The organism is Lysinibacillus sp. NPDC095746, from assembly GCF_044763535.1.
In the GTDB taxonomy this organism is placed as follows: domain Bacteria; phylum Bacillota; class Bacilli; order Bacillales_A; family Planococcaceae; genus Lysinibacillus.
This window is the reverse complement of record NZ_JBIWGL010000006.1, coordinates 1-57,671: the sequence shown is the minus strand read 5'-3', so window position 1 is coordinate 57,671 and position 57,671 is coordinate 1. Positions and strand designations below refer to the sequence as shown.

At 36.5% G+C, this 57,671-nt stretch carries 61 protein-coding genes, 2 pseudogenes and 1 riboswitch (1 of these 64 running past the window's edge); of the genes and pseudogenes, 19 read left to right on the top strand and 44 right to left on the bottom strand.

Features of this window, described 5'->3' with window-relative positions:
- Both ACIQ7N_RS06300 and ACIQ7N_RS06295 read right to left on the bottom strand, forming a co-directional pair.
- Window positions 1-383, bottom strand: the 5' portion of a protein-coding gene (locus tag ACIQ7N_RS06300; RefSeq protein WP_132363165.1) for a hypothetical protein. The gene continues 130 nt to the left of window position 1, outside the view; 383 of the gene's 513 nt are visible here — the first part of the coding sequence; it begins with the start codon at window positions 381-383; the stop codon falls past the left edge of the window.
- 72 nt (window positions 384-455) lie between these two features.
- Window positions 456-992 carry an NUDIX domain-containing protein gene (locus ACIQ7N_RS06295; RefSeq protein ID WP_132363167.1) on the bottom strand — a complete coding sequence of 179 codons (537 nt, stop codon included), beginning with the start codon at window positions 990-992 and terminating at the stop codon, window positions 456-458.
- A gap of 75 nt (window positions 993-1,067) precedes the next feature.
- Between ACIQ7N_RS06295 and ACIQ7N_RS06290 the strand changes: the two genes are divergently transcribed.
- Complete coding sequence (locus ACIQ7N_RS06290; RefSeq protein WP_402930930.1) at window positions 1,068-1,967, top strand: aldo/keto reductase; 900 nt, start codon at window positions 1,068-1,070, stop codon at window positions 1,965-1,967.
- On the top strand, window positions 1,964-2,434 hold the full coding sequence (locus ACIQ7N_RS06285; protein WP_402930929.1) for a VanZ family protein: 471 nt from the start codon (window positions 1,964-1,966) through the stop codon (window positions 2,432-2,434). The genes ACIQ7N_RS06290 and ACIQ7N_RS06285 overlap by 4 nt, the downstream gene beginning before the upstream one ends.
- Before the next feature lie 320 nt (window positions 2,435-2,754).
- Here the strand turns inward: ACIQ7N_RS06285 and ACIQ7N_RS06280 are convergent, their stop codons facing one another.
- The 4 genes from ACIQ7N_RS06280 to ACIQ7N_RS06265 form a co-directional block, all read right to left on the bottom strand.
- A complete protein-coding gene (locus ACIQ7N_RS06280; RefSeq protein WP_402930927.1) occupies window positions 2,755-2,994 on the bottom strand; it encodes a hypothetical protein in 240 nt (79 codons plus the stop codon).
- A 174-nt stretch (window positions 2,995-3,168) separates the two neighbouring features.
- The gene (arr, locus tag ACIQ7N_RS06275) at window positions 3,169-3,585 is read right to left on the bottom strand and encodes an NAD(+)--rifampin ADP-ribosyltransferase (protein ID WP_402930925.1); all 417 of its coding nucleotides are present in this window, start codon (window positions 3,583-3,585) and stop codon (window positions 3,169-3,171) included.
- Between the two features lie 238 nt (window positions 3,586-3,823).
- A complete protein-coding gene (locus ACIQ7N_RS06270; RefSeq protein WP_132363177.1) occupies window positions 3,824-4,090 on the bottom strand; it encodes a YqkE family protein in 267 nt (88 codons plus the stop codon).
- A gap of 23 nt (window positions 4,091-4,113) precedes the next feature.
- Window positions 4,114-5,298: an acetyl-CoA C-acetyltransferase gene (locus ACIQ7N_RS06265; RefSeq protein WP_402930923.1), complete on the bottom strand. Its 1,185-nt coding sequence runs from the start codon at window positions 5,296-5,298 to the stop codon at window positions 4,114-4,116.
- Window positions 5,299-5,554: 256 nt separating this feature from the next.
- Between ACIQ7N_RS06265 and ACIQ7N_RS06260 the strand changes: the two genes are divergently transcribed.
- Window positions 5,555-6,526: an alpha/beta hydrolase gene (locus ACIQ7N_RS06260; protein WP_402930921.1), complete on the top strand. Its 972-nt coding sequence runs from the start codon at window positions 5,555-5,557 to the stop codon at window positions 6,524-6,526.
- Between the two features lie 431 nt (window positions 6,527-6,957).
- Here ACIQ7N_RS06260 and ACIQ7N_RS06255 read toward each other — a convergent pair whose 3' ends face one another.
- The 3 genes from ACIQ7N_RS06255 to sirA all read right to left on the bottom strand — a co-directional run bounded on the left by ACIQ7N_RS06255 (window position 6,958) and on the right by sirA (window position 8,348).
- The gene (locus ACIQ7N_RS06255; RefSeq protein WP_402930919.1) at window positions 6,958-7,461 is read right to left on the bottom strand and encodes an S-ribosylhomocysteine lyase; all 504 of its coding nucleotides are present in this window, start codon (window positions 7,459-7,461) and stop codon (window positions 6,958-6,960) included.
- A 140-nt stretch (window positions 7,462-7,601) separates the two neighbouring features.
- Window positions 7,602-7,820 (bottom strand): YneF family protein, encoded by a 219-nt coding sequence (locus tag ACIQ7N_RS06250; protein ID WP_132363185.1) that lies wholly within the window; start codon window positions 7,818-7,820, stop codon window positions 7,602-7,604.
- Between the two features lie 102 nt (window positions 7,821-7,922).
- Window positions 7,923-8,348: a sporulation inhibitor of replication protein SirA gene (gene sirA, locus ACIQ7N_RS06245; RefSeq protein ID WP_049668606.1), complete on the bottom strand. Its 426-nt coding sequence runs from the start codon at window positions 8,346-8,348 to the stop codon at window positions 7,923-7,925.
- A 275-nt stretch (window positions 8,349-8,623) separates the two neighbouring features.
- Here sirA and ACIQ7N_RS06240 point away from each other — a divergent pair, with 275 nt between their 5' ends.
- From ACIQ7N_RS06240 to ACIQ7N_RS06220, 5 genes are all read left to right on the top strand, one after another.
- Entirely contained in the window at window positions 8,624-8,977 is a 354-nt protein-coding gene (locus tag ACIQ7N_RS06240; RefSeq protein ID WP_402930917.1) for a lmo0954 family membrane protein, read from the top strand.
- Window positions 8,978-8,992: 15 nt separating this feature from the next.
- Window positions 8,993-9,631 (top strand): PspA/IM30 family protein, encoded by a 639-nt coding sequence (locus tag ACIQ7N_RS06235; protein ID WP_402930915.1) that lies wholly within the window; start codon window positions 8,993-8,995, stop codon window positions 9,629-9,631.
- A 607-nt stretch (window positions 9,632-10,238) separates the two neighbouring features.
- Window positions 10,239-10,922, top strand: a complete 684-nt coding sequence (gene liaF / locus ACIQ7N_RS06230; protein WP_323657714.1) for a cell wall-active antibiotics response protein LiaF — start codon at window positions 10,239-10,241, stop codon at window positions 10,920-10,922.
- Complete coding sequence (locus tag ACIQ7N_RS06225; RefSeq protein WP_402930913.1) at window positions 10,919-11,956, top strand: sensor histidine kinase; 1,038 nt, start codon at window positions 10,919-10,921, stop codon at window positions 11,954-11,956. The genes liaF and ACIQ7N_RS06225 overlap by 4 nt, the downstream gene beginning before the upstream one ends.
- Window positions 11,931-12,563 carry a response regulator transcription factor gene (locus ACIQ7N_RS06220; protein ID WP_402930911.1) on the top strand — a complete coding sequence of 211 codons (633 nt, stop codon included), beginning with the start codon at window positions 11,931-11,933 and terminating at the stop codon, window positions 12,561-12,563. The genes ACIQ7N_RS06225 and ACIQ7N_RS06220 overlap by 26 nt, the downstream gene beginning before the upstream one ends.
- A gap of 499 nt (window positions 12,564-13,062) precedes the next feature.
- On the opposite strand, the gene ACIQ7N_RS06215 is transcribed toward ACIQ7N_RS06220, so the two are convergent.
- Together ACIQ7N_RS06215 and ACIQ7N_RS06210 are read right to left on the bottom strand one after the other, a co-directional pair.
- Entirely contained in the window at window positions 13,063-13,722 is a 660-nt protein-coding gene (locus ACIQ7N_RS06215; RefSeq protein WP_402930909.1) for an HAD family hydrolase, read from the bottom strand.
- Between the two features lie 20 nt (window positions 13,723-13,742).
- A pseudogene (locus ACIQ7N_RS06210) lies at window positions 13,743-14,729 on the bottom strand (serine hydrolase domain-containing protein).
- 137 nt (window positions 14,730-14,866) lie between these two features.
- Between ACIQ7N_RS06210 and ACIQ7N_RS06205 the strand changes: the two are divergent.
- Entirely contained in the window at window positions 14,867-15,214 is a 348-nt protein-coding gene (locus tag ACIQ7N_RS06205; protein WP_402930907.1) for a hypothetical protein, read from the top strand.
- A 28-nt stretch (window positions 15,215-15,242) separates the two neighbouring features.
- On the opposite strand, the gene tkt is transcribed toward ACIQ7N_RS06205, so the two are convergent.
- Together tkt and ACIQ7N_RS06195 are read right to left on the bottom strand one after the other, a co-directional pair.
- Window positions 15,243-17,237 (bottom strand): transketolase, encoded by a 1,995-nt coding sequence (gene tkt, locus ACIQ7N_RS06200; RefSeq protein WP_402930905.1) that lies wholly within the window; start codon window positions 17,235-17,237, stop codon window positions 15,243-15,245.
- A gap of 317 nt (window positions 17,238-17,554) precedes the next feature.
- Window positions 17,555-17,788: a DUF896 domain-containing protein gene (locus ACIQ7N_RS06195; protein ID WP_132363207.1), complete on the bottom strand. Its 234-nt coding sequence runs from the start codon at window positions 17,786-17,788 to the stop codon at window positions 17,555-17,557.
- Window positions 17,789-17,995: 207 nt separating this feature from the next.
- On the opposite strand from ACIQ7N_RS06195, the gene ACIQ7N_RS06190 reads away from it, so the two are divergent.
- Both ACIQ7N_RS06190 and ACIQ7N_RS06185 read left to right on the top strand, forming a co-directional pair.
- On the top strand, window positions 17,996-18,508 hold the full coding sequence (locus ACIQ7N_RS06190; RefSeq protein WP_402930903.1) for a GNAT family N-acetyltransferase: 513 nt from the start codon (window positions 17,996-17,998) through the stop codon (window positions 18,506-18,508).
- 41 nt (window positions 18,509-18,549) lie between these two features.
- A complete protein-coding gene (locus ACIQ7N_RS06185) occupies window positions 18,550-19,089 on the top strand; it encodes a DJ-1/PfpI family protein (protein ID WP_402930901.1) in 540 nt (179 codons plus the stop codon).
- A gap of 145 nt (window positions 19,090-19,234) precedes the next feature.
- Here the strand turns inward: ACIQ7N_RS06185 and ACIQ7N_RS06180 are convergent, their stop codons facing one another.
- Window positions 19,235-19,912: a YneB family resolvase-like protein gene (locus ACIQ7N_RS06180; protein WP_132363215.1), complete on the bottom strand. Its 678-nt coding sequence runs from the start codon at window positions 19,910-19,912 to the stop codon at window positions 19,235-19,237.
- Window positions 19,909-20,220, bottom strand: a complete 312-nt coding sequence (gene yneA / locus ACIQ7N_RS06175) for a cell division suppressor protein YneA (protein WP_132363217.1) — start codon at window positions 20,218-20,220, stop codon at window positions 19,909-19,911. Before yneA ends, ACIQ7N_RS06180 begins: the two co-directional genes overlap by 4 nt.
- A gap of 162 nt (window positions 20,221-20,382) precedes the next feature.
- Here yneA and lexA point away from each other — a divergent pair, with 162 nt between their 5' ends.
- Window positions 20,383-21,000: a transcriptional repressor LexA gene (lexA, locus tag ACIQ7N_RS06170; RefSeq protein ID WP_402930898.1), complete on the top strand. Its 618-nt coding sequence runs from the start codon at window positions 20,383-20,385 to the stop codon at window positions 20,998-21,000.
- A gap of 175 nt (window positions 21,001-21,175) precedes the next feature.
- Here the strand turns inward: lexA and ACIQ7N_RS06165 are convergent, their stop codons facing one another.
- From ACIQ7N_RS06165 to ACIQ7N_RS06120, 10 genes are all read right to left on the bottom strand, one after another.
- A complete protein-coding gene (locus ACIQ7N_RS06165) occupies window positions 21,176-21,898 on the bottom strand; it encodes a gamma-glutamyl-gamma-aminobutyrate hydrolase family protein (RefSeq protein ID WP_402930896.1) in 723 nt (240 codons plus the stop codon).
- Between the two features lie 63 nt (window positions 21,899-21,961).
- Window positions 21,962-22,714, bottom strand: a complete 753-nt coding sequence (locus tag ACIQ7N_RS06160; RefSeq protein ID WP_402930894.1) for a prepilin peptidase — start codon at window positions 22,712-22,714, stop codon at window positions 21,962-21,964.
- A gap of 58 nt (window positions 22,715-22,772) precedes the next feature.
- Window positions 22,773-23,498 carry a potassium transporter gene (locus ACIQ7N_RS06155; RefSeq protein WP_402930892.1) on the bottom strand — a complete coding sequence of 242 codons (726 nt, stop codon included), beginning with the start codon at window positions 23,496-23,498 and terminating at the stop codon, window positions 22,773-22,775.
- On the bottom strand, window positions 23,495-24,088 hold the full coding sequence (locus tag ACIQ7N_RS06150; protein ID WP_402930890.1) for a PilN domain-containing protein: 594 nt from the start codon (window positions 24,086-24,088) through the stop codon (window positions 23,495-23,497). Before ACIQ7N_RS06150 ends, ACIQ7N_RS06155 begins: the two co-directional genes overlap by 4 nt.
- The gene (pilM, locus tag ACIQ7N_RS06145; RefSeq protein WP_402930888.1) at window positions 24,088-25,059 is read right to left on the bottom strand and encodes a type IV pilus biogenesis protein PilM; all 972 of its coding nucleotides are present in this window, start codon (window positions 25,057-25,059) and stop codon (window positions 24,088-24,090) included. The genes ACIQ7N_RS06150 and pilM overlap by 1 nt, the downstream gene beginning before the upstream one ends.
- A 96-nt stretch (window positions 25,060-25,155) precedes the next feature.
- The gene (locus ACIQ7N_RS06140) at window positions 25,156-25,617 is read right to left on the bottom strand and encodes a prepilin-type N-terminal cleavage/methylation domain-containing protein (protein ID WP_402930887.1); all 462 of its coding nucleotides are present in this window, start codon (window positions 25,615-25,617) and stop codon (window positions 25,156-25,158) included.
- Between the two features lie 108 nt (window positions 25,618-25,725).
- Complete coding sequence (locus ACIQ7N_RS06135) at window positions 25,726-26,931, bottom strand: type II secretion system F family protein (protein WP_402930886.1); 1,206 nt, start codon at window positions 26,929-26,931, stop codon at window positions 25,726-25,728.
- Entirely contained in the window at window positions 26,928-27,977 is a 1,050-nt protein-coding gene (locus tag ACIQ7N_RS06130; RefSeq protein WP_402930884.1) for a type IV pilus twitching motility protein PilT, read from the bottom strand. Before ACIQ7N_RS06130 ends, ACIQ7N_RS06135 begins: the two co-directional genes overlap by 4 nt.
- A gap of 13 nt (window positions 27,978-27,990) precedes the next feature.
- Complete coding sequence (locus ACIQ7N_RS06125) at window positions 27,991-29,661, bottom strand: GspE/PulE family protein (RefSeq protein WP_402930882.1); 1,671 nt, start codon at window positions 29,659-29,661, stop codon at window positions 27,991-27,993.
- A gap of 18 nt (window positions 29,662-29,679) precedes the next feature.
- The gene (locus tag ACIQ7N_RS06120; protein ID WP_402930880.1) at window positions 29,680-31,041 is read right to left on the bottom strand and encodes a G5 domain-containing protein; all 1,362 of its coding nucleotides are present in this window, start codon (window positions 31,039-31,041) and stop codon (window positions 29,680-29,682) included.
- A 310-nt stretch (window positions 31,042-31,351) separates the two neighbouring features.
- On the opposite strand from ACIQ7N_RS06120, the gene ACIQ7N_RS06115 reads away from it, so the two are divergent.
- The 3 genes from ACIQ7N_RS06115 to ACIQ7N_RS06105 are packed head-to-tail and all read left to right on the top strand — an operon-like array spanning window position 31,352 to window position 34,038.
- Window positions 31,352-31,804 carry a type IV pilus modification PilV family protein gene (locus ACIQ7N_RS06115; protein ID WP_402930878.1) on the top strand — a complete coding sequence of 151 codons (453 nt, stop codon included), beginning with the start codon at window positions 31,352-31,354 and terminating at the stop codon, window positions 31,802-31,804.
- Window positions 31,797-32,366: a PulJ/GspJ family protein gene (locus ACIQ7N_RS06110; RefSeq protein ID WP_402930877.1), complete on the top strand. Its 570-nt coding sequence runs from the start codon at window positions 31,797-31,799 to the stop codon at window positions 32,364-32,366. The genes ACIQ7N_RS06115 and ACIQ7N_RS06110 overlap by 8 nt, the downstream gene beginning before the upstream one ends.
- Before the next feature lie 22 nt (window positions 32,367-32,388).
- Complete coding sequence (locus ACIQ7N_RS06105; protein WP_402930875.1) at window positions 32,389-34,038, top strand: hypothetical protein; 1,650 nt, start codon at window positions 32,389-32,391, stop codon at window positions 34,036-34,038.
- A gap of 122 nt (window positions 34,039-34,160) precedes the next feature.
- On the opposite strand, the gene ACIQ7N_RS06100 is transcribed toward ACIQ7N_RS06105, so the two are convergent.
- The 9 genes from ACIQ7N_RS06100 to ACIQ7N_RS06060 all read right to left on the bottom strand — a co-directional run bounded on the left by ACIQ7N_RS06100 (window position 34,161) and on the right by ACIQ7N_RS06060 (window position 43,455).
- Complete coding sequence (locus ACIQ7N_RS06100; protein ID WP_402930873.1) at window positions 34,161-35,696, bottom strand: DUF7305 domain-containing protein; 1,536 nt, start codon at window positions 35,694-35,696, stop codon at window positions 34,161-34,163.
- On the bottom strand, window positions 35,697-36,143 hold the full coding sequence (locus ACIQ7N_RS06095; protein ID WP_402930872.1) for a type II secretion system protein: 447 nt from the start codon (window positions 36,141-36,143) through the stop codon (window positions 35,697-35,699). It lies immediately after the preceding gene.
- A 17-nt stretch (window positions 36,144-36,160) separates the two neighbouring features.
- Window positions 36,161-36,610 (bottom strand): type IV pilus modification PilV family protein, encoded by a 450-nt coding sequence (locus ACIQ7N_RS06090; RefSeq protein WP_402930870.1) that lies wholly within the window; start codon window positions 36,608-36,610, stop codon window positions 36,161-36,163.
- Between the two features lie 316 nt (window positions 36,611-36,926).
- The gene (locus ACIQ7N_RS06085) at window positions 36,927-39,032 is read right to left on the bottom strand and encodes a DUF2339 domain-containing protein (protein WP_402930868.1); all 2,106 of its coding nucleotides are present in this window, start codon (window positions 39,030-39,032) and stop codon (window positions 36,927-36,929) included.
- A gap of 93 nt (window positions 39,033-39,125) precedes the next feature.
- Window positions 39,126-39,377 (bottom strand): phage holin, encoded by a 252-nt coding sequence (locus tag ACIQ7N_RS06080; RefSeq protein ID WP_402930866.1) that lies wholly within the window; start codon window positions 39,375-39,377, stop codon window positions 39,126-39,128.
- Window positions 39,378-39,810: 433 nt separating this feature from the next.
- Complete coding sequence (locus ACIQ7N_RS06075; protein ID WP_402930864.1) at window positions 39,811-40,446, bottom strand: queuosine precursor transporter; 636 nt, start codon at window positions 40,444-40,446, stop codon at window positions 39,811-39,813.
- Window positions 40,446-40,946, bottom strand: a complete 501-nt coding sequence (gene queF, locus ACIQ7N_RS06070; protein WP_402930862.1) for a preQ(1) synthase — start codon at window positions 40,944-40,946, stop codon at window positions 40,446-40,448. The genes ACIQ7N_RS06075 and queF overlap by 1 nt, the downstream gene beginning before the upstream one ends.
- A 427-nt stretch (window positions 40,947-41,373) precedes the next feature.
- On the bottom strand, window positions 41,374-41,931 hold the full coding sequence (locus tag ACIQ7N_RS06065; RefSeq protein ID WP_402930860.1) for a hypothetical protein: 558 nt from the start codon (window positions 41,929-41,931) through the stop codon (window positions 41,374-41,376).
- Between the two features lie 168 nt (window positions 41,932-42,099).
- The gene (locus tag ACIQ7N_RS06060) at window positions 42,100-43,455 is read right to left on the bottom strand and encodes a YjiH family protein (RefSeq protein ID WP_402931080.1); all 1,356 of its coding nucleotides are present in this window, start codon (window positions 43,453-43,455) and stop codon (window positions 42,100-42,102) included.
- An 891-nt stretch (window positions 43,456-44,346) separates the two neighbouring features.
- Between ACIQ7N_RS06060 and ACIQ7N_RS06055 the strand changes: the two genes are divergently transcribed.
- Window positions 44,347-44,730, top strand: coding sequence for a CotD family spore coat protein (locus tag ACIQ7N_RS06055; RefSeq protein ID WP_402930858.1), 384 nt, complete (start codon window positions 44,347-44,349; stop codon window positions 44,728-44,730).
- A 127-nt stretch (window positions 44,731-44,857) separates the two neighbouring features.
- Here ACIQ7N_RS06055 and glnA read toward each other — a convergent pair whose 3' ends face one another.
- The 3 genes from glnA to ACIQ7N_RS06040 all read right to left on the bottom strand — a co-directional run bounded on the left by glnA (window position 44,858) and on the right by ACIQ7N_RS06040 (window position 48,195).
- A complete protein-coding gene (gene glnA, locus ACIQ7N_RS06050) occupies window positions 44,858-46,192 on the bottom strand; it encodes a type I glutamate--ammonia ligase (protein WP_132357302.1) in 1,335 nt (444 codons plus the stop codon).
- An 84-nt stretch (window positions 46,193-46,276) separates the two neighbouring features.
- Window positions 46,277-46,651 (bottom strand): MerR family transcriptional regulator, encoded by a 375-nt coding sequence (locus ACIQ7N_RS06045; protein WP_402930856.1) that lies wholly within the window; start codon window positions 46,649-46,651, stop codon window positions 46,277-46,279.
- Window positions 46,652-46,944: 293 nt separating this feature from the next.
- Window positions 46,945-48,195, bottom strand: a complete 1,251-nt coding sequence (locus tag ACIQ7N_RS06040; RefSeq protein WP_132357304.1) for a methionine gamma-lyase family protein — start codon at window positions 48,193-48,195, stop codon at window positions 46,945-46,947.
- A 411-nt stretch (window positions 48,196-48,606) separates the two neighbouring features.
- Here ACIQ7N_RS06040 and ACIQ7N_RS06035 point away from each other — a divergent pair, with 411 nt between their 5' ends.
- Window positions 48,607-49,212, top strand: a complete 606-nt coding sequence (locus tag ACIQ7N_RS06035; protein ID WP_248718273.1) for a trimeric intracellular cation channel family protein — start codon at window positions 48,607-48,609, stop codon at window positions 49,210-49,212.
- Window positions 49,213-49,480: 268 nt separating this feature from the next.
- Here ACIQ7N_RS06035 and cobT read toward each other — a convergent pair whose 3' ends face one another.
- Window positions 49,481-50,536, bottom strand: coding sequence for a nicotinate-nucleotide--dimethylbenzimidazole phosphoribosyltransferase (gene cobT, locus ACIQ7N_RS06030; protein WP_402930853.1), 1,056 nt, complete (start codon window positions 50,534-50,536; stop codon window positions 49,481-49,483).
- A gap of 114 nt (window positions 50,537-50,650) precedes the next feature.
- Window positions 50,651-50,827, bottom strand: a riboswitch (cobalamin riboswitch).
- Between the two features lie 237 nt (window positions 50,828-51,064).
- Here cobT and ACIQ7N_RS06025 point away from each other — a divergent pair.
- Window positions 51,065-51,514: a MarR family winged helix-turn-helix transcriptional regulator gene (locus ACIQ7N_RS06025; protein WP_402930851.1), complete on the top strand. Its 450-nt coding sequence runs from the start codon at window positions 51,065-51,067 to the stop codon at window positions 51,512-51,514.
- A 114-nt stretch (window positions 51,515-51,628) separates the two neighbouring features.
- Here the strand turns inward: ACIQ7N_RS06025 and ACIQ7N_RS06020 are convergent, their stop codons facing one another.
- From ACIQ7N_RS06020 to ACIQ7N_RS05995, 6 genes are all read right to left on the bottom strand, one after another.
- On the bottom strand, window positions 51,629-53,119 hold the full coding sequence (locus ACIQ7N_RS06020; protein ID WP_402930849.1) for an alpha/beta hydrolase family protein: 1,491 nt from the start codon (window positions 53,117-53,119) through the stop codon (window positions 51,629-51,631).
- 573 nt (window positions 53,120-53,692) lie between these two features.
- Entirely contained in the window at window positions 53,693-53,950 is a 258-nt protein-coding gene (locus ACIQ7N_RS06015; RefSeq protein ID WP_402930847.1) for a hypothetical protein, read from the bottom strand.
- Between the two features lie 485 nt (window positions 53,951-54,435).
- Entirely contained in the window at window positions 54,436-54,912 is a 477-nt protein-coding gene (locus tag ACIQ7N_RS06010; protein ID WP_402930845.1) for a Rossmann-fold NAD(P)-binding domain-containing protein, read from the bottom strand.
- On the bottom strand, window positions 54,909-55,172 hold the full coding sequence (locus tag ACIQ7N_RS06005) for a hypothetical protein (RefSeq protein WP_402930843.1): 264 nt from the start codon (window positions 55,170-55,172) through the stop codon (window positions 54,909-54,911). The genes ACIQ7N_RS06010 and ACIQ7N_RS06005 overlap by 4 nt, the downstream gene beginning before the upstream one ends.
- A 259-nt stretch (window positions 55,173-55,431) precedes the next feature.
- On the bottom strand, window positions 55,432-55,680 hold the full coding sequence (locus tag ACIQ7N_RS06000) for a DNA-binding protein (RefSeq protein WP_402930841.1): 249 nt from the start codon (window positions 55,678-55,680) through the stop codon (window positions 55,432-55,434).
- Window positions 55,681-56,487: 807 nt separating this feature from the next.
- Complete coding sequence (locus tag ACIQ7N_RS05995) at window positions 56,488-56,847, bottom strand: barstar family protein (protein ID WP_402930839.1); 360 nt, start codon at window positions 56,845-56,847, stop codon at window positions 56,488-56,490.
- Between the two features lie 119 nt (window positions 56,848-56,966).
- On the opposite strand from ACIQ7N_RS05995, the pseudogene ACIQ7N_RS05990 reads away from it, so the two are divergent.
- Window positions 56,967-57,671 (top strand): annotated as a pseudogene (locus tag ACIQ7N_RS05990) (IS3 family transposase); the annotation flags it as partial.

Below are 57,671 nucleotides of genomic sequence, written 5' to 3'. Positions count from 1 at the left end.
AAATTGCATAGGTTTAGCAACAATATACAATAGATGAGTTGAAATGGAAACCACCAAATCGTATAAACCCAGAAAGCTTCAAGCTTCTGTAATAAAAAAACGGAGCTAAAGCCAAAAAAGGTAGCACGTATCGCCACTGTTACACGTACTAATACCTTCAGGACACTATGTGTTGCAAGCAATAGTACAAACGCTATTGAAACAGCAACAGGCAACACTAAACGAAATAGAGAATGCCTGTCCCCATTTGTTAATCGAGGCTCTATAAATGAAATAAAAGGCTCTGCATTCGGCCCACCAATAATATGAAAAAAGATAACGCCACAAACAAAACTCACAGCAATAATGGAAGCGTGATAAAATATAGACACCGTACGAGACATAAACATGCTCCTTTTCTATCAAGGTTTGTACAGCTTATGCTCGTCCGCTTCTATTATGCTAAAGATATTTTCTTATTGTGCCGCGAGCCAAAGAACTGCAAACGCTGTCTTGGCGTCGTATATACGCTCATCTGCAACCATTTGCCCCGCTTCTTCCAACGAAACTTCTAATAGTTCGACAAATTCATCCTCATCTAGTTCTGCTTTGTTTTCAATTTTATATAAATCCTTTGCCACAAATAGATGGATGATCTCATCTGCGAAGCCTGGGGATGTTGCAAACGCTTGTAAATAAGTGAAGCTTTGTGCACCGTAGCCCGTTTCTTCCTCTAATTCGCGGCGCGCGGTCACAATCGGCTCCTCACCAGGTTCTAGCTTACCAGCTGGAATTTCAATAATGGAACGCTCTAAAGCTTTGCGATATTGCTCTACTAATACTAATTTACCTTCATCGGTAACAGCTATAACTGCAACTGCACCTGGATGCTTAATAATCTCCCTTTTTGCAACATTACCATTCGGTAAAGTGACATCATCAACCTGTAGTTTTACAATTTTCCCGTCATAAATGGGTGTAGTCTTTGTCGTTTTTTCCTCAAACTTTTTCATTGACATAACCTCGCTTGTTCTTCAGATATGTTCATTGTACCATTACAAGTAGAGAAATCGAAGGAGGGCATTGGCATGAAAAAAAGACAGCTTGGCTCAAGCGAATTGTTTATTTCAGAAATTAGTTTAGGGGGCATGTCTCTTTCGACAGATAAGAAAAAGGCTGCTGAAATCGTTGCTATGGCACTAGATGCTGGCATTAATTACATCGATACAGCCGATTTATATGATTTTGGATCAAATGAAGAAATAATTGGCGCTATTTTAGGAAAACGCCGTCAGGATGTTATCGTCGCTACGAAAGTTGGGAATCGATGGACAGAAGGTGTAGAAAGCTGGCATTGGGATGCCTCTCCGTCTTATATAAAGGAAGCTCTACACGCTAGCTTAAAACGACTAGGAACTGACTATATTGATGTTTATCAATTACATGGTGGGACGATTGAGGACGATTGGGATGGCATTATCGACACTTTTGAAGAGTTGAAAAAGAATGGATTGATTCGAGAATATGGCATTTCCTCTATTCGACCAAATGTACTAAAGCGTTTTTTACCAGCAAGCTCTGCAAAAAGTGTCATGATGCAATACAGCGCTTTAGACCGTCGACCAGAAGAATGGCTCGACTTTATTGCAAGTGAAGGGGCTTCTGTTGTAACACGCGGGACAGTTGCAAAAGGTTTACTAACAAATAGCTGGAAAGAACGTCTACAGCGTGTCAACCGCCTTAACACATATACAGCAGACGAATTAGCAGCAGTATTAACAAGCTTATCTTCACATTATAACGATTTACATGCACTAGCTATCGCCTTTAATCTAAAGGAACCTACAATAGCCTCGACAGTGATTGGTGCAAGCTCACAGGAACAGCTGGCGCAAACACTCGCTGCCTATGAAAAAATGGCTTCAATCGCAGATTTTAAAGCGGCAAATGAGTTAACAAAAGCCGATCAATATATGGAGCACCGATGAAAAAATGGCTTATCTTATTAGCGTTTTTAGTAATACTTGTGATTTCTTCTAGTATGACCTATGAACAACAGTCTATTATTCCTGAATTGGAGCAAGTATTAGCAAATAAACCGTTTGAAAAGCAATTATCCGTTTTAAAAATTCCTTATTGGGACACAGTTGTTTCTGTTGAAGAACGTGGTTACTTTAAGTTTGTAGAATTTTTAATTCGGAAATTAACACATTTTGTTGGATTCGGCTGCATTGCACTTGGCATTTACTTTGCATGGGGAAAACGTCAGTTCGCCGCAGGAGTCGCTATTGCTGGGACAGCTCTTATCGCAACGCTTGATGAAATGCGTCAAAGCTTTACACCAGAACGTACGATGAGCGGACAGGATGTTATGTTGGATACAGCTGGCGCGATTGTTTTTGTTGGGATTGTCGTGTTGGTGAGGAAGATTCATTGTAAAATTAAAGACAAGTAAATGTATGATAATGCAGTCCTATCAATAGAGTCATGTCCTATTAAACCATCACATATATAGTGGTGTACTTTTTGTTTGTAAATGACCACATTAATTAATGGAAATTTATACAAAACTAAGAGGAAAGCTGATTTAATCAGCATTAGTTTATTTAAAACAGAGAAACACCATAATAAATGTTTCTCTGTACAATTGGTGTGGACCAACTAGTGTTACATCCGGTCAAATTCACGCGGCATAGCTTCTATCCCCCGTTTGCTCAATAAGAAAAGCTCCCTTGACTTCGGTAGCTTAATGTTAAACGCTTGCACCTCGTTAGTTTAATAAGAGGATCTGTGAATTCTATCTGTGTCTGTGTCTATCACAAAATCAACTTCAATTTCGCTATCATAAGGAATAAGTTCAAAATTATGAAGCCTGCAAAATAATTTAGGAAAGTCCCTTATTTCATCAGTTAATTCTTTTGCTAACAGATACTTGTAATTTAATTGCTGTTTAGAACACTTTTTACCTATAACTAATGCTTGATGAAAATAACCATCTATTTCAATAATCAACACTCAACACTTCTGTTTGCTAAACAGAAAATTTAGCTTAAATTTCAACCTAAGTATAACTGATACTCTTGTAAAACTCACCTGCGCCATTCGTTCTTCAAGCAAAGATCCTTGTTACAATTTCTTGTAATTGCCCCAAACCTCAGGTCTTTGGCGGAAGTTGTAGTAATGTAAGAATCAATCGTAAATTACATTTTGTCCTTGTTCACTTAATTTTTTTAAAGATGCAAGCATATGATTTATTTCTTCATCAGAATGTCTTTCCCACGAACTTAATTCAGCGATTATTTTCAAAGGTGATTTAGACCTATAAGAACGTGTTGGATTTCCAGGAAATCGTTTGTCAGTTAAGTTCGGATCATTTTCAAAATCACCTAATGGCTCTACAAGATAAATTCTCTCTTTTGATGTAGATCTTGCTAATTCAGCACCCCATTTCGCCGCGTCTAATGTTGCAGTAAAATATATATAGTTAGATTTTTTATCCTGATAATTGGATAAGCGCAAAGGTTCAAGCAGGTCACCGATTTTCAGTTCTGCTTTAGTACCATGAAAGAACGGACCTGGATCCAAGATATTTTTTTGGTCATTCATTTAAACGCACCCCTTATACTTTTTTGACTTGCGTATAACAGTATAAGGTAAGGAAAGGGTGAAAAAGTAGTCTATAAATAATTATCAGATGGGGTTATAATATAAGTAGAAAACGAAAATGATGCCGATAAATCTAAGAATCTTTCCGATAAAATATAAAATTGTTCCGATAAATCTCGAAATCTTTCCGATAAAACATAAAAAACAGTGAACCCTCATTTGGATTCACTGTTTCTCTTTAGAATTTTGAGCCTTTATCGCCGTATTCGTTTAGTAGTTCTTCAAACGATTTGTTTTTTTCGCGTTGTTTGCGCTCAAAGGCAAGTTTTGCTTGGCGCTCTTCTTCTGCGGCTTGTTCTTTCGCTGTTAAATCTTGCTTTGCCGCTTTTAGTTTGGCTAGCACGTCACCGCCTAGTTGATCGGCTAATGTCACTGCCTCCTGCTTTGGTAGACTAGCTGTTACACTACTATCTACGCGTTGCTGCTGTTTTCGTTTTTTTCCCATTGCATTTCACCTTCTCATTCACTTCAAGGGCGCTTGACAACTGTTGCCACGCCTTGTCCACCACCGATACATAGTGTTGCGAGACCTGTTTTTGCATCACGCTTTTCCATCTCGTGTAAAAGCGTTACTAAAATACGTGCTCCACTTGCACCTATTGGGTGACCAAGAGCAATTGCGCCCCCGTTCACATTTAGTTTATCATGATTAAAGCCTAGTTCGCGATCTACAGCGATAGATTGAGCTGCAAAAGCTTCATTTGCCTCAATTAAATCTATATTGTCTAACGTCATATCAGCTTTTGCCAACACTTTCTTTACGGCCGTTACAGGGCCAGTTCCCATAATAGCTGGATCAACACCCGCACTTGCATTCGCTGTAATTAATGCGATTGGTCGAATACCTAATTCGTCCGCTTTTTCTTTCGACATAATAACGACCGCGGCTGCACCATCGTTAATGCCCGATGCGTTTGCTGCTGTTACAGAGCCATCCTTTTTAAAGGCAGGTCGTAGTTTTGATAGCGACTCAGCTGTAACGCCTTGACGTGGGAATTCATCTTTATCAAAAATAAGAGGATCTCCCTTGCGCTGAGGAATTTCCACCGCTACGATTTCTTCGTTAAACTTCCCTGCTGCCATTGCCGCTTCTGCACGCTGTTGTGAACGTGCCGCAAAGGCATCTTGTTCTTCTCGAGATATCTCATAGGTATCACATAAATTTTCAGCGGTAACGCCCATATGATAGTCATTGAAGGCACACCATAATCCGTCATGAATCATCGTATCGATTACTTTTTGATCCCCCATACGGAAGCCTTCTCGTGCATTTTTTAAGACATATGGTGCCTGGCTCATATTTTCAAAGCCACCTGCAACGACAATATCCGCGTCACCTGCTAAAATGGCTTGTGTCGCTAAATGAACCGCTTTTAGTCCTGAGCCACAAACTTTATTAATCGTTAATGCAGATACTTCATGTGGTAAGCCTGCTGCAATCGCGGCTTGACGAGCAGGATTTTGCCCGAGTCCAGCCGATAAGACATTCCCCATAATGACCTCGTCAACTTGTTCACCTGCTACACCAGCACGTGCTAATGCATCTTTAATAACAATACTCCCTAATTTTGTTGCTGGTACGTCCTTTAATGTTCCTTGGAATGCACCAATAGCTGTACGTACAGCACTTACTATGACTACCTCTTTCGTCATAAACATTCTCCCCTTTTCCCCGTTCAAAAATGAACACTGCATGCATATGCTACTAGCAGATATATCTATTTTAACAAATATTTTGACGATTTTCGATAACAGAAATAATCGCAGTTTTGCTAAAGATAATGTAAAATGTTGACGTGTTTTAAACAATCTCAGTTGGGAACATTACAATTAAGAAAAGGGCATACATACGAGTGACGTTGCTTGTATGCCAAGACAACAAAAGAAACAGGACGTGGAGGTGTTAATAATGAAAAAGAAAATGCTGTTATTTTCAGGCATAACAACGACGATTGCCGCAGCAGCAACTGGTCTATTCGGCTTCGCGCTTTCCAATAAATTAATGTACATTAAGCAAAAGGATCCCGAATTTGTTCGCGAACGTGAAACCACTGCTAAACGTTTTGATGAAGCTTGGTACAATAAAAATTTAAAATGTGAATTAAATATTGACTCGCCAAATGGCTATACGATCCGCGGCATTATGTTTCAGCCATTGGAAACAAATAATACCATCATTATTTGCCATGGCGTAACAGAAAATAAAATCAACTCCGTCAAATATGCCCGACTTTTTGAACGACTTGGCTACAATTCGGTTATTTTTGATCATCGTAGACATGGGGAGACAGGTGGAAAAACGACTAGCTACGGCTATTATGAAAAAAATGACCTTGACGCAGTAGTCAAAACGATAAAGGCAATGATTGGGGAAGACGCCATTCTTGGTATTCACGGTGAATCGATGGGTGCCGCAACAATGCTACTATATGCAGGAACTGTAGAGGATGGTGCAGATTTCTATATTTCTGATTGTGCGTTTTCTGATTTTTCAATGCTGCTGAAACAAATTGCGAAAACAGAATTTAAATACGGCTCGATTATCCCAATTCGTTTTGCAGATTTTTTTGTCCGCTTACGAGACGGTTATTCCTTTAAAAGCGTGACACCTTCTGAGGCGGTGACGAATATTGAAAAGCCTGTGCTCTTTATCCATAGTATCCCTGACACATTTATCCCAGCTTCCATGTCACTGGATTTATACAATAAAAAAACCGGTCCTAAAAAACTGAAGCTATTTGATAAAGGTGCTCATGCACAATCCTTTAATGAAAATATGGCTGAATACGAGGATTTAATCCATGACTTTTTAGAAAATTTCATTTACCAAAAAATTAATCGTGATTCTTCTTCATCTAATGTCATTCCATTTCATTTTTAGTACAAACGAAAATATAGCTCTTTCGCATAACGAGGAGTTGATTTCCGTTCCGACTGGGCGCTTTCCTGGGGGCGTCCGATGAGCCGCTTCACTCGCGCTGCTCGCTCCAGGGTCTCACCTGTGACGCTGATCCCCAAGGAGTCGCCCAGTCTCCACTCCAATCAATCAATTCTCATAGCACGTACCTTCTGACATGTCAGCGGTATCATAAGTAAAAGAAGGAAAGCGAGTAGCCTAGGATGGAATTCACGCTCCATAAATTCAAAAAAAAAATTCCTACTAAACCATTTTATTTTTCAATGAAATAAAGGTGTCATATTAAATAAAGTATGGCTCTTCCTCAGAATGATCTGCGGAAAAGCAAAGTGGCAGTGACTCTCATAGACACCATGAAAAACCTTGCCGCACTTCACGCAAGGTTTTTCAATCATTTATTCGGCAAAAACAATTTGCCATTCATCACGTTTGGCTAAAAATTCTTTGGCTAACGCTTGTGCACCTTCTAGACTATGGCTAGCTGCCCAGCCGCATTGCACTTCATTGCATGCTGGGACTGCAGTGGCCTTTGTTACATCTGTAAATGTTTTTTCTAAAATATTCAATAAGTCTTCATAATCATTGTGATTTATTAGCGATACATAGAAGCCTGTTTGGCAACCCATTGGACTAAAATCAACAATATGGTCGGAGTAATTGCGGATAATGTCAGCCGATAAATGCTCTAGGGAATGTAATGCAGGCATTTCCATATGCTCTTTATTTGGCTGTTTAAGTCGAATATCATATTTGTACACTTCATCGCCATTTTTTCCTGTTTTAACACCCGCTAAACGTACATATGGCGCTTTTACTTTCGTATGATCTAAATCAAAGCTTTCAACATTTGTTTTTTCTCTCTGCAATACAAACAACTCCTTTATATAGAATATTTCCATTATAACTAGTTTTCCGATAGATTTATATGGTTTTTAATGAATTATTCAAACAATTTATAAAAATCAATTTTATCTCGGCATATAAGGGGTTAAAAAAACAACCAGCCCTGGCTTGGACTAGTTGCTCTTTAAAATTCCAATTATTTTTGGAATTTATTCATTTGTGACATCATTTGACGTACTTGCTTTTCAGACGGCGTACGACCCATTTGCGCCATCATCATACGAATCATTTGTTCGTTAATTGGTGGGTTTTCTTTTAAATATTTCATCATAGCTTGGCGAGCTAAATAGAAACCAAGTGCCGCGCCTGCTGCTAATGCGATAATTACGATAATAATCCAGCCCCATGTAGGCATACAACCAACCTCCTCCACTACAATATATACCGAGAAAAAAACTCTCCACGCTCCATTATACACCAAATATTAGCGTGTTACTATATATTGTAGTGAAATTTCCTAATGCATTGTATACTTCATTGGCTTTAACCACCCACACTCATTATCTTGTTTATTAAATGCAATAAAGCGCTCGCTCATCTTCGCAAGCATTTGGAATAGATCCAAATCAAGCATTCGTGAACCCTCACAATAAACACAAATTTTGCGTTCCACTAAATAAATAGCCATTTTTCCTTTTATAGGATGTTCTAAAAATAAAGCATTACGAGCTCTCTCTAAATGTGCATACTTGGAATCTAGTTGCGCCTCAAGCATCGTAGCAATCTCATCGAAGCGCACGCTTTCACATATATATGCAAGCTCTTTTAAGGATTTCTCGTTAGCGTCTTCACAGCCTTGCATCATTTCTAATAACTTACGCTCTCTGCCGAATATAAACGTTAAATGCTCTTCTTTTATTTTATATATGGAATAGGTTCTCACTAGAAATCCTCCTTCGCTCATTGCTTTTTCATAAGTATAGCTCATCCAAACTTTTTAATTTGTCAAACGAAGGAGGCATTCATCTTCTATTTTTGTCGAAAACTTTCTACTTTCCGTTCTATCAAATGCTTTATGGCTAATTAAGTTTTTAGCTTCTTCTATAGTACTTAGAATATTCTCAGCCTCAAGACCTAGAGTAAAATCAATTTCCAGTCCGTTTTAGCAAAGCTTTCTAATAGGTAATATAAAGGTATCAACGAAAGGAGCTAAAACATATGAGAAAATTTTTTCTACTAATAGGAGGCTTTATCGCAGGATGTGTTGCACTCGCTTTAACTGGACCACTTGCAGGTCTACTAATTTCTGGATTGTTTGTAGCACTCGGTATGCACTTTTACACTTCAAGTAAATCGACATTCGGTAAAATCTTATGGTTTACAGTAGGTTTGATTGGTGTGTTATCAGCAATATCGAATATCCCAGCAATGGTTGGTTTAGCAGCAATCGCTGTCATCTATGTTATCTATAAAAAATGGAATGGCGAAGATGTAAAAATCCCAACAATTGAAGCTAAAGAAGAAGATCCATTTAAAAACTTTGAAAAAGAATGGTCTAACTTAACAAAATAAAAGGAGCGAATTTACATGAACTTATTTCAACGTTTTAAATATACAATAGAGGCTGATTTACATCAGTTATTTGATAAGAAGGAACAAAAAAATCCAATTGCGATGTTGAACCAATACATTCGTGAAGCAGAAAAACAAACAGAGCAAACTGGAAAATTATTAGAGCGTCAAGGTCAGTTAAAAGAAAAACTAGAGCAGGAATTTAAACAAAATGCTGAATTACTAGCTAAACGTGAGGCACAATTAAAATTAGCTACTACTAGCGGGGAGCAAGATTTAATCGATTTCGCTTCTGATGAAGTTGCTGCATACACAGCACGTAACAATACATTACAAGCTAGTATTGAAGCAAGTACACGTGAATACTTCGAACTTGAACGCAAATTTGAAACGATGAAACACAAAATTAAAGATATGAAAGTGCGTCAATTACAGCTAATGGGTAAAGAAAACGTCACACGCGCTCACCATCAAATGGACGGTATGATCGCTAAAAACAATAAAACCAACTTTGAAGATTTAGAATCGTATATCGATAAGCTTGCTTACCAAATCGACAAAGATCATGAAGTAACATCTTTCGAATCTCGTCTTGCGCAGCTAGAAAAAAATGTCGCAGAAGAGAACGCACCACTGCTAATTGAAAATAAATAACAATAACTGCTATTTTAAAAAAATAACATGTTATAATAAAAGAAATAAGGGATGCCTCATTTATTGAAGCATCCCATTTCTTTGAAGGTGACCAAAAAAGATAGAAATAAAGTCATTTAGTCCTATGATTAACATATGCCTTTAAAAGGTCCTTATTTAGCAAAAGATGAGGATCAATTTAGTGATTTTATCAATCAATATAGAGGCATGAATTATTTTGATGCTACGATCAAGAAAGTCAATATCTTCGAATTGATAAAAGGGGCTTTTACTTCCCCTGATTACTCTTTACAGAATCTGTATAAAGCATTTATTTCAGGGCCTCAATTTAGCCTAATTAAAAGCCAAAAACTAAAAAAAGAAATCATCCATACTATTTGATTCTGTAAAAAGTACCCTTTTATTTTATACAGGGTAATGATGAACAATCGAACTATGAGATGCACCAAATGGTAAGAAGTTCTATTACTTTAGAGCACTCTGCTCCAAATACACTGGATTTAACATTGATGAATGATGCTTCAAAATCATTAACAACACTTTTAAAAATATTTTTTAAGAGAAGTTCGTCTTCTCTCATCAATTTGTAGAAAGAAGGTTGACCCTCTTGCAAAATTTCACAACTAATAAGCTCACATTTGGGGTACTATGCTTCTTTTTACTCGTTTTTGTGGAGCTCACAATTTTTAATAACGGTGGCGCCTTCTGTCTATTGATCGGGGTAGGACTTCTTTATTTAAGCTTCTCGAAAAAAAATCGTTTCTTTAAATGGACAGGAATTTTCTTTATCTCAATCGCACTCTTTACGATGTGGAGTTTACGCTTATTTATCGTCATCATTCTTTTATATATGCTCTACCAATACTTGCAAAGAGAAAATGAAGCCAAAGTTGTTGGTTTGGAGCTTTTTGAGAAGCTCCCTGCTACGAAGAATGAATTATTCGGTATATTGCCAGCACCAGTAGAAGCCTTTAAATGGCAAGATGTTCAAATACAGCGGCTTGCAGGCGACATTACGATTGACACAACACAAACAATTTTACCTACCGGCACAAGTATTATTACGATCCGACAAGGCATTGGTAAGGTACAAATTTATATCCCCTACGAAATTCCATTCCGCTTACACTATACGACATTGTTTGGTGAAATAAAATGCCTACATGTTGGACCACAACGCCTACTGAATGAAAGTGTAAGTTTTTCAGATGGAAACCCTGAGGATGCAAAACGTACACTTGTCATACACGTTGCAACTTGGCTAGGGGACTTGGAGGTGCTACGTAAATGATTGCCTTTATCTCAAGAATTTTGACTTTACTTTTTATGTTGATGAGTGCTACATTCGGTCTCCTTGTCGCTGTTTGGGGCGAGCCAAACGAGAAAACATGGGAGCCGCTATGGCAGCAGAATTATAATAATATTCCACTCGGTGGTTTCATTGTCGTCACTCTTTTCGCCATTAGTTTACTGATTGCCAGTTGGATCAGTATGACTGCCCGTGCAAGAGAGGCTCAGGCAACCCGCATCGTGAAACAGTTAGTTGAACCCGATTTTGTATTGCCTAAAAAACAGCCTTTACCAAAACCTTTGAAAAAGGCTTTAGTTCAAACAAGTGAGCTAATTGATACTCAACGAAAAAGCTTACAGCGTTTATCCAATGAACGTGCAGAAGCTAACGATAAAATTATTCAAGAGCGAATTATCGCTGAACGTCAACGCCTTGCTCGTGAGCTTCATGATTCTGTATCACAGCAATTATTCGCCGCTTCGATGTTACTGTCCGCATTAACCGAAACCGACGAAAATGCTACAAGCTTAAAGCAGGTCGAAAAAATTGTACAACAGGCACAGCTTGAAATGCGTGCCTTATTATTACATTTACGCCCAGTAGCTCTGCATAATAAAACGCTGGCACAAGGTCTTGAGGAGCTTATTATTGAGCTGCAGCAGAAGGTATTTTTTCATATTGAATATGAGCTTGAGGAAATGTCGTTATCCAAAGCGGAGGAGGATCATTTATTCCGTATTGCACAGGAGGCGTTATCCAATACGCTACGCCATGCCAAAGCAAGCGAAGTTGAATTACTGCTCGTTGCCCGCGATGATTTAGCCATTTTACGTATTCAGGACAATGGCCTCGGCTTTGATGTCGAAGCTGATAAATCTACTTCTTATGGACTGCAAAACATTGCCGAGCGCGCAGTAGAGATTGGCTGTACGTACAAAATTGTATCCATACCTGGAGAAGGTACAATTGTAGAGGTTAAAATTCCCCTACAAAAGGAGGTTGAAGTGAATGATTCAAGTGTTAATAGTGGATGACCACGAGATGGTGCGTATCGGCGTTTCTGCCTATCTGTCAGCACAACCAGATATCACTGTTGTAGGTGAAGCTGAAAATGGTAAAGAGGCAGTGGAACGTACTCTCGAGCTGCGTCCAGACATTATTTTAATGGACAATGTAATGCCAATCATGACAGGAGCTGAAGCGACAGCTGAAATTTTAACAGCATGGCCAGAGGCAAAAATTATGATGGTAACAAGTTTTTTAGATGATGATAAAGTCTACCCTGCATTAGAAGCCGGTGCAGTTAGCTATATTTTAAAAACGTCCAATGCGAAGCAAATTGCCGATGCCATTCGTAAAACAATGGGCGGCGAAACAGTTCTAGAGCCAGAAGTAACATCAAAAATGATGCATCGCATGCGCCACGGCAATAGTACCCCACTATATGAGCAACTTACCGAGCGTGAAATGGAAGTATTATTGCTAATGGCTCAAGGTAAGGCCAATCAGGAAATTGCTGATGACTTATACATTGCATTAAAAACCGTAAAAACACATGTCAGCAATATTTTAGCAAAGCTCGATGTCCAAGATCGAACACAAGCAGTTGTCTACGCTTTTCAAAACGGGCTTGCGAAGTAGTTTTTCTTAGGTCGTTTGGTTTATTAGCGATTGTTTGTGCTGGGGCTATCAGCGATTTTCGTTCTTTTATCAGCGATGACAGAGCTGAAGCAGCGGGATTTTGTGTTTTAGCGGCGTTCCTTGCTTGGTTAGCGGCGGAATTTCGTGTTTTAGCGGCGCTTTTCCTTTGGTTAGCGGCGCAACTCACACTTTTAGCGGTTATCAGCGATTTTCGTTCTTTTATCAGCGATCTTCGCTCTTTTATCAGCGATCTTCGCTCTTTTATCAGCGATTCTACCTTGGCTATCAACAATTCTACCTGGCTTATCAGCGATTTTCGCTCTTTTATCAGCGATTCTACTTGGCTTATCAGCGATTTTCGCTCTTTTATCAGCGTTTCTACCTTGGCTATCAGCGATTTTTGCTCTTTTATCAGCGATTCTACTTGGCTTATCAGCGATTACATCTGTTTTCCCAAAAAATACGAAACTGCATTGATAGAAATACAGTTTCGTATTTTTTAACTCAAGCTATTAAAAAATTGTTGCAGCTCGTTTACGCTGTTCACTATGTATGTTGCTTGTGCTTCCGTCAATTCCTCAAGTGAGCCATAGCCATAAGTAACACCGATCGAATCGATTTGATTTTCATGTGCACCAACAATATCGTATTTACGATCTCCAATCATAATTAATTGATCGATATTCACTTCATTAAAATGCTCGCGTACATATGCGATAACTTCTCCTTTAGCTGACCGTGTACCATCCAAATTGCTGCCTGCGACAAGGTCGAAAAAATGTTCAAGGTTAAAGTATTGTATAATTTGTTCTGCAAATACAGTTGGCTTAGATGTGGCTATTGCTAACTGATAACCATCCTTCTGTAAATGTTCTAATAAAGATGATATGTTTAGATACAATTTATTCTCATACATGCCAGTTTGGATAAAACGTTCACGGTAATAAGCAATCGCTTGCTCAACTTCAACATCATCTAATCCATATATTTCTCGAAATGATACTTGCAGCGGCGGCCCAATAAACGTTTCAAGCTGATCAAGGTCAGCTTCCACTATACCCATTTTTCCTAAAGCATATTGAACAGATTTTGTTATCCCTATTTTAGGGTCAGATATTGTACCGTCTAAATCAAATAACACTACGCTATACTTTTTCATTACTAGCCCTCCTTTTATTGTTAAAGAAATGATTGATACACGGTTGAACCAAAATCATGAATATCTTTAATGTAGTCAAACCCTGCAGGTGAGCCAAAGCTGTTAAATCCACGAACTGCCACAATATTTTCTTTAGGAATTACCAATAGAGCAACACTTGTGAAACCAAGTATTTGAAAGCTTCCTTGTGGTAATATTGGGCTTAACTCTGTAACCCCTTCTCTCTGTTGTGGCTGAACAAACCAGAAAAAGCTATTAGTAGGCAAGTTCTTTGGTTTAGCATTTGGGGATTGAATTGTCGTTAACAACTGTATGATTTCTTCAGGTATAATTTGTTTTCCATGTAAACTTCCTTTATCAAGATGCACTTGTCCCCACTTTGCTAGCTCTCTTAATGTGCTATACATATTCATTTTACTACCATCACATACGTCGCTTTCATACCAAAAGGGGCTATCATTATGTATTACTTCTATATGGTGTTCGTTTTTTTCACTAAACCAATTTGTTTCAGTAAAAGATAATGGCTGAAATACTTGCTCATCCACAATTTCTGCAATAGTTTTTCCAGTAGCTTTAAAAATGACTTTAGCAAGTAGCTCTACATTAATATCTCGGTATGCTCAGTTATAACCTGCTTTGAATTCCTTCATTACTTTTTCATTTTGGCGACGTAAACCGTGAGTATGGGTGAGTAGATGTCTAATTGATACATCAGCAAATACTATTTCATTGTCTAAATAATTACTTAGTTTATCATCTATTGAAGCAATATAATTATGATAAATCGCATATGCTACAGCAAATCCTACATATGTTTTACGAACAGAAGCAAGATGAAAAAGGATATGTGGTCCTACCCTTTTGGCGTCTTGTTGTTGTCCTTGCACACCAATATATTCTTCTAATACTGTTTGACCATGCTTATTAATAATAACTCCGCCACCTGTACAATCTAACTGTGAGAAAGTTTTCTTTACTTGTGTGAATATAGCTTGTGAATTCATTTAAACACCTCTCAACATTTCTAGTCGATGCCTACACTTATCATTGTATACCAATTGGGAATTAATACTAGATGAGTTTCTTCATTCACGAAACCTTTTATTACCAAAAAACGTTATTATTTTTAAGGAGGGATTGTGTGGATACTCAATTTACTTATAGGCATTTTGTAAATGAAAATACGTTTTCACTTCTTGATCCGATTTTTGAAGCTACCCTACTTTTTGCTGTTTTGCTACTCATTATTGTGATTGTAAAAAAAGTATCTATTTGGTTTTGTTTACTTTTTGCAAGCCTCTCAGCAATTGTCACAGGTCAGCTTCTTTGGTTTAGTGGCATTATAGCTGATGAGCTAAACATTGAAGGAAGTTCCAAAGGCTTTTACTGTTTTGTCATTATGCTACTAATTCATTGTGCGGCTATTTGGATTTCTTTAGTGAAATCCTCTAAACACGAAAAAATACCGCAGTACTCAGAGGAGATTTAACCTACTGAGTATTGCGGTATTTTATGAATTATAGCGCTTTAACCTTCGCTACAACATTTTCTACTGTGAATCCGTATTTTTCCATCACTATTTCACCTGGTGCAGAAGCGCCGAACTTGTCAATTGCAAGAACGTCCCCTTCAAAACCAGTGTATTTATGCCAGCCAAATGATGAGCCCATTTCGATTGCAAGACGTTTTGTTACAGCTTTTGGAAGAATAGATTCTTTGTAAGCTGCGTCTTGTTTTTCGAAGCGATCCATAGATGGCATTGAAACAACTGCCACATCTACACCATCAGCTTTTAATGCTTTTTGTGCTTCGATCGCAAGTGAAACTTCTGAGCCTGTTGCAATTAAAATGGCATCTGCCACTTCTTTTGTAGCAGGAGACACTGTATAAGCACCTTTAGTAACACCTTCACGTACTGTATCAATAGATGCGTCAAGAACAGGTAAGTTTTGACGAGACAATACTAAAACAGTTGGTGTTTTTTCAGATGCTACTGCTAGCTCCCATGCAACTGCTGATTCATTTGCATCAGCTGGGCGAACAACAGATAAATTCGGCATTGCACGTAAAGATGCAAGGTGTTCGATTGGTTCATGTGTTGGACCATCTTCCCCTACAGCAATTGAGTCATGTGTAAATACATAAGTAACAGGAAGACCCATTAATGCAGAAAGACGTACAGCTGGACGAACATAATCAGAGAATACGAAGAATGTACCACCAAATACGTTAAGACCACCGTGAAGTGCCATACCGTTCATAGCAGCACCCATTGCAAACTCACGTACACCGAACCAAATATTACGGCCAGCATAATCATCTGCAGAGAAATCTCCAGCATCTTTCATCGTCGTTTTATTTGAGCCAGCTAGGTCAGCTGAACCACCGAAGAATGATGGCGTTTTCTTTGCAATTGCATTGATTGCATCTCCAGAAGAAGAACGAGTAGCTACTGATTTACCTGCTTCATAAACTGGTAATTCTGAAGCAAAATCCTCTGGTAATTGACCATTCATTGCCTTTTCAAATTGCGCTGCTAATTCCGGGAACTCTTGCTTATATGCTTCAAACTTAGCATTCCAAGCTTCTTCAGGCTGTGCCCCTTGAACATTAGCTGCTGCTGCAAATGTATCATATACTTCAGCAGGAATATGGAATGGCTCGTGTGCCCATTCATAAGATGCTTTCGTTAAAACAACTTCATCTTGACCAAGTGGTGCACCGTGAGAAGCAGCTTTACCAGATTTGTTTGGTGAACCAAAACCGATAACAGTTTTCACTTCAATAAGTGTTGGCTTACCAGTTGATTTTTTTGCTTCTTCGATTGCTGCGTTAATTGCTTCAACATCTGTACCATCTGCAACTTTTAAATAGTTCCAGCCATAAGATTCGAAACGTTTTTGAACATTTTCTGAGAATGATTTTTCTAAATCACCATCTAAAGAAATATCGTTTGAATCGTATAAAACGATTAACTTTTCAAGTTTTAAGTGACCTGCTAAAGAGATAGCTTCAGCCGCTACACCTTCCATTAAATCGCCATCGCCACAAAGTGCAAATGTATAGTGATCAACGATGTCATGTCCTGGTTTATTGTAAGTAGCTGCTAAATGGCGTTCAGCCATAGCCATACCAACTGTCATAGCAATACCTTGACCTAGAGGACCTGTTGTTGCCTCTACCCCAACAGTATGACCATATTCAGGATGTCCTGGAGTTAATGAATCCCATTGACGGAAGTTTTGAATTTCTTCCATTGGTAAGCCGTAGCCACCTAGATGAAGTAGGCTATATAAAAGCATAGAGCCATGACCTGCTGAAAGTACAAAACGGTCACGGTTAAACCATTTTGGGTTAGCCGGATTATGGTGAAGTTGTTTTGTCCAAAGCGTATAAGCCATTGGCGCAGCCCCCATCGGTAAACCTGGGTGACCTGAGTTTGCTTTTTCAATTGCATCAATTGACAAAGTTCGGATAGCATTAATCGCTAGTTGATCCGCATGTTGAGTCATTATTTTGTGACATCCTTTCTCGTCCTATATATTGTTCTTATACAGTTTAGTCAACATTGTCTCAGAAAACAATGGTTTTGTTATACTATTAAAGATTTATAACATACTTTATCTTTATTCAGTGAAAAATCCCCCACACAATAGTGCCAACAAAATAATAAAGATAATACCTCCGGCGGGATGTCACGGATAAGGATTTAGCCTAAAACCTTCACATCCTACAAACGGCTAACTGACCTGCATCGCGCAAGCCTAAGCACAATTTCAAAATCCGGACACAATTAACGCTGAGGCGTTATTGACCTAAATGTGTCATATTAATTGAGAAATTTATTCTTTTTCGCTTGTTTAACTTTTTCTGGTGTTACATCATTTCCTTCAGCATCTACTACTTTTACGTTTTCAATTGTATCTCGCATCGTTGATCTAAATGTATCTAGATATTCTTTACGAAGCGCTGATCGTTCCTTAGCTTCTGCCTCTGTTAATGTACCACTTTTAGCCTTAGCAGAAAGTTCATTGATTCGGTTAATTTTTTCTTTTGATAACATAATTACACACCTTTCAATACATATCTTAATGAATATGGTATGTAAAGTATAGCATGTCTCCCCTTGAAATGCAGTTATACCAACCTTTCAAGTATCCTTATATTTTTGAAATAAATTCCACAAAATGCATGACTTTGAGAAATTACAAGTGTATAACTAATAATAGGGTTCCAAAACAAAATTAATTTATGCTTGGAGGAATATAAATTGTTTATCAAAACAAACAGACTTTTAATAAGAGAATTTGAGATTCAAGATTGGCAAGCTGTCTATGAATATACTTCGAATCCAAATGTAATGAAGTATATTCCCGAGGGAGTTTTTAATGAGGAAGAAGCTAAAAAGTTCGTATCAGAAAATAGCGGTGAACAGGCAAAATACTTCCCTGTTATTTTAAAAAGCGACAATATTGTCATTGGTCATATTGTTTTTCATCAATATTTTGGTGACCATACATATGAAATTGGCTGGGTATTGAATCCGAACTATTACAATAATGGCTACGCCTCTGAAGCAGCAAAAGCTGTGCTGAATTACGGATTTAAAGAAATGCAACTTCATAGAATTATTGCTACATGCCAACCAGAAAATATCCCATCCTATCGAGTGATGGAGAAAATCGGCATGAGACGCGAAGGTTATTTTAAAAAATGCATACCAAATGGAGATGAGTGGTGGGATGAATATTACTATGCGGTCTTAAAAGAAGAGTGGGCATAAGATGCTTTTAGGGATTATCGATTTCTAGAGGAGAAATTTAGATGAAAAAGACCGCAGTATTATTGTATCCCCAATTTAGTGAATATGAATTGAGTGTAGCATTATCTATATTAATGCAAGGAAATAAACCCGTCATAACTGTTGGATTAAACAGCGAAAAAATTAAAGGGGAATCTGGGTTATCCTGTATGGCAGATACACAAATAAGTGATATTAATCTTGACGAAATCGATAGCTTGATATTACCAGGGTGTATGGATGTAGCTTTATTAATACACGAGCAAAAATTAATTGATTTTATTAGTCATGTAAATGCCAAAGGAGCTATCATTGCAAGTATTTCTAGCACGCCATCTCTTTTAGCAAAAGCAGGAGTATTAAAGAACAAAAAATATACTGTAGGATTATCTCTAGAAGGTATGGATAAGCTGGGCTTCTTTGATCTTAGTCATCTCTCTGAAGACTTAGTTGTACAAGACGGCAACATCATAACTGCAAGAGGCAAAGGGTTTATACAATTTGGCATTACTGTGGGTAAAGCCCTGCAGCTCTCTTTTGATGAAAATTGGTACAGGGCATAACAAAAAAATCGCTAAAGAGAGGTAGAAATTGCTACTTCTCTTATTTTTTTACTATTCATTCTATTCGTCGATCGGGTCTACCCGTCACTTTGGAACTTAACCTTTAAAAATTAAAAAATCAGCGGGACGATAAAAACCCCACTGATTAATACGTTACTTTATTTTGCCCGCTTCCCTCTTGATGTTCCCGATATCTCCTATGGACTGTAGCTTTGCTTACTTCAAAGCCTAAACCTCTAAGCGTCATGGCGATTTCCTCAAAGGTGAAGCCTCGATTACGTAGATTGACAATTTCGTCTATAGGAACATCCTTACGTTCTTGACCATTTGGATTTCCACGGTTAGATAAATTGTTTTCAGGGCGATAGCCATTTTCAACGGCACGACGCATGCCACGCCGTATTTTAGCATTATGGATTCTACGCTGGTACTCCTCTACGATTGCTAAAATTTCTAAGAGCATCGTATCCATTTCATTTAATTGTATAGGTCCCTCGTCTCGCATAGAAAAAACATTAGTTTCAGTTTTCTGCAATAAATGCAATACTGCCATTCGAGCATTTCCACGTCCTAAGCGTGTTTCATCCTGTACAAATAATGCTTCAATTTCTTTTTCTTTAATGAAATCAAGCATTTCTAGTAAACCTTCACGTTCCACATCATAACCACTATGCTTGTCCTTAAAAACATGCTTAACTTCGTAGCCCTGTTCTTTAGCATAGCGCATCAACTCCTCCTGCTGACGCTCTAACGAGGAACTTTGTGTCTCTTTTTCTGTACTCACACGGCAATAGACAACGGCCGATTGTTGATTCATTTTCATTTGTCGTTTCTCGCAATTTCAATTGAATTTATAGGGGATGGGTCACCCACTACTGGAATCACTAAGGATTTACCTGCAATAATTTGTGCGTTCGATAATTCATTTTCTGTTTTCACAAGCTTAATCCATTCATCCGTTTTCATTTTACCACGGTATTGATCGGCTAACGACCATAAGCTATCACCATGTGCGATTTCAATTTCTGTGTACGTTACATCGCCTGGGTCTGTTATAAAAAGGTATGCCGCAAAAAGCAAACAAGCTCCTAATAAAGTTGTAATATGTGGATTTTTCTTAAACCAGTTCATGTTTAAAACCCCTTTTCTAGAATGTTTGTTCGGAATATATGTTCTCATATTAATACGAACAAACGTTTTTGTCAAACGCTTTTCGAACCTATGTTTGCTTAAGTGTTCGCATTCTGTTATACTACTAATTAGTAAAATGATTAAAAAAAGAGGTGAGCAATTATGAAAAAAGTTTCGAAAAGACAAGAGGCTATATTAGAGTTCATTAAAGAAGAAGTACGAGCAAAGGGGTATCCACCATCTGTACGTGAGATTGGGGAGGCAGTTGGACTTGCTTCAAGCTCAACAGTTCATGGGCATTTAGCTCGTTTAGAACAAAAAGGCTTGATTCGACGCGATCCAACTAAACCACGTGCTATTGAAATTTTAGAGCCAGAGGATTCTATCCAAAAGCAACACGTTATTCATGTCCCATTAGTTGGGAAGGTTACTGCAGGTTCTCCAATAACTGCTGTTGAAAATATCGATGAATATTTCCCACTCCCAGATATTTATGGTACAAGTGAAGATCAATTATTTATGCTTGAAATTATGGGTGAATCAATGATTGAAGCTGGCATTTTAGACGGAGATTTAGTTATTGTTAAACAAAAAGCAACAGCTGATAATGGTGATATTGTCGTAGCAATGACTGAAGAGAATGAAGCAACTGTAAAGCGTTTCTTTAAGGAAAAAAGTCATTTTCGTTTACAGCCTGAAAACTCAACAATGGAGCCAATTATCGTAGATCAAATTTCTATTTTAGGGCATGTTGTAGGTCTATATCGTCGTGTACATTAAAAGTATCTCAATATTAAAGTATAAAAGGAGGTTATTATGTTCACAAATGGGCATAAACCTCTTTTTCTTATCTTTTGAGTGTTATTTTAATCACTAAAAAAGAACCCACTTGAAAATGGATTCCTTACACCTAGCAATGTATTCATGTTCATCACCAAGGTTATCTTAGTAAAGTTTATGCCTCTACCTTAAATTTCAAACTTGCCTTTACAAATGCAGCAAATAGTTTCTTTGATACTGCATCTCCTGCAATAGCTAACTCTTCAGGATGCCATTGAACTGCTAAACAAAATGGTAAATCATCATGCACTACCGCTTCAACGATACCATCACTTGATTTTGCTACTACTTTCAGCTTTTCTGCTACTACGTTTATTGCCTGATGATGAAATGAATTCACAGCAATTTTTTCTTCCTCAATAATCGTTTTTAATAATGTATCAGGTGATAGGTTAACATAATGTGTTGTAACACCCCTCGCTGCTTGTTGCACATGCTTTATTAATTTTTTACTATGATACTCACTTTCAATATCCTGATAGACTGTGCCCCCAAACGCAACATTTAGTATTTGAAGCCCTCGACAAATTCCGAGAATCGGCATTTTCCGAATAGAGGCTGCATTAATTAAAGCAAGCTCCACTGCATCTCGTTCAGGATGAACCTTCCCTAATTTTGGTGTAGGTTCTGCGTCAAAGAGGAATGGATGTACATCATAGCCACCCGATAGTAATAAACCGTCCGTCAACGATAAAATTTGTGCTACATCCTCTTCAACGCCAATTGGAATTATTAGTGGAACTCCCCCTGCTTCCATTATACTTTTGCTATAAGCAGCATTTAATCTTGAGGACAAATCATCCTCCGCAAAAGCCGTTATTCCGATAATTGGTTTCATCCTATCCCCTCCATGATCTTTAGCTTGCATTCACTGCCTGTGAAAAAATCCGTCAATGATTACTTACCAAAACCCAAGATACCAATTCATCAACGCATCACCATAGAAATAGATGATAATAGCTGCGAGAGCAATAGAAGGTCCGAATGGTATAGGCGTTTTCCTTCCCTGTCCACGTATCTTTAATACAACGATGCCAACAATCATGCCAATTACTGCCGCTACAAAAAGCGTTAAAATGGTATGTATTGTCCCGAGTACGAGACCAAGTAAAAAGAATAATTTAATATCGCCACCCCCCATCCCACCTCTTGATAGAACAGCTATACAATATAATATGCCAAAACCTACGACAGCACCAACTATACTGTCCCACCAAGGAGACAACGGAGAAATCACGCGTCCAAAAACTAGCAATGGTAAAAAGAATAATAGCACCTTATCGGGAATAAGCATATACGCAAAATCCGATACAACTATAATGACTACTAATGAAATTAATAATAGCGCCACAAAAAATTCTGCACTAAAGCCTAATTGCCAATAAGCAAAAGCAAATAATAGGCCTGTAATAAGTTCCATCAGTGGATAAATCCAAGAAATTTTTTGCCCACAGCTACGGCATTTTCCACCTAAAAATAAATAAGACAAAACAGGCACCAAATCAAGCGCCGTCAACTGTCTCTTACAAGAAGTGCAATGCGAGGGTGGGTGCACAATGGACTTCTTCATAGGCACACGTAAGCCAACTACATTAAAAAATGAGCCAAGAACGAGCCCAAATAGTAACACTGTAATGGTATAAGCGATTTCCATTTTTATGTCCTCCTATACTAATAGACGCCCATACACTTAAGTATGCGCGCCATCTAGATTATTGTTGTCCTTCATAATAGAACGTCGTTACTTGTATGGTTGCTTTTAAGGTTGTATCAGCGTCCTCCTGGAATTTCGCTTCTTCACCAGTTAATGTGAAATCGATCGCATCAATTTTCATCACACGATCAATTTTTTCAATTTCTTTTATAAACTCAACCATCGCTTTATTATCCAATGCGACAACTTCAATATCAAATGTTACGAGTTTTAATTCCTTCGGTAAGGAATCTTTATTGAGAGTAGCAGTTGGTATTTTATCTTTTACTTCAGGTGTTTCATCATTTTTAGCTACAGCTTGTTCATCCGCTTCAGTTGCAGATTGCTGTGTATCAGCCTGTTCCTCAGAATTTGTCGAGTTAGGATCTGTAATAGTAGACTCCATGACGAGCGAATCATAATTATTAAAGTCCATAGCTTCTACCCGTATGCCCGTCACCACTTCAATCTCTTCAATATTTCGAATTACTTCGTCAATCGCTCGAGTTTGAGGTACTTTTTTACGTAATGTTAAGTTACTTGTACGATTAGATTTACCGTTCTTTTCAATTAAAGCAATCTGCTCCTGAATTGTAGATACTTCTTGTTGAAGTGCGATATTCGAGCTTTCTTTCGCATCCACTTCTTCTAATTTAGGTGTTACTATATAGTAATAAAGCGCAAATAAAATGGCTGCAATTAAAGCTGTTAAGATAAGAATCGTTGAATTTTTACTACTTGTCATGATTCTCTACCTCCAGCGAGAAATTTAAAATCAATTCCTAATGTAATAGTTGCCGAATAACGTGGTACTTCCTTAAATTTGTTCTTAGCACTTTTTTCCTCTTGGTTTCCAATTGCAACATCAAAATTAGAAATAGTATCTACCTGTATATCATTGAAATAGGGGCTTGCAGTTAGCTTTTCTAAATAAGATGATATAGCTGACATCGTTTCAAAATCAGCCGTAACTTCTACATTTTTTTCACCAAATACATAGTTCCTTAAATACGTTTGCTCTGGTAATAATACTTGCGTTTCATCCATTAAAGGTGTCACAGGATAGGATACTTTTTCCACAAATTGTACGGATTGCTCCAATGAGCCTTTATTCGCATTTTGCTTACTATCTAACTCTATTTGAAGTTGTTCGCGTTGCGATGAAAGCTCCACTTCCTGCGCATTTAATGTTGTAAGATCACTTTTTGCTTGGAAAAACAGGAAAATCATATATCCTACTATGATACCAATAAGAATAATAAATACTACATATATTAAAGTAGGCGTTGAATGCTTCTTTTCCAAATTCGGCAAGAGGTTAATGTCTGGTACCATCAGTTAACCTCCTTTAATGCAAGTCCTAATAAGCTTGCAAATTGTTCTGAAAATTGAGGGAAGGATTTTTGAATGATTGAATCATTTAACATAATGATCGGTATCGAAAAATTATTTTCTAAAAACTCTTTAACGGTTGAAAGTAGTGGATTATCTCCTAAAATGATAATCTCATCTACACTTTTCTCACCTTTATGTAAGGAAAACTTAAAAAAATTCATAATACGATCGATTTCAAGCATTTGATCGGTAAGAATCATACGATATTCATCTTCGACTTCTAGATGATACGAAAAACGATGTTCTTCTATCTCCTTAGGCTCCCATTTCGATAAATCTGTATCAAATGATTGGTATCGTAAAAACTCCAGTTGCCCAAATGAAAAAATACTTATCGATAATTCATTGATTGACCAATCCGCTATTAAATAAGTTCGATCGTCCTTTATTAGCTGCAAATGCTCCAACAGACGAATATTACACAATGCTCGAATATCTGCTGCTTGTGGATCTAATGTAGCATCGAGTAAAAGTCCAATCATTTTCGTCACTTCTTCTGAAGGTGCCGCAAATAACATGGCCTGTCCATCATTAGGATTCGGGTCATACACATCGATAAGAGGATCTTGAAACGGAAGATGAATGGACTGACCAAGCTCCATCTCCACATAACCTTTTAATTCATTCCACTCTATATCATCAGGATGCTCAAAGCTCTTTAACAAAACGGAAGTATCCGGCACAAAAATACGCGCATTTTGCTTTTTACCAGCCCATTTTGCCACATCATTTTTCATTACATCAAACAATTCCATTTCATCCTGAATAACAGATCCTTCAACAATCCCCTGTGCTAATGGCATTTCATAGCCTTTCCATTGCGACGGATCAGCACCTTTTGCCACAATCGCACGCAATATATAATCCTTTATTTCAATCGACACATGCGATTTTTTCTTTTTTGTAAACATGTGAAAAGATGCCTCCTTCTTTTATAACAAAATTCAAATATATTAATCTTTCATTTGAACATCCAATTTACGAATTGGATGTTCTTTGAAAGATTATTACTTATTCATAGCTCGATTTAATGCTTTGTCAGTTATAGTTTTATCTCCTCCGGTATAAGTAATATCTCCTTCTTTGACAGTAAATTTCTCTTTATTTTTAATTTCACTTAATCTAAGATAAGTTATTTTATATTCTTTATTTCCTTTACTATACATTACAGTATCATTCTTATCTAATTCACCCTCAAAAACATCTTTAAGAGCGTTATAATCGCAGGTAACAGTATCTTGTCTCGTATCACCACAAGCTCCATCAGCAATAGCAATTTTTGCACCCGCTAGGACACCAGCAGCATCTGAAAGAATTGCTTTATCTTTAGAATTACTAATAATATTCCCAATAGCAGGAATAGCAATCGCCGCAATAATCGCTAGAATGACGATTACTGCTAATAGCTCGATTAGTGTTAAACCTTTTTGATTTTTTAATAGTTTTTTGTTTAAGAGTTTTTTGAACATCGGTGTTCCTCCTTATAAATTGTTATGATTAGTCCGAAAATATGTACACCTACTACTACAACAACTGCTACTGTCTTTTCTATACCACCCCCTTTAAAGTTCGTACGTTTACATATTTTCGTATAATGCGAACATTGGTAGGAAAATTGCCGCGACAATCACACCTACAACCGCTGCTAAAATTAATATCATCAATGGTTCTACGAGCGATTTTAATGTATCGACGGAGCGATCTACCTCATCCTCATAGAAATCGGCTATCTTCTCGAGCATATAATCAAGAGAACCTGTTTTTTCTCCGATAGATGTCATTTGAGTTACTAAAGGAGGAAACAGCCAACTTTTTTCTAATGGCTCAGATAAGGTACCGCCTTTTTCTAGATTATCTCTTGCCTCCAGTACAACCTTGCCTACTACTGGATTCCCTGAAACCTTTTCGACAATTGTTAGTGCCTGTAGAATTGGTACTGAACTACTGAATAGAGAGGATAAAGTTCTAGTCATTCGAGCAATTACATTTTTTTGCATTAAAATACCAAATACAGGAATTCTTAATAATGCATAATTCACATTGTAATGAAATTGCTTATTATTTTTATAGAAAAATCTAAATAGAAGAATCGATAATAAGAAAATCCCAATCGCAAAATACCAGTATGCTATTAACCAATCCGAAATACTGACAACAACGACAGTTAAGATCGGCATTTCTATGTCCATTTCTTCAAAAGTAGCCATAAACGTTGGCACGATAAATACCATTAAAAACATACCTACAGCGATTGTCAGAACTGATAAAATAGCCGGATATGCCAATGCCGATTGTACTTTCTTCTTAATTTTGAATTGTTTTTCAAGGGTACCTGCTAAACGCTCTAAAGTCTCATCGATATTCCCTGTTGCCTCACCTGAGCGCATCATATTCACAAACATGACAGGAAAAACCTTTGGGTGTTTGGCCGCTGCGTCTGAAAAGGCTGTCCCCCCGCGTATATCCTCTTCCACTTGTTCTAATGCTTTTTTCAAGGCTTTACTTTTCGTTTGACCACTTAAAATATGTGTTGCCTCTACAATTGAAACGCCAGCACGGATTAGTGTTGCATATTGACGACAGTAAATAACGAAATCCTGGTGCTTCACTTTACCGCCAATGTTTAAGTCTTTGTGCAAAATGCTTTTAGACTCTTCCAGCTCACGAGCATTAATGCCTTGTGCTCGTAATTTTTCTAGTGCTACTTTTTTGTTAGTCGCGTCAATAATTCCTTTTTTGTGTGCACCTGTTTTTGTGCGTCCACTATATCGAAAAACGGTCAATTATAATCCCCCGCATTCATATATGGCCTTGCTTCTTCTAAAGAAATTTTCCCCATTGCTATTAGCTGCTGCATAGAAGATTCCAAAGTATGCATACCTAAAGCTTTACTCGTCTGCATAACAGTAGGAATTTGGTGAACTTTTTCATTTCGAATTAAATTTGAAATAGATGGTGCTTGTACTAATATTTCAGTTGCAGCAATACGTCCCTTAGCGTCCTTACGTACAAATAAACGCTGTGAAACAATGCCCACTAAAACATTGGCTAGTTGTACACGAATTTGTCCTTGCTGATGTGGTGGAAAAACATCTATAATACGATCAATCGTAGTCGGAGCACTACTTGTATGTAATGTCGCCATCACTAAATGGCCCGTTTCTGCCGCTGTAATGGCTGTTGAAATCGTTTCGTAGTCTCGCATCTCGCCTACTAAAATAATGTCAGGGTCCTGACGAAGCGCAGCACGCAAACCATTGGCAAAGCTCTGCGTATCGACGCCTACTTCACGTTGATTAATAATGGATTTTTTGTGTGTATGTAAATATTCAATCGGGTCCTCAAGCGTGATAATATGCTTTGATTTTGTTTCATTAATATGATCAATCATTGCCGCAAGTGTTGTTGATTTTCCAGAACCGGTTGGCCCAGTTACTAAAATAAGTCCCTGTGGTTTTTCTGCTAATTGATATAGTACTTGTGGCATATTTAACGATTCAATAGAAGGAATTTTCGCTTCAATTAAACGGGCTGCTATTGTCACTTCATTGCGTTGATGATATGCATTTACACGAAAACGACATTTCCCGGGCAATGAATAGTTAAAATCAGTTTCCCCTTTATCATGAAATTCTTGTAATTTATGTTCTGGTAAAATCGTTTTCACCATTGTCTGTAATTCTTCAGAAGTTAGTAGGTCACTCCCATAATGATCTAGCTGCCCATGGATACGATAAACCGGCGGGATCCCTTTTGTTAAATGGAGGTCAGACGCTTTTTCTTCAAATGCGCGTGTTAATAGCTCATCAATATTTCTACATGTTGTCATGAACATTCACCTCCTAATCTACATTTGCTACACGCAATACTTCTGAAGTAGTTGTTAGTCCCTCTACTACTTTTAACAACCCATCTACTAGTAATGTGTAATAGCCTTCTTGTTTCATATAATCGCGGATCACACTATCGCTACTTCGACTTAAAATCATTTCTTTAATATTGCGGTCGATTGGTAAAATTTCATGAATTGCCATCCGTCCACGATACCCGGTTTGATTACACGAAGGGCAGCCTCTTCCCCGTCTACCATGTGTGAAACCTTCAATGCCGTTATTACGCATTATTTCTAATTCGTGGTTCGTAAAAGTATAGTCTTCTCCACAATCTCGACAAATTCGTCGTACTAAACGCTGTGCCATAATTCCTACAAGTGAGGAGGATAATAAAAACGGCTCTACCCCCATATCTTGAAGTCGAGAAATCGATTCCACTGCACTATTTGTATGTAACGTACTTAACACTAAATGCCCTGTTAACGAGGCACGTACTGCTATTTGCGCCGTTTCAAAATCCCTAACTTCTCCTACCATTACAATATCTGGGTCTTGGCGCAAAATTGAACGTAACCCAGTGGCAAAAGTTAAGCCGACTTCTTCTTTCACTTGAATTTGGTTTATGCCATCGAGCTGATATTCAACCGGATCCTCAACTGTAATAATATTGACACCCTCTTCATTCAAGTTAGTTAAGGCAGCATATAATGTTGATGATTTCCCTGATCCCGTAGGACCGGTAATGAGCAGAATGCCATTCGGATTGGCAATCATGTTTCGGAAAAGTGCCTCGTTTTGCGCTGTAAAACCAAGCTTGTCAATAGAATTGGCAACACTGCTTAAGTCTAAAATCCGCATTACTACTTTTTCTCCATAAACAGTTGGCAGTGTCGAAAGTCGAATATCTACTGGCCTAAAATTAACATTCGTTTTAATACGTCCATCTTGAGGAATTCGATTTTCCGTAATATTTAAATTTCCCATAATTTTAATACGTGCTAATACTATATTTTGCATATGTTTTGGTAACGAGCGCTCTGTTCTCAAAACGCCATCCACTCGATAACGAACCCTTAGCTCCGTCTCCTGTGGGTCAAAGTGGATATCGCTTGCTCGTTGGGCAACTCCGTTAGCAATGATTTGATTAACTAGCCGAACAATCGGAGAATCCTCTCGTTCAATCTCTTCCTGTGTTTCAGCAACTGTCGCGCCAATGTCGAGCAATGCGGCTTCCATAGACTCTTGTAAATCATAGTATTTCGTTAGTGTTCGATATAAGTCATCCTTAGCTGCAATACTTGTTTCGATTTGGCAGCCCGTCGCCATGCGTACTTCTTCAATTGCAAAATAATCCATCGGGTCAGCCATCGCGATAAACAGTTTATTTTTTTCGCGACGAATCGGAATAATATTTGTTCGTTTAGCGAGTTCGGCTGGAACAAGTTGCAGTAAATCTGGGCTTATTGAATATTGATTCAAATGAATGTGTGGGATTCCTAGCTGAAACTCTAGTACTTCGATTAGCTGTTGCTCGGTTAGAATATTTTCTTTTATAAGAAAATCGCCCAGTTTCTCTTCTTTTGTTTTGTTTGTAAGAGCAAATTCTAATTGCACATTTGTAATAACACCAGATTCGACAAGTAAATCACCTAAGCGCTTTCGTCCAGTTTTTACGACCATTCGCGTTTGCTCCTCTCTTTACGGGCTGGTTTGTATAAAATTCCCACCTTTATCGTAGTAGCCGTATACAATTTCAGGGTCATTCGGGTCTGTTGAAGTATTAGTATCTTTACTCGATATTGCAGCATTATTGCCGGATTTTTTATTTTCAGATTGTGTATCCGGTAATCCATCTCCATCTAAATCCATTTGTAAGTCAGGATCATTGGAATTTACCTTATCCGTTCCACTACTATTTTCAGAAGCAACAGGTTGTCTTGAAGATTTCACAATAATTTTATTAACTGGTGGATAATAGTCACGACTAACAAGTTCCTCTGCAGTGTTACCACCTTCTGAAATCGAGCGATACACTTCGACCCGCACGCCTTCTTGACCTTTTTGAATAACTTCTTCTCTACCTATTGGTAAATCTTTCGAATAACGAGTAATGACTCGAGGCTGTATAATCTTATCTTTACTAACACGAACTGAAATTTCTTTTTCTTTCTTTTGAGCTAGTAATTCCACTTTTAAAGAATCACCTTCTATTGTGAGTTTTAATTTATTCGGTTGATCCGAACGGTTTATAAATTGCAAATCTTTCACTAACACTTGATTTACCTTCGCATACAAACCTTGTTGTAAATAATTTGGCTTCTGTCCTTGAGAATGTCTTTCTAAAATCTCATAGTCGGTTTGAAGAGCAACATGATACAGCAAAGAGGCGACGAAATTAATCGCTTCACTATCTGATTCTTCATATTGTTCTTCTATCATCGTTAAAAGAGAAAACGGTTCATTCGGTAAAACAATAGCATCATTTAAAGTATTCGCTAATTTATCAACACCCATTGCATTTGTAGGGATTTCCTCAATTGATAAAGCTAAACGCTCCGCTTCTATTAAAGTAGTATCTGCAACTGTTGCAGCGACTTCGTGACTTTTTAAATTGGAAGCTTCGGTAATAATCGTATGTAATGTCTTTTCAACTTCCCATACACCAGTAGACTCAAGCTGCTTCTTCACTTGCTCGTCAACTACCACATGTAAGGGTATATGTACTACTTGTCTTTGCTTCCAGAAAGCAAGCCAAGACTTGTCAGTTAAACTATGATATTCAGCTATCGTACTCTCTACATCAAATACAAACAATTTAGGGTCGAGTGAAATCGTAACATTAGCCCCTTCCACATCGATAGGAGCCTCTTGCCAAGTATTTATGGCCTCTCGTAAAGCATTTTCAATAGCATCATCTTCTAAATCTTTAACTGATATGCCACCGATAGTAGATTCATCGCCTTTAGCTAATGCTCTATCCATCATTAAATTCGGTACCCAGACTGTTAATAAAATGATTAGAACAGCTACTATTGAGCCTAGCTTCAAATGTAATTTCATAGCCTTACCGCCTTTACAAATATATCCAACAATAAAATGTCTAATTACTCATGCGTCTCCGTTACTTTTTATTCATATTTTTACCATACAACATACTAGACACTATTTAATGAGTCTTTTTAACTAAAAATAGTTAAAATTTTATGAACTGAAGATTATTTGTATGTAATTAAAATCATTAATAACACATTGTCAATAAGGTAAACACCCTATATAATGAGGTTATATATACCTATACATTTCCGAACCAAACTTATTAATTCAACTTTTCTAGATAGAAAAAACTATTAGATCGGAGGTAAGTTTTTTTATGTTGATAAAATCACAGAGAGGGTTTTCTTTAATCGAAGTAGTTGCTTCACTTGTATTAATATCCATTATTCTTTTATCCTTTGCCCAAATATTTATATCTACGAATAAAACAGCCACAGTAAATACCGAAAAATTAGTCACTGTAAATTTAGCCGATGCTGTATTAGCTAAATTAAAATCTGATCCATTTACCAAAATAGCTACACAAGACTTAAATGATTATTTTAAAGATACCGGTGAACCCGATGCCAAAAAGAAAAACCCACCTCTCGAGATAGATTTAAATGGAAAAACATATGCAATTACATATACCCCTTACCAAAATTCTAATAAATATGCGAATTCAGACTTCACAGAAAAGGATTTAAATCTAATAAAAGTAGTTGTAACAGTAACTTCTCAAAACGGAAAAACAAAAGGCTCGTCGGAAGGATATGTTTCAATTGAATAAATATATGAAAAATCAAAATGGTTTGACACTAATCGAGTTACTCGCAACGATTGTTATTCTAGCAATCGTCTCCACCCTTGTCTTTTCAATTCTTGTGAAAACTTTAGAAACTAATCAAAATATTCAACAAGAAACTATGCTTAGAGATGAAGCAGATCTAATCATAAGTAAATTTATTAAAACCCTCTATATAACAAACCAAAGTCATATTGTTAGGAATATCAGTAATCAATATATTGAAGTAACCAATGATCTGTCTAAATGTAAAAAAAACGATGATGGGAAATGGATTATTACTAACGAATGCGAAAAGACTCTTGAGCCGATAGGATTTAAAACTGAAGATAATACTACATATATCTATTTTAAAAAGGAGAAATACAAAGTTCAAAATAGCAACATCAAAATTTCTGAAAATTCTAAAATAACCGGAAACCCTATAGCCGAATCCATCTACACAATCAATTTAAAGCTTGAGATTATAAAAAAGCGTTCAGGTAATAACCAAACAAAAACTATGGAATTTAAAAATCAAATTCAACCTATTGTCAGCTCAAAATAGTTTTAATAAAGGAGATTGTCATATGAAAATTTTCCGGCAAAATGAAAATGGCTATTCATTGTTACTAACATTTGCAGTCATCATCATTTTCACTACACTCGGTTTGAGTCTTATCACTTTAACGTCAAGCGGTATTACAAAAAACAACACCCGAGAGGAGCTAGTACAAGCACAAGATTTATCAGATAAAGGAATCGACTATGCCGTTAAAGACATTCAAGCTATTCTAAAAAAAGAGATTAAAGATAAACCAATGGGAAAGACTGCATTTGAAACTTTCCTCGATAACACCTTGAATGCTTCAAAGCTAAGTTGCTCGCAAGGCATTAATATCCCTGCTGAGAAAACGAATCAAACAAACGTCTGCATCGAGAAAGTAGAACTAATGTCAAATGAAGAGAAGGATCGTTATAAACGCCTAGTAACATTTAAAAGTACTGGAAAAGTAAATAGTAAAGAGCATATTACATATGCACAGATTATCATCGGCACAGATGCAATTCCAGATCAATTACGCTATGCTGTTTCAACGAATGACGAGGGGAATCTTTATTTACATGGTGGTGTTGAAATTCAGGGAGATATTAAAACAGATGGTCATTTAATTATCTCTGAAAAAGCCCATTGGCTAAAAAATAATATGGCACAATGGCCAGATAGCGTTTTTCCTAGAATAATTCCGGACTCTAAAAGTGTTACCCCCAAAATTATTATGAGGGAATCAGAAAAAAATATATATTATGTAAATAATACTGTTGATTACGCCTCACATATATCTGGCAATACAAACTATTTAAACAGTTCGAGATATACAAAATTCATCCCTTCAAATCCTGCTTCAAAAAGTGAATTACAGAAACGTTTGTTTTTAACAAAAAATGTATCCCTAGTCACAAAAAGCTTACCAGGAGATAATCTTGAAATAACAGAGAAAGTTATACCTTTGTATACAAATAAAAATTATAATAAAAATTATCCCGCTGGATTAAGTGTCTCGTACACAAATCACGAAACATCTAAATTTAATAGAGACAATATCATTTTCATACATGGAGAAAAAGAAGACTGTAATATTTGGGGTTTATTTGGATGCAAGAAAACCCTCGATAGAGGAAACTTTAATATTAATGGAGGTGGAAAAACTTTAAATTTGTCGGGCACCTATTTTATTAATGGAGATTTCAATGTCAACAATACTAATTTACGTAGTGATGCCATGCTATATGTAAACGGAAACGTTGATATTAAAGATAGTACTTTAAATGGAATAAATTCAAACAGCACCCTCTTTATTTTCGCTACAGGAGATATTTCAATTAGTAATATTTCTGTTGATAATGCTACGCCAAGTATGATTAAAGGCTTTTTCTATTCAAAACAAAACATGATTATGTATGGAGTTGGCTCGAATATTAACTTGTATGGAGGCATTTCTGCAAAACGAACGATTCTAACTGCAGTACGTGGTAATAGTCATAACTATACTTATGAAAGTTCTAAAAACCAAAAAGAAACCGTTATTACAAACGGTGTTGAAGTACCTAAAAGAACTTCTAGATTGAAAATAACCTATGACGAAAATTTAATATCCCAATACACGTCCTTTAAACGTGATGAAGAAGAAGAATTTATTACAGAATTGAACGAACCCGAAACCATTAATCGTTATTAAAATAAGGGTTGTTTAGAAAGACTGATTTCACACAGTCATTGTAAACAACCCTTTTCTATTATTTCCTCAAGAACCATCCCGACAAATCGAAGAATATATGTTTTTCAACAGCTTAATGCTATTTAGTCAACTTCAAGCATACCATTAGAAATCGTTAAATTGTTATTTTCTTCAAAAATCAAGCCACCATTTGATATTGTATCTTCAATCGTTTTCGGTTTGTACGTAACAGCTGGAGCTCCACTAGTATTTACTGTATGAGCCATTATTCCGCCTATAACTGTTCCTGATCCCCCCAATATGACTCTTGCATTAGGGGCATATATATATAAGTTATGATTATAAGATCCTCCTTCAATAGTGATATTTGATCCACCTGCATAGATATTTCCTTGTACGCTACCCGAACCATCAATGTTTATATTGGTTGATTTAGCATAAATAGAGGCTTTCGTGCGTGTATTACCAGTAAAATCCATCGGCGAAGTGCCTGCATAATAGACACTTAATCGACCTATGTCCCCTGTATTATTCATACTTGAATCCCCCTTTAAATCAAAAGCATTCTTGATATACAAAGTTAATTTACCACTTCCTATAACCTTTAAATGACCTTGAGAGAAGTGAAAGTTATCTATAAATAAATTTTTGTCTGAATTACCAACATCAATCGTTAATATATTATTCGAAGCAACCATAAGCGTCTTGACGTACATATCCTGAGAAATCGGAAGAATACCACTGAAATTCGGTTCACCATTTATCTTTTGATCCCCTTCAATTTCAATTGAATTATTTTTTAAAAAATGTTGAACTCGCTCCCCACCAATCGTAACTTGTATTGATTTCGTATATGGCCTTGTGCTTAAATTAGTAAATTGATTATCCGGGAAAGGTGGCAATATATCTTCAGGAAACGCAACATTCCCTATAATCTCATTTGTAATAGTCATCCAGTCTGGTTTTGAAAATTTATCTAAAGTTGTTCCAATTTTCCCATTAATTTTTGTAGCATCTTGTGTAATAGCAATATTTCCACTTTCAGATACAACATCCCCACTAAACTTACCGCCCCCAAGTACGATGTTTTCAATAGCGTGGATAGCAGCGGCATTTGAAAAAGCAGGGCCAGTTTCCGTTCCACTTCCTAAATTAACTGTAATTGTTTGCGCTACGGCTCTCGTTTTCTTACCAATAGATCCAACAGATGTTATTTTATATTGCAAAGGTTCTGTATTTTCTTGAACAATCGTAACATTCGCAATAGGTTTTTCTTTAAATTGTTCATCAAAAGTGACTGTAGCGGTATATGTTGATTGGGTATTCTCTTCAAAGGTTTTTTTTAAGCTACTTTCAAATGCATCAATAAAATCTAACTTAAATTTTTCCGGCTTTCTTTTATCAAGAGGTAGCTTATTAAAAGCCTTTCTATTTTGATCGTATGTAATTTTTGCTAATTGTTCTACTTTGCTTTTTGTACTGTTTAAACCGCCTTCCGCAATGTAAAATACAGATTGGTCATCTCGCTCACTAGTAGAAATCTTTAATGAATTTGCTGTAAGTGTTAAAAGCATAATTCCAAGAACTGATAGGAAAGCAATTGCCAAAATTACTAAAAGTAACGAATACCCTTTTTCTTGTTTTAAATACTTAAACATCTAGCTACCTCCTCTGAAATATATAGTCGATGAAAAGGGCTTATTATTCGGCATTGTAATATCAATTATTATATGACTCCGTTTATCTTTAATTTTAAAATCAAGTACATTCACAGCAATTATTTCATCACCCCTTTCAATTGTCTGATTATTACGACAAAACTTATAGTTGTATTTTTGATTATTTTGATTATTAGATAATATATATTCTGTACAATCATCTAAGTCTTTCGTAATAATTTCTGTAGATTTACGAGTATCTTTAGTGACAACTTTCAAAATATAAGTTGCATCAGACAATTGTACACTTGATTTCATTTGTTTATCGCTAGAAGTCTTGCCATTCGTTAAAATCGACATTAGAACAATAGAAACGAGCGTAACTATTACGGTAACAGCCAAAACTTCTAGTAAGGTCATGCCTCTTTCATTATGAAATTTAGACATATGCACCACCTCTTTCCTTATAAGCTAAAGATATTTTGCACTTTTGCTTTTAATATCTTCCCTCTTGAATCATAGACTTCGATAGTAATCCTAACTGTTTTATCAGGCGACATATCTTCAGCTTTCACTATTATGATTTCCTTATGTTTAGCATTCACGGGTGTCACTTTATACTGAGTGGTATTACCGCTCGATTTCTCTTCATCCTTTTCGTTTACGTATGGAAAGTCAGATTCCCAAGTTTCGATTTTGGTGGATTTGAAGTAGTTATACATTTTCTCCATTTCCTTTTGCGCTAAATAGGTTGCATCAATAATTTGTTCAGAGCTTTTTCCTGTTTTATTCGATTGAATGAGTAAGCTAAAAAAGGATACTAAGATGATAGTTATGATAACTAAAGAAGCAATAACCTCAATTAAAGAGAATCCCCCTTGACTGTTAAATAATTCACTATTTTTACGCTTCATTTTCTCCCTCCTTTTGCCGATAATACTTTTATTAATATAAGATATCAAAAAGTCTATTTTTTCTTAAACACTATAACAACAGTGCTTATAGCAACTAATATTTACTAACTATCCAATTAAATACTATTTTATGATAATTACACTATTCCATATATAAACAATTTTTACAAGACCACTTCTTCATATGAATTTATATTTTTTTAAAAATTTTCCATACCTGATGAGCGAACTAAATTACAATACGATGAAAAAAACGTTTACCCCAAATTAGGTAAACGTTTTTTGTGAAAACATACTTAGTGTCTAAATAATTTATTCATTTCCGCAACAACCTACCCGACAACAGCAACCCAATCCCACCAATTGTCATAAACAGGACTGCTCGTATTAGTAAGTCTAGTGCTGACAAATCAAAGAATATAAGCTTAATAAACGCAATAACTAAGATGATAAAACCTGTTATACGTAATGTTCGTAAGTTTCGCACGTTGCTAAGCCAAAGGGAGATACTTGCTGTCAGGAATAATGTAATCGTTGAGAAAGCAATGCTTAGCTTCCAATCAAGCAAACTGTTGAAGGAAAGCTGAGAGATGAGACCCCAAACAGATATCATCGTCAGCACCATACCTGCACTAACAATCGGATCAAGAAGTTTCTCTATTTGCTCTTGATAGCTTTGATAAATGCGCCCCTTCATCAGCAAATCGATCATAATTGCTACGATTACAGCTATATAGACAACTCTTGTTACTATATTTAACCACTCGACACCTTGCATATTGTACGGAATTATTTCAAGCATTATTGTGAAGAGAATGAAAAATACAGTAAGGACCGGCGTTAATGCACGACCTTTGTATTTGGTTGGCACTAAAAGTGATCCCGCGAAAAGTACAGCGAGGATCATACACATGAGATGCGGAATATTACCAGCACCTGCAAAGTACGTTCCATCCAGCTTTCCGATATAAGCTAAGAAATAACCAGTCGTTATTACCGCTAAAAAGTCAATGACATATAGTTCCTTCATTACTTTTTCAAATACAGTCTGTGTCTCTTTCGGACGTCTTGCATATACATAAATAATTAGGAGATATATTCCTGGCATGATTAAGCTAGCATGGTCTATGCTGAAGAATGGTGCTGGCTCATGAATTATAAAGCTTAAAGCAAGTGTAATCATAAATGAAAATGAGCTGACAACCTTCATCATACTAACTCGTAAACGTAAACTCATCATTACGCCCGCAAAGGTGATGAACGGGATGAGCAGATGATCCACTTTCTCTGGGAAATTTATAACTAGTAGTGTATTACATAGTGTAATAAATGCGAGTGTTACGGCACTATCAAATGCCTCCTGCCATTTTTGCTTATAGCCATAACCCGCTAAAGCTGCAAACAAGCAAACTAATATGAATAATAGTGCTTCGCTATATTCAATAGGACTAATGATAAAGTCCAAGAGTAATAAACTAAAGGCTCCTAGGCTAAATTGAAGCCCAACATGAATATATTTCAATTTTGACTCTGCATTATATAAACGACACCAACTCGTGTAAAAAATAGATAAAACAACAAGGAAACCTATTGCAAAAACAGCTCGATTGTCTTGATTCATAAACGCTATAATGCTGACAGCTAGCACTGAGAAAAAGGTTGTTAAATAGAGAGCCAACTTCTGCTTGTGTTGATGAATAACAAATTGCAGCATCGTAAATAGAACAACAACATAGATTAAAATAATGATAGGACTAAAATCCATATATTCTAGTAAATAAGGTAATAATAATGAGGTAAACGCTACGAATATTGTTAGTACTTCGTTTTTCTTTAAATAGCTAATAGCCATACCGTAGCCGATATAAACGACTGCAATAACAAGTGCCATCGTTAAACCGATGATTTCATACAATATCGCACTAGCAGCTGTTGTTAATATTCCAACAATAAATGCCCCACCGTATAAAGATATCGTGATAGCTGAAGACCCTATTTTTTTATGTTCCAACACATAAGCTGTTGCGGTTAAGGCAAGCGATAATGCATATGCGAGAATAATTTTAACCTCGTTTGATAAATAGCCATAATCACTCACAAGCTTAAGCCCCCAAAGCACCCCCATCACTAAAATGACCATAAATACTTTTGGCAGTGCCCACATAAAACGTTCTTCCAACGTTCGCTGTGGCTCCATCTTTTTTTCTGGAGCTGGCATTGTTTTTGGCTTTTGTTCCAAGTTTGAATTTGGCTTTGGGCTTTGCGCTAGTTTTGGCGTAGATTGCTCAATAATGGATTTTCTGGCGTTCAATGTGCTTGTTTTCTCAACAGATCGCTGACGCTTTAAGCCCTCTAATTCCTGCCGTAAATCCATCATTTCTTGCTCAAGCGTGGCAATCCTCCGCTCCATTTCAAGCGACATTCAATCATCCTCCCTGCACTATCAATTTTTTACATTATAACATATTTATCCTTGTTGTAAAATTACACTTTTGATTTATTTTTACTCCATTATTTATCTCGGTCTTCGATACATTAAAGCACGTTCACTATCACTGGTTCCCCGTGTAGTTGGATCTACTACAACTCCTATTAAAACAAAAATTGATAATACGGTATTTAAGATGTGCGTTGCCTGCTCACTCATTGCACTCGTTAAGTCATAGCCAAAAATAGTTGCTACTTGCTGTGCGAGTAACAAAATCAACGAAAATAGCGCAAATAAAAATGGTTTATGCTGAAAACGGATCATCCAGTTTATTCTCATAAATACTCACCTCCCTCCTTCTTATACACAGTATATGCTCCTCCGCAATATGGCATATATGCAAAAATGGAGCTATAAACGTGGAATAAGAGAGATTCTTATACCATAAATATTATTTAGTACAAATTTGCGACGCTAGATTTCGCAAGGCGCACATTAAAAAGCCATCTCAGCAATGAGATGGCTTCGAGTTGTTGAAAATCTATTATGTTCATGAAATAAAGTATAGCTCTTCGACAAAACGAGAGGTTGATTAGATTTCCGTTCCGACCTAGGGGCAATAAAAACTGAAATGGTTCCGATAATACGAGAAAATATTCCGATAAAAGCTAAAATTGTTCCGATAAAATGAGATTTTGTTCCGATAAATCTTCAAAGTTGCAACAAACAAAGTGAAGTAAACGCCCAACATTTTTTCATACTTTGAACCATCTCAGTAATGAGATAGTTCAAAGCCTTTACGTTTATCAAATCTTCGCGCAACGAAAACTAGCCCATAAACAAGTGGTGTTGCTACAATGGACGCAAAAAATTTAAACAAATACTGTGTTATAAATAATGTCAGTAACACTTTAATTGGCATTATTCCATAAAAGGCTATCGTAATAAATAATGCCGTATCGATGAGTTGGCTTAACATCGTAGAAGCATTGTTTCTGAGCCAAAGTTTACCGCTCCCATGCTTTTCTTTTAATTTATTAAATATCACTACATCCAAATTAACACTAACCGTATAGGCTACAAGACTTGCAATAATGACGCGCATACTGCCGCCGAGAATTGTCTCAAACTCCTGTTGATGAACAAAGGCTTCTGCAGGTGGTAGTGCAATGGCAATCGCGATAAAGCATGCTGCAAACACTTGTGCCATAAGCCCTGTTCTTACCGTGCGAGCGCCCGCTTCCTTGCCATAGACTTCACAAATTACATCAATAAGAGGATACGTGAAAATAATTAAAATTGCTGCTGCGGGAAGCATCATCCATTCGCCTATACTAAACACTTTAACAGCTAAAACATTTGCTAAAATTAAAAAGCCAACAAACAATCCGTTTAAATAGTAAAGCATTAGCGATTATCCACCTTTTCGGGATATAGATCGTGGTTCATCAAACGATGCTCCGCCATTTTTTCATATTTTGTGCCAGGGCGTCCATAGTTACACCATGGATCAATGGACAGGCCACCTCGTGGCGTAAACTTACCCCACACTTCAATATAGCGCGGCTCAATCAGTTTAATTAAATCATTCATGATGATATTAACACAATCCTCATGGAAGTCCCCGTGATTACGGAAGCTAAATAAATAGAGCTTTAAAGATTTACTCTCCACTAGCTTTTTATCTGGAATAAAAGATATATATATAGTCGCAAAGTCAGGCTGCCCAGTCATTGGACATAGACTCGTAAATTCCGGGCAATTAAATTTTACAAAAAAATCATTTTTCGTATGTAAATTGTCAACTGCCTCAAGTATCTCCGGAGAATATTCAAATAAATACTTTGTGTTTTGGTTACCGAGTAGGGTTAAATTTTGTAATCCTTGTTCTTCATTTCTTCCTGCCATAAAAATGCCTCCTCAAGTTGTGAGAAGTTCATTACGCATTAAATCTAATAAAAAAAATCGCCATATCCGCATTTTTGGGATATGGCGTAAATGACGTCATCCATAGTTTTTTATAGAGGGTATGCGCTATGAACCTCTTTCTTATTCGCTAGTAATAGTAACTTAATGAATGCATTCAGTCAACTAATTTTTTCATAATTTAGCATTGACAAAAATATACTGTCGTACTTTACTCTATCCTATCTATGGTGATTCGAAATGCCCCTGTATTCTAGAGGCTATTAACCTGCACAATAATTCCAAAGGATTAGTTAAACTTTTTCGATGTATTTAATTTTATAGAGTAAAGCTTAACTGCAACAATCTTTAAGAAAACAGCCAAAATAAGAAGATGCCAAGCCCCTATTAAAGGTCTTGGCATTTTTTATTATCCATGTTCATCCTCTTGCGTTGTATAGTCAATGGAATTAGCTATATCAACTAAAACTTCAGGTGTCACTTTATTTGAAACCCTTTTATCAATCCACAGCATGTATTGCCAATCTTCTCTTTTAAAAGCAAGAACATTAAAACCCGATATTTCCATATAAATGGAAGTCGTTCCGTTTTTCAACTTGAATGTCTTTACTATATTTTCTTTTTTAGACGGGAACTTAAACTCAATAGGTCGAACCGTTATTTTATAATAATGCTCAGGAAGCTGATGATTAATAAATGTCGCTTCAAAAAAATCATTCATATCATCATCAAGATCATTAAATCGACCAAAATGATGTGTAAAACTAATAGGAGGTACTCGAAGTGGTAGCTTTAGCCCTTGATGAAAGTGCCGTTCAAAATCGGAGGCAGCTGCTTCAACCGTTTTATAGCCTATCTCTGGATAAATTTCTTCATAAGAACTGCGCGAATCATTGATATAGGCATCACTTGGTTGAGAAAATAATAAATAACAGGAACTTAAGCAGAGAGAAAAAATTCTGTCCATTTTATCACCTCAGTATCACTTTACGTGTAGTTTTTCCCAACTCAATGAAATTATGTGTCAAGTTGTATTCTGTTATTTATTCATTATTCCTACGTATTAACGCGCGATATAGATAAAGAAAAAAAGCAATTGTTCGCGTTAATAAGTTCGAACAATTGCCTTTTTAGTCTAAAAGAGTATATGTGCAACTAATGCTGCGATTGGTAGAGAAATAATCGTACGTATTAAGAAAATAACAACTAGATCAAAAAATTTAAGTGGAATTTTTGTGCCTAAAATAAGTCCACCAACTTCAGACATATAAATAAGCTGTGTTACAGAAACGACAGCAATTACAAATCGTGTAGTGTCAGCTTCAATCCCTGCTCCTAAAATTGAAGGTAGGAACATATCAGCAAAGCCAACAACCATCGTTTGCGCTGCCTCAGCTGCTTCCGGTAAACCAAGCACTGTTAAAATAGGTTCAAACGGCTTTCCTAAAAATGCAAAAACATTAGTGAATTCAGCAAGCATTAAAGCAACCGTACCAAATGCCATAACAACCGGTGCTACACCAACCCATAAATCCAAAACATTTCTAATGCCATCTTTCAAAAATTGACGTGGGTCACGATTTGCATGCGCAACAGTTAAAGCATTTTCTAAGCCATGTGACACAGAATTATAACCTTCTGGTAATTCCTCACGCGATAAATCTACTGGTGTTCCGTCGATATAAGTATCTTCCTTATTAGCCAGCGGGAAAATTCGTGGCATTACTACCGCTAACACAAGACCACAAAGAACTACTGTTAAGTAATATGGAATAAAATAGCGTGACAAATGCACTGTATCTAATACTACGATACAGAATGTGATAGATACTACCGAGAAGCTCGTTGCAATAATGGCAGACTCTTTTTTCGTGTAGTTCCCCATTTCATATTGTTTACTCGTCATCAGAACACCAATTGTTCCATCCCCAACCCACGATGTAAGTGCATCAACCGATGAGCGACCAGGGCTTTTAAAGAGAGGACGCATAATTTTCACCATCATCGTTCCGAAAAATTCAAGCAAGCCGAAGTTTGTTAAAAACGGTAATAGTAGGCCTGCAAATAAGAAAATCGTAAATAAAAATGTTACTAAACCACTGTCAGGGTCCATTAATAATCCACCAGTATTTTCATTATTAATCGCAGATGGTCCAAAATCAAAGACAACCATTGAGGCAAATACTAAACCAATGACTCTTATAATTGTCCAAAACCAATTGACATAAAATAATGTATCTAAAATACTAGGCTCTTTTGAATTATTTCGCGGAATAAATTTGGCAATGAGTGAACCAATTGCCGAAATCGCAAAAATAAATATAGTAAAATAACTAATAACCGGAGCAACAAAACCTGCTAGTAAATTTGCTAAAATAGCAATCGGAACTTTCCATCCATCTTCCGTTAAGACTGGTGTCATAAATAACAGGACACCAATAAGAGACGGAATTATGAAGAAAAAGTATGTAGAAGTAGGATATTTTTTCATCATTTAAAGCCTCATTTCTCTAGGTTTTCGAAGTTCTATATATCAAGCTTGTTAGTTATGGACTGATCCATTTTACCTCGGCATAATTCCCGTCCGGAATCGGCCTAATTCCGTGACATCCGCCAGAGGCATTAACTTCTTTTGTGCGGATGTCTTTTGTACCGAAAGCATAGCAACAGGTACTGATGTTTGGACACCGGCTAAAAGAAGTTATCCCGCTAAGAAATGTATATCTGCACTTTAATCAGTAGGAATTTTTTTAGTCCTCACTGATATGAGTCTTTACCAATTAGGCATTTACGAGCCGTTAATCTCCCACTCTTTTTACTAAGGCGAGAGCGTTGTTACCTGAGCTTCTCTTTTTTGTACAGATTAATTACTGTCCGTTAATGCGCGATAAAAATGGAATACGGATAAAATAAAAAACATCCCTCTAAAAAGTAATAAAGGAATGCCCAAACATACTTTTTTATAATTAACATCCGCAATGCAAAATTTCTATTCATTAAGTCATAGCTATAAAATATCATAAACCAACAATACATCGGTTAATTCTACAACAAAATGCATTTTTATTCAATCCATAAAAATTTGTTATTGTGATAATTCTCTTCTAATTATCCACACTTCTTCTTCGTATCATTACCTTTCAAAAATTTTACATTATATAAAAGAAGCCATACTTGCGTCTGGACACTTTAAGTTCTCTCTGCGGGTGTCCAAACATCCACTGAGAGAACTTAAAGTTTGGTGAAACTCTCCATTAATCATATCTATTTTAATTGCCTAAGAGATTTAACCAGCCCTTAATAGGCATACAAATAGACCATACTGTCTTTCATCTCATATGTTAATTATGAACCACAACTTATCAAAACAGGAGGTTTTACCATGCATAGACGTATGCATCACCATCATCATCATCATGCAGGTCCACATTGTTGTCCACCACAGCATTGCCCAACTCAATTTGAACCACCACACTTTTGTCCGCCAGAGGAATTTGTTCGCACTAATTACATCCATACGGTCGTACCTCATGTACATCCAGCACATATTACAACAGTGAACAAACATATAATTGATCATCAATATCATTTCCCTTGCACTGAATGTGTAGTGGAAGAATGTTGCGAAACTCATACACTTTGCGAGATGCCACCTGATCCTTGCCATATGCCACATCATCATATGGGACACCATCACATGGGCCACCATCACATGGGCCACCATCACATGGGCCATCATATGGGTCATCATCATATGGGCTATTAAAAAATATGCGATGAGGTTAGAAATACCTCATCGCTTCATTTTTTTATAGCATACTGCTTACCTAGTTCTATCTTTACTTAATCATAAGAAAAACCGAGCACCTATAGTAGGTACTCGGTTACTATTTTTAGTACATTTTTAAATATTGATCGCGTTCCCATTGGTGTACGGTTGTACGATACATGTCAAACTCGATTTCTTTTGCCTCTTTAAAGTTTGCATAGATATGCTCACCTAAAGCTGCTTGCGCTACTTCATCTTGAGCAAGTAATACTAAAGCATCGTCCAGTGCTGCTGGTAAGTTTGCGATACCATTCGCTTTACGCTCTTCATCAGACATTACGTAAATGTTACGATTAATAGCTGCTGGAGGTGTTAAGCTACGGCGAATACCTTCAAGACCAGCTTCTAAAATAACAGCCATCGCTAAATATGGATTAGCAGATGGGTCCACAGAACGTACTTCTACACGAGTTGAAAGACCACGTGCTGATGGAATACGGATAAGTGGTGAACGATTTTGAGCTGACCATGCTACATAACATGGCGCTTCATAACCCGGTACAAGACGTTTATAAGAGTTAACTGTAGGGTTTGTCACAGCTGTGAAGCCTTGAACGTGAGCAAGGACACCCGCCATGAATTGCATCGCTGTTTCAGAAAGACCTAGTTCAGTAGATTCATCGTAGAATGCATTCTCTTTACCTTTAAATAATGAGACATTGAAGTGCATACCTGAGCCTGCTTCACCGAATAATGGTTTTGGCATAAATGTAGCATGTAAACCGTGTTTACGAGCAATTGTTTTAACAACTAATTTAAACGTTTGGATATTGTCACAAGCTGTAATTGCATCTGCATATTTAAAGTCAATTTCATGTTGTCCTGGAGCTACCTCATGGTGAGATGCTTCAATTTCGAAGCCCATTTCTTCTAACTCTAATACGATATCACGACGGCAGTTTTCGCCAAGATCAGTTGGTGCTAAGTCGAAGTAACCACCATGGTCGTTTACTTCTAGTGTCGGTTCACCTTTTGCATCTAATTTAAATAAGAAGAATTCTGGCTCAGGCCCTAAATTGAAGCTTGTGAAGCCCATGTCTTCCATTTTCTTAAGGATACGTTTTAAGTTATTTCGTGGGTCACCAGCAAATGGCTCGCCTTTAGCAGTGAATACATCACAGATGAAACGTGCTACTTTCCCTTTTTCAGAAGTCCAAGGGAACACTACGAAAGTATCCAAATCAGGATATAAATACATATCTGATTCTTCGATACGTACGAAGCCTTCAATAGATGAGCCATCAAACATCATTTTGTTTTCTAGAGCTTTGTCTAATTGGCTTACAGGAATCTCAACATTTTTGATTGTGCCAAGAATATCTGTAAATTGTAGACGAATAAAGCTTACGTTTTTTTCTTCGATTAGACGTTTAATGTCCTCTTTTGTGTATTTACCCACAGTTTTCCACACTCCTATAAAATGTCTAGCTTTTTTATCATTACCCTACCCTATTAATAAAGTAATTAACGATGTTGCTTTTTATTAATAGAATCGAGATAAATCCCCACGACGGATGGATGATTTTTGCATGCGCTGCGCTTGAAGCATTTCCTCACGCATGATGCGACGCAATTCTGAGTCACTTAAATTTGGTTCATCTGTTGAAACAGGTTCATTCTTTTTAGCGAACAGCTTTTTAATTTTTGCCATGTTCATACCCTGTTCCAAGTAATCTTTTATTTCTAGCAATACATCGACGTCATTTAATGAAAACATTCGACGGTTACCTTCTGTTCGGTGCGGCTCAATTAAATGGTGTTCTTCATAATAACGAATCTGACGTGCCGACAGCTCGGTCAATTGCATTACGATATTCATAGATAATAACGGCATAGTTCGTCTAATTTCACGACTCATTTAAGTCCCCTCCAATACCTGCTAATAATATAACGAAAAATTTACACTGTCAACCACTCATGTAAGGTTTCCTGACATGAATTAAAATAATTTTTTCGAAATGACTAAAAATTATAAAAAACGAAGATTATTATCCTAACGTGGAGATTGATTTACGTTCCGACTTGGTGCTTCCCCCGGGGCGTCCGATGTCTTAATTACATTTCTACGTTTTAAAAAAATGATATCTTCAACATTTCATCTATAAATAAAAAACTATTCAAAATAGAAATTTTGAATAGTTTTTTATTTACCTATTTTTGGATTTTTTGAACAGCACTACAAATTGCAAATTTTACGTGTTCGTATGTTAACCCACCTTGAATAAATGCTGTAAATGGCGGACGAATAGGACCGTCTGCTGTAAGCTCAATACTAGAACCTTGAATGAATGTTCCAGCTGCCATGATGACATCATCCTCATAGCCAGGCATATAAGCGGGCTCAGGTGCATAATGCGCATTAATTGGTGAATTCGCTTGAATTTCACGGCAAAAAGCAATCATTTGTTCCGCAGTTTGGAAAGAAACCGATTGAATTAAATCTGTACGATTAGCATCATAGCTTGGTGATGTATTCATACCAATTTCTCCTAGCATAGCAGCCGTGAAAATCGCACCTTTTAAGGCTTGAGATACAACATGTGGTGCAAGGAAAAATCCTTGATAGAAATCACCAAGCGTATTTAATGTTGCTCCTGCTTCAGCACCTATACCTGGTGATGTCATACGATAAGCACATTTTTCTACTAAATCTGCACGGCCAGCAATATAACCACCAATTTTCGCTAAGCCACCGCCAGGATTTTTAATGAGTGAGCCTGCTATTAAATCAGCCCCAACCTCTGTCGGTTCCTGTGCCTCAACAAATTCACCGTAGCAATTATCAACGAAAATAACTGCATCCGGTGCTAATTCACGGATTTTTGCACACATGTCTGTAATTTGCGAAATGGTAAAGGATGGGCGTGTTGCATAGCCCTTCGAACGTTGGATAGCAATCATTTTTGTGTTTGGTGTAATTGCAGCTGCAACACCTTCCCAATCGATCGCTTGATTATCGATTAAATCCACATGGCTATAACCGATTTTATAATCTTTTAACGAGCCAGTATCTTTATCGCCACCATCAACTATTGATTGTAATGTATCATAAGGCTGACCCGAAATATAAAGTAATTCATCACCCGGACGTAGTACTCCGAATAAGCTAAGTGTAATTGCATGTGTACCAGAAATAATTTGCGGACGTACAATGGCAGCCTCCGCTCCAAAGACCTCTGCATAAACTCGTTCTAGATTATCACGCCCCTCATCATCATAGCCATAACCATTAGACGGGTGTAGATGATAGTCACTTACTTGATGCTTTCGGAACGCGGCAAGCACTTTTTGTTGATTGAAGAACGCCATGTCTTCTACCTTTGCATGAAAAGGGCGTACCTTTTCTTCTATTTTAGCAGCTAATGCTAGTGTTTCTTCTGATAAATTGGTTGTAAAAGTCATACTGTTCTTCTCCATTTCACATTTGTTCAAATCTTATCTTAACAATTTGCGAGCTTGCCTGCAAAGCTTGCCAATTTTATTAAGTACTAAGATCAATTATGACTCATAATTGCGTGACATCCGACGGAGGCTTTCATTTCTTTTTAGCGATGTCTTTTGTGCCAAGGCACAGATGTTTGGATACCCTGAAGTAACTTAAATCCGCATTCATCTCACCACCTATAGAGCTGGAATACTTCTGCCGAAAAGAAGTTAAATTACGAACTTAATCTTTTTAATTTTGCTATAATAAATTATTTAGTATCTGATAATTCCAAATTATAAGTCGATGCTTTTTTTTCGAAAACTTGTAGATACAGTAACTAATCCACAACAACATAAAATGATTTATTCACATAAGGGGTGAAAGGGTTGGCTTGGGAGGTTTTTAGTATCATTGGCACAATTGCCTTCGCAATTTCCGGGGCAATAATTGCAATGGAGGAAGAATACGATTTATTCGGTGTATATATACTCGGTATCGTAACTGCTTTTGGTGGTGGAGCTATACGAAACTTACTTATAGGTTTACCTGTAACAACACTGTGGGGGCAGGATAGAATGTTCCAAATTGCCATTGCAGCTATTACGCTCTTTTTCTTATTTCCACATCGACTCATTCAGCATTGGCATCGTTGGGGCAATGTCACTGATGCTATTGGATTATCGGCATTTGCGATTCAAGGTGCCCTTTATGCTGTGAAGCTCGACATGCCTATTAGTGCCGTTATTGTAGCTGCTGTTTTAACAGGGTCAGGTGGTGGAATTATTCGTGATTTATTAGCTAGACGACAACCATTAGTCCTCCGCGATGAAATCTATGGTGTTTGGGCAGCATTAGCCGGGCTTATCATAGGACTTCAACTATTTTCAGGGGATATCTTTTTATATGTATTATTTGGTGTGATCACAGTACTTAGAATACTTTCATATATGAAGAAATGGCGTCTACCGTTACGGAAGTTGAATCGAGCATAGTTATACTGTTGCATAATAAAAGCCCAAATCTGAGATTTGGGCTTGAATTTTTAAATTCATTTTTTCTTAGCGGTTCTCTCCATCACTTTGACCGTTCTATTCAACGACTTTGGCTGTTCTATCCACGATTTTGATGGTTCTATCCACGACTTCGGCTGTTCTATCCACGATTTTGATGGTTCTATCCACGACTTCGGCTGTTCTATCCACGATTTTGACGGTTCTATCCATGACTTCGTTTATCACACACCGTGATCTGCAAATAAAGTTACTTTTTCAACAGCAACATTGCTTCTTCTAAAGTAGCCATATTTTTCATCATAGAGCACGCTGCGTCCAAAATAGGAAAGGCTAAAGCTGCACCAGAGCCCTCCCCCAATCGCATATTCATCTGTAACATCGGTTCAACTCCGAGCATTTCAGCGGCAATTTTTGCACCTGGTTCTTCAGAGGCATGCGAAGGAATGATATAGTCTTTTACGTTAGGTTCAAGTTCGTAAGCGATAAGGGCAGCGATGGTAGAAATAAAACCATCAATAACAACAGGTTTACGATGTGCAGCGGCAGCAAGTATCACCCCAGCCATAGCGCCTATTTCTAATCCACCAACTTTTGCAAGAATATCTATAGCATCATCGCGATTTGGTTTATTTAATGCAATAGCATCATAAATGACTTGTACTTTATGCGCTATCCCCCCTGGTCCAACACCTGCACCGAAGCCTGTCACTTCATTCGGATGACATTCACGAAGAACCGATAATATGGCAGCACTTGGTGTTGTATTACCAATACCCATTTCACCTGTCCCGAGTACATTTATCCCATTTTTTATTTCTTCCGTAGCTACTTCAATTCCTACTTCAATAGATTGAATGGCTTCTTCCCTTGACATAGCAGGTCCCTTTGCCATATTGTCCGTGCCATATTTAATTTTTTTTACGATAACACCAGCATCAAGAGGAATATCTTCTTTTACGCCAACGTCAACTGTAACAATTTTTGCATCTGTGATTTTTGCGATAGCACAGACACCAGTTCCTCCTCTAGGAAAATTTAATGTTTGAAAGACTGTCACATTTTGTGGATTAGATGTCACCCCTTCATCACAAACACCATGATCTGCTGCACAGACAATAATTGCTTTATTATCAATCGCAGGAAATAGTTCGCCTGTAATTCCGGATAGTTGCACAGCAAGGGCCTCCAGTTTCCCCAAGCTTCTAGGTGGCTTGCAAAGTGCATCTATGCGTTCCCGTGCCTTCTCCATCATTTTGTAGTCAGCACTTTGAATGTTGTGAATCGTCTGTTGTAATAATTGCATTGAAAATTTCCCCTTTCTTTTTTGCCCTTGTAACTTGAAGAATGATTTAGAGAAAAAATAAAAAGCCTGTAGTTTATTCCATAACAAATAAACTACAGACTTTTCCATCGTCTATATAACCGAAGCAGATAGGCAGGTCTCCTGGCTCAATTTCAACATTTCATAGAGCCTTCCCAGAACGATGCTAGTGGCATTCTCTATGAAACTCCCTTTTACAGTGGTGGGACCGCTAAAGCTTTTCACTTTATTCCCTATTCTCCCGCAATGGGCACCTAATGCTTTTATGCAATTACTTTAAATCTACGTCAAAGTAGTTTTTGTGTCAATATATTAGTGGAATTGTATATTTCTATGACTAGAAAGCGAAATATTATATTTACGTAATGAATCAAATGTGTAAGGTTCTATTTAAACAACTATGATTAGAGATAGTTAAATTTTTATCTTTAATAATTGACAAATATATAAATAGTTAAGTAAAATCAACTTAATTATAAACCTTTAAAATGAATTAGGGATGATACATCTGTGCATGACTATTTAATAATTACAGACAAAATTAATCAAAAATTCGAACAATTCAAGTTGTTAGTTTTACAAGAAACCAAAGAGGTTGAGGAACTAGCGAACTTTCACTTAACGCCTCAACAAGAAATTATTATGTCTTATATCATTCACCATGAGCCGGTCATTGCGAAAGATATCGTAAATCATTTTGATATTTCCAAAAGTGCAGTTAGCCAAGTAATTTCAAAGCTCGAAGAAATGAAAATGATCTATCGTCAAGAGAATTCAATCAACCGTAGAGAGACCTTTATTTATCTTGGGGATAAGGGCAAAGAGTTTCATCAGCTTCTAAAAAAAATTGACGACATTCTTGTAGAAAAATATTATTCGAAAGTAAGTCTAAAAGAGTTAAAAAATGTTCTTGATACATTAAGTAAGATTGTCGAGACTAAAAAAGACAATGAGCGTTAAGATATAGTCTCCTTTATAGTAGGTGGACAAGCAATCGCCTCCATCTACTATAAAGGAGTTTTTCTTTTTGGATGTCCTACACGGAGGAGAAAACAACTGTTCAGTTAACAAAACTTAGCTATTTATTTTTTCATCCGTTAAATCACTTTTTATATTAGTTTTATAATAGTAAAACTTATCTTCCATTTTCTCTTTAGTAAGCAATACATCAGAATCTGCACCTTTCACATAGTGATCAAAGAAAGCCAATATATATCGATTCATTACTTGATGAAATTGATTTACGTCAATATTCCATGACAATAAAGGAGATAGGAAGGGGAAATCTGTAAAAGTATAATGATCTCCTGCGATAAAAGTAAGCATAAAAGTGTCTCCCTTTATTCCCTCTTTATAGTGAAAATCAGCAAGCTCTGTAATTTTATTATGATACTTTTGAAATTCCTCCGAGGTGATATTCGTATATTGAATTTCTTCATCGGATAGATAGAGATAGTCTTCATTTAAAATAAACATAAAAGGTTGTTCAAAACCTGAGATGGCCACCGGTTCATGTAAAGGTCCATCTATGTTGATTCCTGCAGAAATCCTGCTATCATCCAACAATGCTTGAGCAGCTGTCGAACCTCCATATGAATGGCCAAATATACCGATTTTGTCCATGTCCATCTTTCCAGTAAACAAACCTCGAGGATCCTTATCATTTATCATTGATAATTGATCTAGCAAATAGCTCATATCTTTTGATCGTGTTTTAACATCTTTTTCGTCTTCAATAGTAAATGAATAAGAATATGCGTCTGTTTGATTCATGATTTCCCGACCATCTGGGAACTTCGTATAGGCTGCATCATTCATATGGTCAACGCTAACAACAAAGTATCCATGACTTGCTAATTCCTCCATTTGGGAGTAACTTTGCATTCTAGTACTGCCAAAGCCGTGAGAAAATAATAGAACCGGATATTTATCTTCTTGATTGGATACTGCTATATCTTTTATGCTGTTAGTTTGTCCATACTTCAAATACTCAAATAAAAAACGCGGAACAGAAAAAATGAATTCCATTGTCCCCGACCATTCTTCGTAAGGAAAGGATTCATAACGACTATCCTTCGCATCATCTTTTACCTCTGCTGGATACCATATTTGTATCATTAATTCATGACCTTTTTGTTCCGAGTCATGTCTCGATTCGTCTATCAAATACCTTGAGTTCATACCTACTTCAAAAGGACCTAAAGGCTTTGGAAGATGAAATACAGGCATGATCGTGACTAAACCGAAGCTGCTGAACGAATAAATGAAAATAAACCAAATATATAAAAGCTTCTTGACCTTCCTTTTATTTTTTTTCGCTCTTTCAATTGTGGCTTTTTCTACGTTACTTTCTATGAATGGCTTCATTGTGAATACAGTTAAAAGAATAAATAAAATGTAGGTTAATCCCATTTGCCATCGGTAACCCTCAAGCCCCAAGTGAATAACCAAAAGAATAAGCGCGATGACATTAGTGATTACTTTTACTTTCACATCAAATCTAAAGAGAAAAGAACAAAGCCACAAAATATGAACTGCAATTAAAACCCCTTCAAAAAACCTCAATCATCTCAACTCCTATTTTAATTCTCTTTTAGTTTAGTTAACTATACTTAACTATGTTTTGCAAGAGTCTTAATGGCAATTTTTTTAGAAGTCTCTAATCTATATATGGCTATTTTCAACTACTCTTTATCCGAAAAAGCTCCCTACTGCCAAAAAGGCTTTAGGAAGCTTCGTGTCCATCTATTGTTGTGATATCGTCTTTGTTTTATCTAATTTATGGAGTCTCAGTTGTCGAGGGACACCATATCGAAGAGTTCTCGTTAACTCAAAACAACTCACCCCAAAACATCATGATTGTTTGTCCGACCAACCATAGAATAATTCACAAGGCTAAAGGATCCTTAAACAGTAAAACAAAAGAAATAACATACTCAAATGGGTTCATTGAAAAATTAATGTTAAATAAACATTTATAGCATAATGAAGTACTCTGTTACTTTAAATTAAATTTCTAAAATTATTAATTATTGATTGTATCAATCTGTAGAGTCGTTGCCTATGTACGTAAAAAAGAGCCTATACTTAGGCTCTTTCGTCGTTTTCAGAATTTTTAGTACTATGCTTATAAAACTCCTATTCGCTTGTTCCGGACAGTTTTAAAGGCATTTGTTTAACAGATGATACAATTGGAATCTGTACACATAGATCAATTGAATTTGGTAGTTTATATGAACATATCAATAATTGTCTATCTCCTAACTGAATGGCCTGAATTCTACGTCCCTTTTTCAGTTCTTTCACCATCATGTAGTAGTATTTAACCTCTAAGCTGTATGTGAAGCAGTAATGTAAGATATTATCATGTTCTTCATGATATTGGTCGTGGCTCATACTATTTCACTCCTTTAGATAATTGAAATTAGCGTTTGAATCAATCGTAATTCTTAATTACAATATAGACGTTCATTTAGATTTTTATACTTCTATTAATCAATTATTTTCGTTCTCAATGAAAGTAAATTCATCGACTACTATCTTCATTCTGTTAGTTGCTACACGAAATATTAACACTTCTATTGATTCCACCACTTCTAGGGATATCAAATTGAAGAGTTCTCGTTAACTTAAAACAATTCTCCCCTAAACATCATGATTGTTTGTCCGACCCACCATAGAGTAATTCACAAGGCTAAAGGATCTTTCAATAGAAAACAAAAGAAGTGACTACTCAAATGGATTCATCAAAAAATTTCTATTAAATAAACATTTGTAGCAGAGTGAAATACACTGCTACTTTACTAAAAAAAGAGCAAACTTTCGTTTGCTCTTCAAAATGCTTCTTCAGATTAAGGCTTCCCTTTTTCCACGGCGAATAATCATTCAACCGTAGTATATTCTCTGCTAGCGGGGAAAAAACCTAATCGAGATCCGTAATCTATCAAATTAGATACAAACTTTGCATTAGGTAATTCGCATACCACATCAACTTCTTGTAAAAAACGTTGAGTATCTTGACACGTTGGGATAGATAAAGAATTTTCAGCTGTTTCTTCTAGTAAAGGCACCATTAATTCCAAAGCATATTTTTGTTTATCAGACAATGAATCGTCTTTAAATAAGTTCATAAACTGTTCAGTATTTACAATTTTAATAGGATGACCGCTCTGTTTCAAATATTCAACAAACGGTTTCCATTCCAGTTGAACAGGATTACAAATGTGGAAAGTTTCCCCTTCCTTTTCCTTTGTACATACCAATTGTACAATAGCTTTACTACCAAAATCGATAGGTACTAGATCAATATACGTATGAATGTTCGGTGCAATTTGTAGTAATAAGATAGCTTTTATCAAACGATAACATCAATGAGCTGATCTAATGTCATAGGCGGCACATTTTTCACAGCCAATGTGTTTTGATAAACATCAATATCCTGTGGTAAAAGCAACTCTAGATTGCAAATAGGTATGTCACTGTTTTCTATCAATACCTGTAGTAAATATTGAAATCTATCTATAAAGTTCTGTATGTCGTTTTCATCATATATACCTGCGTTATAATCAATTTCTATATTTAAAGCATCACTTTCGTTTTGAACTAATCGCCATACCATATCAAACACCCGACTTCGATGTCTTCGATCTTCTTCTCTCTTTCATCCGTTAAAACCTTTGTTCTTGCGACAAAGCAATTACAACTAGCTTTTTTTACAAACTTTACTACACGAAAAACACGTTTCACTTTTCCGATGAGAAGAAAAAAGCTCGCTTCAAGAGAGGTGATATAATCTCAACTCAATTTAGTCATTTTGAAGCGGGCTGTCCCCGTTAACAGTTAAACCTTATTTCAAACCAACATCAAGGTTTCATTCATTATCTAATTGAATATTCGTCTATCCAATCCTTAATGTCTTGCTCTCCATGTAAATATTCATCTGGGCTATCTAGTAAATCGACTCCAAAAACAACTTTAAGAAGCTCCCAAACAGTCTCATCCGAGATATTTGGTTCATCCTGCAATACATATTCTGACGCCCAATCTGCAACTTCTTCTCTTGATAGTTTTCCTTGTAAGATCATTTTCAATTTATTAATAATCTCTTCTTTAGTTGGCTGTCCCATTTTTTCACCACTTCCCTATATATCTTCCATTTTTATCAAATCGGTAATGAACCTTTGATCCACCAGTTTCAGGTCTCACTTGTCTTAATAGCCATGTGTAAAACATCATGACTAATGGTTATTTTGAAGCAAGTTCTTCCCTCTTACTAATTCATTTATATCATTTTTATCAAAACTAAAAACACAATACAATAGACTCAAAAATATGATTTTTAGGATTTACAGCAATTTGATATTTTGTCTTTTATCCTTCCCACACCTGATTTCTTGCAATTCTCACTAAAATAGATGAAAACTCGATTTAAAAAAGATGGATCAAAGCATGCTCTTATTTTGGTGATAGATTAAATTCTTTATAAAAAAGTTTGATTATTTTTGAAACCCTTATTGCACTAAAGCACCAATAATTTTAGGAATTATTCACATCCTCAAAAGATAAACCAAAAAAGCCCACCAAAATAGGTGAGCTTGAAAGAAATTTCTCTTCGATATTTAATAAAAATGTTACCCCATGCGTCATATGTGTAGATGCTACTCTATTTCATCTTGAAAATTCCCATTTTTCCACCCACTATTTAGGAATCTTTTTAAAATGTAATTCCTTAGTATTGGCCTTAAAATGTAGATACAAATAGATAAAATCTAAGGTAGGGGTAACCAGTCGCTGGTGCAATACTGACATCAGGTTGGATGAATTTTTTGCCCCCCTTATATACAGAAGTCTGGCTCTAACATATAAATTTTAGAAAAGAAGTTAAAAATTAATCTACTCAATTATATTAATTCCATACTTAGATACCTTCAATTCTATAAGTCTTTTATTCCTTTTTCACTATGAATTACAACCTGAAAGGAAATCGTATTTGGTGACAATAAAGAGTACTTTCTTTCAGTCGCCCATTCATCAACCATCGTCTTTAGTATATCAATAAATATCTCAAACTCATTATGCATTTCTCTAGACAACAATTGATCAAAATTTTTAATAAACAATACATATTTTTCACAGTTTAACCAATCTAAATCATTCATACACTCATCGAAAGCAGCCCAATTTTCACCAAAATAATCCGGGAATTTAATATTTATAGCAAATTCTTTAAATAAACTTTCAACACTCGGACAATTTTTCCCATCAATCATTGGATAAAAATTATTTTCTTGCATATCAGATGTATGATTGAGTAGTGCATATACTTTATTAAAATTGGATAGGCTACACTAAGTTGGACAGATAAAATAAGGGGTTGTAAACTTAGACTAATAAAACAAGGGAGCGTGCTGCTATGACACGTCAACGTCGAACTTTTACACCCGAATTTAAACTGCAATTAGTGAAACTTTATGAAAATGGTAAATCTCGTGCAGACATTACTAGAGAATATGATATTACACCTTCTGCGTTAGATCGTTGGATAAAAAATCATAAAGAAACAGGTTCTTTTGCCGCCAAAGATAATCGATCAGAAGAAGAAAATGAACTGGCTCGATTACGCAAGGAAAACCAACGATTAATGATGGAAAATGATATTTTAAAGCAGGCGGCGCTGATCATGGGACGAAAATAGATGTGATTCGTAATAATGCTCACAAATATTCGGTATCAGCAATGTGTGACGTCCTCAATATTCCAAAAAGTACGTATTACTATCATGCCGATTTGTGTAGTAAACGTACGCTAAAAACTGAAGATAAAGAGATTTCTAAAGAGATTGCCCGTATTTTCAAAGAAAGCCGTAATAATTATGGTACGCGTAAAATCAAGAAAGAACTGAGTAAATTACCAGAGCCAAAACACGTATCACGTCGTCGAATTGGTCGTTTAATGAAAGATCTTGGACTCGTATCAAACTATACAGTAGCACAGTATAAGCCGCATAAATCAACATGTAATGAAGCGTCAGTTTGAGCAAGAAGAGCCATTGGCTGTCATCGTCAGCGATTTAACATACGTTCGTGTCGGAAAAAAGTGGCATTATGTATGCTTATTT

Coding starts and splice junctions, on each gene's coding strand:
- ACIQ7N_RS06295 (WP_132363167.1), bottom strand. CDS start 992: ATGAAAAAGTTTGAGGAAAAAACGACAAAGACTACACCCATTTATGAC.
- ACIQ7N_RS06290 (WP_402930930.1), top strand. CDS start 1,068: ATGAAAAAAAGACAGCTTGGCTCAAGCGAATTGTTTATTTCAGAAATT.
- ACIQ7N_RS06285 (WP_402930929.1), top strand. CDS start 1,964: ATGAAAAAATGGCTTATCTTATTAGCGTTTTTAGTAATACTTGTGATT.
- arr (WP_402930925.1), bottom strand. CDS start 3,585: ATGAATGACCAAAAAAATATCTTGGATCCAGGTCCGTTCTTTCATGGT.
- ACIQ7N_RS06270 (WP_132363177.1), bottom strand. CDS start 4,090: ATGGGAAAAAAACGAAAACAGCAGCAACGCGTAGATAGTAGTGTAACA.
- ACIQ7N_RS06265 (WP_402930923.1), bottom strand. CDS start 5,298: ATGACGAAAGAGGTAGTCATAGTAAGTGCTGTACGTACAGCTATTGGT.
- ACIQ7N_RS06260 (WP_402930921.1), top strand. CDS start 5,555: ATGAAAAAGAAAATGCTGTTATTTTCAGGCATAACAACGACGATTGCC.
- ACIQ7N_RS06255 (WP_402930919.1), bottom strand. CDS start 7,461: ATGGAAATATTCTATATAAAGGAGTTGTTTGTATTGCAGAGAGAAAAA.
- ACIQ7N_RS06250 (WP_132363185.1), bottom strand. CDS start 7,820: ATGCCTACATGGGGCTGGATTATTATCGTAATTATCGCATTAGCAGCA.
- ACIQ7N_RS06240 (WP_402930917.1), top strand. CDS start 8,624: ATGAGAAAATTTTTTCTACTAATAGGAGGCTTTATCGCAGGATGTGTT.
- ACIQ7N_RS06235 (WP_402930915.1), top strand. CDS start 8,993: ATGAACTTATTTCAACGTTTTAAATATACAATAGAGGCTGATTTACAT.
- ACIQ7N_RS06225 (WP_402930913.1), top strand. CDS start 10,919: ATGATTGCCTTTATCTCAAGAATTTTGACTTTACTTTTTATGTTGATG.
- ACIQ7N_RS06220 (WP_402930911.1), top strand. CDS start 11,931: ATGATTCAAGTGTTAATAGTGGATGACCACGAGATGGTGCGTATCGGC.
- ACIQ7N_RS06215 (WP_402930909.1), bottom strand. CDS start 13,722: ATGAAAAAGTATAGCGTAGTGTTATTTGATTTAGACGGTACAATATCT.
- tkt (WP_402930905.1), bottom strand. CDS start 17,237: ATGACTCAACATGCGGATCAACTAGCGATTAATGCTATCCGAACTTTG.
- ACIQ7N_RS06195 (WP_132363207.1), bottom strand. CDS start 17,788: ATGTTATCAAAAGAAAAAATTAACCGAATCAATGAACTTTCTGCTAAG.
- ACIQ7N_RS06185 (WP_402930901.1), top strand. CDS start 18,550: ATGAAAAAGACCGCAGTATTATTGTATCCCCAATTTAGTGAATATGAA.
- ACIQ7N_RS06180 (WP_132363215.1), bottom strand. CDS start 19,912: ATGAAAATGAATCAACAATCGGCCGTTGTCTATTGCCGTGTGAGTACA.
- yneA (WP_132363217.1), bottom strand. CDS start 20,220: ATGAACTGGTTTAAGAAAAATCCACATATTACAACTTTATTAGGAGCT.
- lexA (WP_402930898.1), top strand. CDS start 20,383: ATGAAAAAAGTTTCGAAAAGACAAGAGGCTATATTAGAGTTCATTAAA.
- ACIQ7N_RS06165 (WP_402930896.1), bottom strand. CDS start 21,898: ATGAAACCAATTATCGGAATAACGGCTTTTGCGGAGGATGATTTGTCC.
- ACIQ7N_RS06160 (WP_402930894.1), bottom strand. CDS start 22,714: ATGGAAATCGCTTATACCATTACAGTGTTACTATTTGGGCTCGTTCTT.
- ACIQ7N_RS06155 (WP_402930892.1), bottom strand. CDS start 23,498: ATGACAAGTAGTAAAAATTCAACGATTCTTATCTTAACAGCTTTAATT.
- ACIQ7N_RS06150 (WP_402930890.1), bottom strand. CDS start 24,088: ATGGTACCAGACATTAACCTCTTGCCGAATTTGGAAAAGAAGCATTCA.
- pilM (WP_402930888.1), bottom strand. CDS start 25,059: ATGTTTACAAAAAAGAAAAAATCGCATGTGTCGATTGAAATAAAGGAT.
- ACIQ7N_RS06140 (WP_402930887.1), bottom strand. CDS start 25,617: ATGTTCAAAAAACTCTTAAACAAAAAACTATTAAAAAATCAAAAAGGT.
- ACIQ7N_RS06130 (WP_402930884.1), bottom strand. CDS start 27,977: ATGACAACATGTAGAAATATTGATGAGCTATTAACACGCGCATTTGAA.
- ACIQ7N_RS06125 (WP_402930882.1), bottom strand. CDS start 29,661: ATGGTCGTAAAAACTGGACGAAAGCGCTTAGGTGATTTACTTGTCGAA.
- ACIQ7N_RS06120 (WP_402930880.1), bottom strand. CDS start 31,041: ATGAAATTACATTTGAAGCTAGGCTCAATAGTAGCTGTTCTAATCATT.
- ACIQ7N_RS06115 (WP_402930878.1), top strand. CDS start 31,352: ATGTTGATAAAATCACAGAGAGGGTTTTCTTTAATCGAAGTAGTTGCT.
- ACIQ7N_RS06105 (WP_402930875.1), top strand. CDS start 32,389: ATGAAAATTTTCCGGCAAAATGAAAATGGCTATTCATTGTTACTAACA.
- ACIQ7N_RS06100 (WP_402930873.1), bottom strand. CDS start 35,696: ATGTTTAAGTATTTAAAACAAGAAAAAGGGTATTCGTTACTTTTAGTA.
- ACIQ7N_RS06095 (WP_402930872.1), bottom strand. CDS start 36,143: ATGTCTAAATTTCATAATGAAAGAGGCATGACCTTACTAGAAGTTTTG.
- ACIQ7N_RS06090 (WP_402930870.1), bottom strand. CDS start 36,610: ATGAAGCGTAAAAATAGTGAATTATTTAACAGTCAAGGGGGATTCTCT.
- ACIQ7N_RS06085 (WP_402930868.1), bottom strand. CDS start 39,032: ATGTCGCTTGAAATGGAGCGGAGGATTGCCACGCTTGAGCAAGAAATG.
- ACIQ7N_RS06080 (WP_402930866.1), bottom strand. CDS start 39,377: ATGAGAATAAACTGGATGATCCGTTTTCAGCATAAACCATTTTTATTT.
- ACIQ7N_RS06075 (WP_402930864.1), bottom strand. CDS start 40,446: ATGCTTTACTATTTAAACGGATTGTTTGTTGGCTTTTTAATTTTAGCA.
- queF (WP_402930862.1), bottom strand. CDS start 40,946: ATGGCAGGAAGAAATGAAGAACAAGGATTACAAAATTTAACCCTACTC.
- ACIQ7N_RS06065 (WP_402930860.1), bottom strand. CDS start 41,931: ATGGACAGAATTTTTTCTCTCTGCTTAAGTTCCTGTTATTTATTATTT.
- ACIQ7N_RS06060 (WP_402931080.1), bottom strand. CDS start 43,455: ATGAAAAAATATCCTACTTCTACATACTTTTTCTTCATAATTCCGTCT.
- ACIQ7N_RS06055 (WP_402930858.1), top strand. CDS start 44,347: ATGCATAGACGTATGCATCACCATCATCATCATCATGCAGGTCCACAT.
- ACIQ7N_RS06045 (WP_402930856.1), bottom strand. CDS start 46,651: ATGAGTCGTGAAATTAGACGAACTATGCCGTTATTATCTATGAATATC.
- ACIQ7N_RS06040 (WP_132357304.1), bottom strand. CDS start 48,195: ATGACTTTTACAACCAATTTATCAGAAGAAACACTAGCATTAGCTGCT.
- cobT (WP_402930853.1), bottom strand. CDS start 50,536: ATGCAATTATTACAACAGACGATTCACAACATTCAAAGTGCTGACTAC.
- ACIQ7N_RS06015 (WP_402930847.1), bottom strand. CDS start 53,950: ATGAGCCACGACCAATATCATGAAGAACATGATAATATCTTACATTAC.
- ACIQ7N_RS06005 (WP_402930843.1), bottom strand. CDS start 55,172: ATGGTATGGCGATTAGTTCAAAACGAAAGTGATGCTTTAAATATAGAA.
- ACIQ7N_RS06000 (WP_402930841.1), bottom strand. CDS start 55,680: ATGGGACAGCCAACTAAAGAAGAGATTATTAATAAATTGAAAATGATC.
- ACIQ7N_RS05995 (WP_402930839.1), bottom strand. CDS start 56,847: ATGCAAGAAAATAATTTTTATCCAATGATTGATGGGAAAAATTGTCCG.